This is a genomic window from Adlercreutzia sp. CNCM I-6207 (assembly GCF_977072305.1).
The window spans coordinates 57672-112804 of record NZ_CDRVLZ010000009.1; the positions used below are offsets into that span (position 1 = coordinate 57672).

Genomic DNA, 55133 nt, shown 5'->3' on the forward strand with positions numbered 1-55133 from the left:
TTGTCGTACGGAATGCGGAAGGTGCCGGCGCCGTCTGCGGCCACCATGACGCAGCCGTCCTCAAAGCCGAGAAGCTCGCCGGTAAACGAGCTGCGGCCGTCGATGGGGCCGGTCGTCTTCACCGTCACCGTCTCGCCGGCGAAGCGCGCGAAATGCTCCGGCGTGCGCAGCGGCCGGTCGATGCCCGGAGAGGACACCTCCAGCATGTAGGCCCCGGGGAACGGGTCCAGCTCGTCCATGACGTCCCCGACCCAGGCCTGAGTGCGGGCCAGCTCGTCGAAGCTGATGCCGCCGGCCGCATCGATGTAGACGCGGATGGTCGGCGCCTTCTTCGAGCCGACGATCTCCAGCGTGACGATCTCGACGCCCTCGGAGGCCGCTCGGGGCTCCAGGGCGGAAAGAAGCGATTTCTCCTTGGCCGTCAGCACCTCGTCTGCCTCCTTTTCCGTTGCCTACGCTCCCATACTTTCCGGGCCGCAAAAAGCCCCCTACAACAAAAGAAAGCGGGAAAAGTCCCACTTTCTCCAGAAGCGAAAGTATGTCCGTGCAGCCGATCTGCACAGCAGTCGTATTTATACCACAACGGGTCGCGCTTTGCCAGCCTCCCGCAACAAGTGGCCGCATACGGCGCAAAATGACCACAGACGGCAGTCAGGCGGCCTGGGCGGTCGGGCGGCTCCGACGGTCGGACGACCAGACACCCAAACGTCCGCCGCGCGCCCGCCTCGGCCGATCGGGCCCGGCGCCCCTACTCGCCCGCCGCCTCGGGCAGCACCTGGCCGATGAGGTCGTTGCCCGGGTAGGCCTTGACGAAGTCGATGAAGTCGGTGACGGCCCGCGAGTGCACGTGCTTCTTGTGATAGGCCATGTACACCGTGTAGAAGTGCTCCGGGACGCCCTCGACGCGCACCTGGTGCAGGTTGCTGAACAGCTGGGCGCCCAGCGAGTCCAGCATAAGCGCTCCGGCGTTGCCGCCGTTGTAGGAGAGGAACGACCCCATGGACACATCGTCGTCGTAGCCCAAGGAGGCGCCCCGCACGTCGGCCTCCTCCAGCATCTTCGCCACGCGCTCGCCGATGGGGGTGCCGCGGCGGTAGGTGTGCAGATCCACGTCGTTCAGTTCGCCGAAGGTGATCGTTTCGCGGGACGCCAGCGGATGGTCGTCGCGCACGTAGAGGGCCAGCTCGCAGTGCTTCACCGGGAAATACGCGATGTCGGGCTCGTTGTCGCGCTTGCCGCAGAAGGCCACATCCAGCGTGCCCCGGTGCAGCTGCTCGGTGAGGTAGTTGGTGAATCCCTGGAACACCTTCACGATGACCCGCTTGTCGAAGGCCTCCTCGAAGTCGCGGATGAGGCTCGGCAGGTAGTGGTCCTGGGTGGTGAAGGTGGTGCCGAGGTTCACGGTGCCGAACGAGGCCGAAGAGCGCGCGCCCACGGCCGCCACGCCGTCGTCGATGGCGCGCAGGGCGAGGCACACGTGCTCGTAGAACACCTCGCCGTAGGGGGTGAGGAGCACTGAGCGGCCGTTGCGCTCGAACAAGGGAGCGCCCAGCTCCTTCTCCAAGGACGAAATAGCCCCCGAGAGGGTCGGTTGGGTGATGAACAGCTCCTGCGCCGCTCGCGTGTAGTGAAGCACCTCGGCGAGCTTCTTGAAGTAGTTCAGCTGAGAGAGGTTCATGGTTTCCCCCTAAGGCAAAGGGCATGCGTTCGGCCCGATCTCAGATTGCGCGTTTCTCTCTTGATCGTAGTTTATCAGGCTTGGCTTGGCTCATAGAGATTTCCTATAAGTGCGAAAAGCGGGGAGTCTCCACTCCCCGCTTATCCCTTTGAGCCCGCCAGCGGTATGAGGGACCCGACTATTCGGTCGTCCAGTCCTTCTTGTAGCCGGCAGCAGCCTTGAAGATGTACAGGCCGAGCAGCAGGATGACCACGAGCATGGCGAGCGCCACGATGAACTCGACGGTGAAGCCGAACGACGAGCCGAGCCACGCCCAGATCATAGCGGCGAAGGCGGCGATGAGGTTGAACACCGTGGAGACGCGAGAGTAGATGACCGAGTACTCACGGGTGCCGAAGGACTGGCGGCAGATGACCGGCACGAGCACCACGGCGGTGGCGTAGCAGCCGCCGAAGATGAAGGCGCCCACGTACATCACGTACTCGGAGAAGGTGCCGAACCAGCACAGCAGGATGCCCGCAACGCCAGCGGCGAAGGCGAAGATGAGGGCGCCCTTGGCGTTCTTGTCGGCCGCCGCGCCCAGCACCACCTTGAAGATGGCCTGGCCCACCATCATGACCGAGGTCATGACGCCGCCGACCACGGCCACGTCGAAGGCCACGTCGGTGAGCGACTTGGTGTAGGTGGGGAACTGCATGGCGATGAGGATGGCGATGTTGATGAGGCCGGCGAAGACGCAGATGGCGTAGAACATCGGGGTCTTCATGACGAAGCCGGCAGACAGGCCCGCGGGCTTCGCGGCCACCTCAGCGCCCGAGGCCGCCTTCTGCATGGAGGCGCCGTAGGGGGCCAGCCCGCAGTCCTCGGGAGAGTTGCGCACGCAGAACAGCGTGAAGGGCAGACTCGTGACGAGCGCGATGACGCCCCAGATGAGGTAAATCGTGTGGAAGTCGACGCCCGAGGCGGTCAGCGCGGTGAACACGGCGGACCAGATGGCGCCGCCGATGCCGGTGAAGGCCATGCACAACCCGATGAAGAAGCCGGCGCGCTCCACGAACCAGCGGTTGATGAGCGTGGGAATGGCCAGCCACAGGATGGTGATCTCGCCCAAGCCCAGCATGACGGCGGCCACGTAGAACAGCACGATGGTGTTCGAGAAGCTCATCAGCAAGAAGGCGCAGCCCACGAGCGCGGCGGAGACGGACAAAAGGATGCGGATGTCCATGGTCTGCAGCAGCTTGCCCGCAAACGGCGAGGCGATGGTCATGGTCAGGTACATAACGGTGACGTACATGGCGAAGGCGGTGACCTCCACGCCCAGGCCCTCAGCCACGACCGGCTGGAACAGGCCCCAGGTGGAGAAGCATAGAGCCGAGCATCCGAACGTGATCATGATGCCCGTCAGAACGACGAGAAGGTGACGCACGGTCAGCTTCTCTTTGGTAGCGGTCCCACTCAAGGTAAACCTCCTCTATCGATTTCTTCTACTCTTGCGCAAACGTCGAACCCCTGTTGGCGTGAGCCGTGGACGGCGATCTTTCGCCGCTATCGTATTTGTACCGTAGAACGATTCCCTTGAGGATGGTCAAAAAGGGATGCTTTGTCCCATAATCTTTGCAAAAATAGGACAGATTCAGTTAATTTGTCCTAATATTGAAAGGATTTATGATTGATAGGTTTCACAAATAGAAGAAACTGGGAGAATATTTCCCCCAGTTTCTTGTGATCGTTCACTTAATAAGAATGCTCACAGCCGCTTCTAGAAAGACCTATAGTGCTCCATTATCAAGGGCGCGGCGATGTACACCATCACCTGGTCCGTTCCCTCGGCGATCTGATTGCCGCGGCAGTCCTCCCAGATGCGGCTCACGCGCGAGCCCTCGGTGTAGCCGAGGCCCCCCAGAATCTGCATGGCGTCCGAGGCCACCTGCACCGAGGCCTCGGGCACGTAGCGCTTCATGAGGGCCACGTCGAGCCGCTCGGTCTCGTCGGCGGCATCGATGGACCAGGCCGCGCGGTACACCATGGAGTGCATGTTGCGCAGGCGCACTTCCATATCGGTGAGAAGGGTCTCTATCTGCTGGAAGCGCCCCACCTGCACGCCGAAAGCCTTGCGGGAGCGCGCGTGGGCCACCGCGTCGTCCATGGCCGCCTGGGCCATGCCCAAGCTGGAGGCGCACAGAAGCACGCGCCCGTATTCCAGCAGATGGAACAGCTGCTGGAACCCTCCCTCGCTCGCATCGAGACGCCACTCCGGGGACAGCTCCACATCGTCGAAGGAGATGAGCGCGAAGGGCAGCATGGACTGGCCGATCTTGCTGATGGGTACGGCGTTGATGCCGGGCACGCTGCGCGGCACGAGCCAGAAGGACAGCGACGGGTAGCGGCCCGTATCCCCCGCGTCTTTGTCGATGGCGGCCACCAATATATAGGGGGCGTACTCGCCGTTGTTCACGTAGGACTTGCGCCCGTTAAGAAGCAGTCGGCCGTCCACGGTCTGGCACGAGGTCTTCATGGCCATGGTGTCGGATCCGCCGTCGGGCTCGGAAATGGCCAGGGCGAACATGAGGCGGCCGTCGGCGCGATAGTCCTCGGCGATGGAGGCGGCCTCGGCGGCCCCGGCGAACCCGCTCATGATCTGCAGGTTGAACAAGTCGTTCTGGAACGGCAGCGTCGTGCCGGCGCAGCGGGAGAGTTCCTCCACGATGAACACCTGCGAGAGCAGACTGTGGGCCAGATCGGGCGCGATGTCCGGCTCGGCGGTCTCGTAGTACAGATCGACGAACTCCTTCATCACCGTATCGGGCAGACCCTGGTCGCGGCACCACTTGGCCACGCGCTCCGGCGTGAAGGTGTCGGCCCCGAACGTACGGAAGGCGCTGACGAGCTTCTTCTGCCCGTCGGTCAGCGTGAAGTCCACCTTATGGCTCCCTTCTCTTTACTATAGTGTGCATTCTACACGATGACCCTAGCACACCACTCCTTTGATTTGTTGAAACAGAATACCTTTGTTGTCCTGTTTGCATAGGGATAACTTTTCCATCTAGTGGTATTTTCTACTCAATTTCGAGTCTATTTTACACACATATTCTATTTTGTCCGTAGATAGGGGTTCTTTCCCCTGCGATGATAGGGATGCAAACAAACGAACCGCCCGACCAACCACTTGCATGAAAGGAGAGATGCTCCGATGACAGTCACCGAGAAGCTCAACGGTTACGGCCCGCTCGCCGGCATCAAGGTCGTCGAGATGTGCACCTACGTGGCCGCCCCGGCCACCGTCCGCGTCCTGTCCGAGATGGGCGCCGAGGTCATCAAGATCGAGTCCTTCGCCGGCGATACCCAGCGCACCCAGGGCCCCGGCTTCGGCTGCGAGCTGACCGATACGGAAGATCCCACCATCGATTTGAACAACACCAACAAGAACTGGGTGTCGCTCAACCTGAAGGATCCCGAGGGCCTGGCCATCGCGAAGAAGATGATCGGCGAGGCCGACATCTTCATGAACAACATGCGCACCGCCGCCCTGAAGAAGCTCGGGCTCGACTACGAGACCCTGCACGAGGAGTTCCCGGGGCTGATCTGGGGCCAGATGCGCGGTTACGGCGAGTTCGGCGAGTTCGCCCATGCCCCCGGCTACGATGCCGTGTGCTGGGCCGCCCGCGGCGGCGTGGCCGGCACCTTCCCCGAGAAGGACACCTCCCCCGCCATTCCCCCGCAGGCCTTCGGCGACTACAACACCGCCATCATGATGGCCGCCGGCCTTCTCGGCGCGCTCGTGAACAAGCTGCGCACCGGCCAGGGCGACAAGGTGGTCGTGAATCTGTACCACTCCGCCATCTGGGGCGGCTCCATCGGCCTTTGCGCGCAGCAGTTCGGCGCCGACTACCCGAAGTCCCGCACCGACGTGCCCAACCCCTTCAACAACACCTACAAGACGGCGGACGACAAGTGGCTCTACATCTGCCAGCCGCAGCACAACCGCTACTACAACGACATGATGAAGGTCATCGGCCGCGACGACTTGGTGGACGATCCGCGCTACGCGACCATCGAAAACGTGAAGGCGAACCACCTGCAGCCGGAGCTCATCACCATCCTGGACGAGGGCTTCTCGAAGAAGGACCTGGAGGAGTGGCTCAAGATCCTGGCCGAGTGGGACGTGCCGAGCCAGAAGGTCTTCCGCTTCACCGACATCCTGAAGGACGACGAGGCCTACGTCAACGACGCCATCCGCAAGGTGAAGTACAACGCCTTCGGCGAGCACGCGCTGCCCACCACGCCCATCCGCTTCGGCGGCTACGGCGACCCGCCGATCATCCTCTCCAAGCCCATCGGCTACCACACCGCCGAGTACCTGGAGCACTACGGCTACACGCCCGAGCAGATCGCCGAGCTGGAGGAGAAGGGCGCCGTGAAGTGCTACCACGGCGAGGAGGTGCCGGATGTGATCTTCAAGTCCGAGCGCCAGGAGAAGGGCGAGGCCCCCTGCAACTGGTAGGCCCTCCCCCGCCAAACACGCTTCCTATCTCGAGAAGGAGCCCCTCATCGCGAGGGGCTCCTTCTTTCTATTCCCGCTCGGGGGAAGGAGGCTGTTATAGCGCGACTAGGCCAGGGCGTACTTTGCGGCGTTGGTGCCGGCGTTGCGGCCGAAGGTCATGCAGTCGGCGATGGCGTTGCCGCCCAGGCGGTTCTCGCCGTGGATGCCGCCAGTGCACTCGCCTGCGGCGTACAAGCCGGGAATCGGCTCGCCGTCGGCGTTGCAGGCCTCGGATTCCACATTCACGCGGATGCCGCCCATGGTGTGGTGCACGGTGGGCACCTTGCGGCAGGCGTACCAGGGGCCCTCGGTCATGGCCGCATCGGCGGTGTTGTCGGCCACGAAGCCGAACTCGTCGGTGCCGCCTTCCACCACGGCGTTGTAGGCGTCGATGGAAGCCTGCAGGTTCGCGGCGTCCACGCCCATCTCGCCGGCCAGGGCCTCCACGGTATCGCCAGCGACGATGTGGCCCAGAGCCAGCATGTTGTTGATGGTGGCGCCGTTGGCGTCCGGCTCGTCGGGATCGGGGTAGCGCAGGGTGTTCACGACGATCCAGTAGGTGCCGTCGGGCTGGGCGAAGATGTTCTTGCACAGCACGTCGCGCTCGGCGCCTGCGCCCAGGGCAAGCGCCATGCCCTCGCCCTGGGCGCAGGGCTTGATATTGGTGCAGCCGATGGCGTCGTCGGTGAACGTGACCGTCATGGCGTAGGGGGCGTTGCGGCCCGTCACCTCTGCCGTGTAGGTGCCCGCCTTCCAGGGAGCGGAGCTCGCGAGCCGCTCGGCGCGGGTGCGGGGGGCGCAGCCGGCCAGGCCGAAGCTGGCGAGTCCTCCCCAAATGCCGAGCACGGCCGCCCCTTTGCAGAAGGCTCGACGAGAGATGCCATTGAGCGGAACAAAGTCAGACGCGCGCGTCATGATAAGCCTCCTTCTAACGCACTACCGAAAAGGAACCGGGAGTCGCTTGAAGAACCATCCTTCCGAGTTGCTGGATCGTCCAAGTGGCTCGAACGATTACCGGACAAGTAGACTTTAGCGCGCCGTGCGGGAGCAACAGCAAGTCAACAAGGTGCTGCAATCTCTATGCGCGAGCGATGTAAGAAGTTTGAAACCCTGTCGTCATTCCGTCAATTTGACCACCGTTTTGTCAGCTCTCGCCGAGTGAAGGAATGCTATGCCAGCCGCACGGCCAGGCACGCGGCCTCGCGCCCCAGCTGCCGGGCCAGGGCGAACCCGATCTCGTCGGCCTTCACCGAGCGCCAGCGGGGCTGCCCGGTCTCGTCGAGCCCCGCGAAGCCCGTGGCCACCACGCCGCCGGACAAGGGCGCGCCCGCGGTGCGCGGGTGCACGGAGAGCATTCCCTGAGTGGCGAACCAGCTGTCCAGAGCAGCGAGCGTTCCCTCTCCCCCGCAGTTGTTGAGCCCGGCCGTGGACATGGCGCCGCCCACCTTGCCGGTCAGCACGTTCTCCACCATATGGAAGGGGCGCGTGCGGTCCATGAAGTTCTTCATCCGGGCGCTCACCGTGCCGAAGTAGTCCGGCGAGGCGAGCAGAACCACGTCGGCGTCCCGTAGCTTCTCGTAGAGATCGTTCATGTCGTCTTCGAGCGTGCAGCTCGTCTGGGCGAGGCAGCGGTTGCAGCCGACGCAGAACCCGATATCGAGCTTCGAGAGCTCCACCAGCTCGCAGCTTACCGGCACCTCCAGCGCCGATGCCTGCTCGGCCGCCCCGTCGAGGGCCGCCTGCAGAAGCGCCGCCGTCCCCTTCCCGGCCCGATGGCTCCCATTGATTCCCAGCACTTTCATAGCGTCCTCCTCGTCTCAACAACGTTCGATTCGAGAGGAGACGCGGGGTGCCTTGACCGAGCGAGTTCCGCAGCGACTGAAACAGGACTAAATGTCCTGTTTCACCAAGCGAGGACTGTCTGAGCGAATCAAGGCACCGCGCGGCTCCCCCGCGGCGATTTTCTACCTAGAAAGAGAAAAGGGAGCCCCGGCCTTGTGGGCTGCGGGGCTCCAGATAGCAGGTTCGGTTTTGCCGACCCTCTCTTACATATTGTGGAAGGCGTACTTCTCCGGGTTTTCCTTCACGTCGGCGCGGTTCTTCGGATTCATCTTCAGCGTGCCCATGATGCCGTCGTTAGTGTTGGAGGCCAGCACCTGGTTGCGGTTCTCCATCTTGATGCAGTTCTCGAAGCTGGTGCCGTCCAGCGAGCACTGCAGGGCCTCCTTGGTGAGGCGCAGACCGAAGGGCGCGGTCTCGCGGCACATCTCCTCGGCCATGGCCACGGCGGTCTCCAGCACGTCGTCGTCGGCCACCACGCGGTTGGCGAAGCCCCACTCGTAAAGCTTCTGGGCGTCGAAGCGGGCCGGGTTCATGAGGATCTCGCAGGCGCGGGCATAGCCGACGATCTTCGGGAGGAAGAAGGAGCCGCCCATGTCGGTGCCGGTGTAGCCGATGGACAGGTAGCCGGCGTTCATCTTGTAGGACTCGCCGAGCACGCGCATGTCGCAGGCGCAGGAGATGGACAGGCCACCGCCCACGGCAAAGCCCTTCAGGGCGCCGATGATGGGCTGCTCGCAGCGGCGCATGTTGATGATCTGGTCGGAGCACATGCGCTGCATGATGTAGAAGTCGCGCTGGATGCGGCCCATGTCCTCGGGCGGATCGAGGGCGAGGTCGTTCAGGTTGAAGCCGGCGCAGAAGGAGCGGCCCTCGCCGGTCAGCACGATGACGCGGCAGTCCTTGTCCATGCGCACCTTGATGAGGAAGTCGTTGAACTCGGCCATCTGGGCGTAGGACATGGCGTTCAGGTTGTCCGCGTCGTTGAAGGAGCAGATGTAGACCGAGCCGCGCTGCTCGATCTTCAGCTTCTCGTAGTCGTAGGTGAACTCGGGCAGATGGTAGGCCTCCTGGTAGACACTCATGGATGAACCCCTTTCGCACTTAATTACTCAAGTTTTACTTTTTAGCCCATTGGAATTTTGTTCCGCCTGACTTGCTTCTGATTCTTAAGGATGGAATGGCAGTTTTCCACGGACAAAATTTAAATATTGTTTCTTTTATTACCCAATTTCTCAACATTGTTGGTCTGCAATCAATTTCGCATCGCTTAGACCTATTGAATCATCAATTATTCCGATTATCTTTTCTCAATTCTGGCTTCCTGTCCGAGAAATACCTTTGTATGCTGAAAGCATGAATTTCTTCTGGGTATCGACGGAAGCACTCGATTACCGGGGTGCCGCCAGCGGGCGGCCGGGCGCTTCCGTGGCAAAAGGGTTTTAGGTTCTTTAGAAAGGAAGGCCTATGATCACCGATCTCAAGATCAACGAGGAGAAGAAGAAAGAGTATTACGAGAAGGGGTACTGGACGCGCGAAACCATCCGTGACGTCTGGGAGCGCCAGGCGCGGGCGCACGCCGGCGAAGAGTACGTCGCCGACGACCAGGGCTGTCGCATGACCTACGGCGAGGTGGACGACGCGGCGGCCCGCCTGGCGGCGTGGCTCGTGGATGCGGGCATCGAGCCGGGCGATGTGGTCACCCTGCAGTTTCCCAACTGGGCCGAGTTCACCATCGCGTACGTGGCCTGCTTCAAGGCCGGCGCCGTCATCCAGTCGCTCGCCCGCAACTTCAACGGGGCCGACCTCACCTACGCCATGAACCTGGTGGAGAGCCGCGCCTACATCGGGCCCACCTCCTTCCACGGCGTCGATTACGAGCAGCAGATCCTCGATATCGCCGGCGACATCCCCACGCTCAAGGTCATCGCGCTCGTCGACAAGAAGGCCCCCAAGCACTCGGATCTGCCCACCGTGGCCGAGATCGTCAAGACCACCGAGCCCTTGGCCGAGAAGGTGCCCGTCGAATCCGACCAGGTGGCGTGCCTGCTCTCCACCTCCGGCACCACGGGCAAGCCCAAGGAGGTCATGCTCACCCACAACAACATCCTGTTCTCCGAGCGCGTCTTCGTCGAGGGCCTCGAGCGCACCTCCGACGACGTCATGTGGATGCCCGCGCCCCTGAACCACGCCGTCGGCTTCTTCCACGGCCTCATCGCGCCGATGCTGCTCGGCGGCCGCTCCGTGCTCATGCAGGACTTCGCCGTGAAGGACGCCGTCGACCTCATCAACGCCGAGGGCGCCACCTGGTCCATGTGCTCCACCCCGTTCATCTACGACATCGTGAAGTACCTGGATGCCCACCCTGACGAATCGCTGCCCACCTACGTGCTGCACTCCTGCGGCGGCGCGCCGGTGCCCGGGGCGCTCATCGAGCGCGCCCACAACCACGGCATCCTGCTCTGCGAGATCTTCGGCTCTACGGAGAGCTGCCCGCACGTCTTCGTGCCGCCGAGCAAGTGCGTGGAGTGGAACGGCGACTGGTCCGGCATCCCCTTCCCCGGCATCGAGGTGCGCTACATCGACGAGCAGGGAAACGATGTGGCCCCGGGCGTCCAGGGCGAGCACATCTCCCGTGGCCCGCACCAGTTCGTCGGCTATCTGAACGAGCCGGAGCGCACCGACCGCGCGCTCACCGACGACGGCTGGTGGTTCTCGGGCGACTTGGGCTACATGGACGAACAGGGGCGCATCCGCATCAACGGCCGGCGCAAGGAGATCATCATCCGCGGCGGCGAGAACCTGTCGGCCCGCGAGATCGACGACAATCTGGTGGGCTGCCCGGGCGTGGGCGAGTCGGCCACCATCGGCATGCCCGACGACCGCCTGGGCGAGCGCATCTGCACCTTCGTGGCGCCTTTGGGAGATACAGTGCCGACCCTGGAGTCGGTCACGGCCTACCTGGAAGGCGAGGGCGTGCCCAAGCGCCTGTGGCCCGAGCGCATCGAGATCATCGAGGAGATCCCCAAGACCCTCATGGGCAAGGTGCGCCGCAACGTCCTCACCGACGAGCTCGCGGCTCGCATGGCCTAGGGACGGCGGGAACGACAAGCTGACACGATACCGATAGGGCATTCCTATGAATGCCCTTTTTCTTACTATGACCGTTTCGGCTCCATCGTTTGTATGATGGTAGCCATAAGGTTCGGGCCGCCCGGGGATTGATAGCGGCCGATCAGAGAGCAGAAGGGGCTGACATGATCGACGACCTGAAGATCAACGAGACGCTGAGAGAACGTTGGTACGCCAAGGGGTATTGGACGCACGACACCATCGCCGACATCTGGCAGCGCGCAGCCGTCGCGCACCCCGATCGCGAGTACGTCTGCGACGACACGGGAAGCCGCCTCACCTATGGAGAAGTAGACGACAAAGCCGGGCGTGTGGCCGCATGGCTTATCGCCGAGGGTATAAAAGCCGGCGACGTCGTCACCCTGCAGTTCCCCACCTGGGCCGAGTTTACCATCGTCTATGTGGCCGTGCTGAAAGTCGGTGGCGTGGTGCATCCGGTGCCGCGCAACTACAACGACGTGGATCTGGAATACGCCATGAACCTCGTCGGCTCCCGAGCCTACCTCTCCCCCACCTTCTCCCACAACACCGACTACGAGGCGCAGATCCTCTCCGTGCGCGGCGCCGTGCCGACGCTCGCCGCCATCGCCGTGCTGGACAAGCAGGCGCCGAGCCACTCGGAGCTGCCCACCTTCGACGACATCTACGAGCGCTTCGAGCCGCTGCGCGAGCCCGTTCCGGTGTCCGCCGATTCCGTGGCCTGCATCCTGCCCACCTCGGGCACCACGGGCAAGCCGAAGCAGTCCATGCTCACCCACAACAACATCCTGTTCTCCGAGCGCGTCTTCACGAGAGAGTTGGGGCGCACCCAGGGCGACGTCATGTTCATGCCCTCGCCCTTGAACCACGCCACCGGCTTCTTCCACGGGCTCATCTCGCCGCTTCTGCTCGGCGGGCGGGCGGTGCTGCAGCAGGACTTCCGACCGCGCGAGGCCATCGAGCTCATGAACGCCGAGGGCGTCACCTGGTCCATGTCGGCCACGCCGTTCATCTACGACATGCTGAACGTGCTGGACGCTGAGGACGGCCTGGCCTTCGACACCCTGCGGCTGTTCTGCTGCGGCGGGGCGCCCCTGCCCCCGGCCCTCATCGAGCGCGCGGCCCGCTACGGGGTGCTGCTCTGCGAGATCTACGGCTCCACCGAGAGCTGCCCGCACGTGTTCGTGCCCCCGGAGAAGTGCGCCGAGTGGAACGGCGCCTGGTCGGGCGTCCCCTTCGCGGGCATCGAGGTCAAGGTCATCGACGAGATGGGCAACGAGGTGCCCCGGGGCGCCCAGGGCGAGGAGATCTCCCGCGGGCCCCACATGTTCGTGGGTTACCTGAACGAGCGCGACCGCACCGACCGCGCGCTTTCCGATGAGGGCTGGTTTTACAGCGGCGACCTGTGCTACATGGACGAGGAAGGGCGCATCCGCATCAACGGGCGCAAGAAGGAGGTCATCATCCGCGGCGGCGAGAACATCTCGGCCCGGGAGATCGACGACGACCTCATCGGCGCGCCGGGGTTGGCCAGCTCGGCCACCATCGGCATGCCGGATACGCGCCTCGGCGAGCGCATCTGCACCTTCGTCGTGCCGAGCGACCCCGCCGCGCCTCCTACCCAGGACGGGCTCATCGCCTACCTGAGAGAGCGCCACGTGGCCAAGCGCCTGTGGCCCGAGCGCATCGAGATCATCGACGAGATCCCCGTCACCGCCACCGGCAAGGTGAAGCGCTTCATCCTCGCGCAAATCTTGAAGGAGCGCATGGAGGCGGAGTAAGCCTTTCTTTTTGTTCGAGTAGGCTGCCGATGGGAGGTGTGCCTCCACGCGCAGTTCCGCAGCGAACGAAAGTGCCCAGTGGGCACTTTCGCCGAGCGAGGACTGTTTGAGCATGGAGGTATACCTCCCAGCGGCAGCCGGACAAGCAGCAAAAAGCCCGAGCACCGCTGATCGCGCTCGGGCTTTTTGCTAGAGACTTCTTTTAACTTATCGGTACTCCCGGTCGAGCTCCTTGGCGATGGTCATGCGCTGGATCTGGTTCGATCCCTCGAAGATCTGGAAGATCTTGGCGTCGCGCATGAGCTTCTCAACGGGATACTCCTCGGAATAGCCGTAGCCGCCGAGCACCTGCACGGCGTTGCTCACCACCTCCTGCATGGCGTCGGTGACGAAGGTCTTCACGATGGCGCCGTCCTTGCGCACCATCTCGCCGGCGTCCATCTGGCGCATGCAGTTGTTCACGAGGACGCGCGCCGCCTCGGTCTTGATGGCCATGTCGGCCAGCATAGCCTGCACCATCTCGAAGTCGATGAGGCGCCGCCCGAACTGCTTGCGCTGCTTGGCGTAGGCCACGGCCTCGTCGAGCGCCCGCTGCATGATGCCCACGGCAAGCGTCGAGATGAAGGCCCGGGAGAGGTTCAGCGCGTTCAGCGCGATGGACATGCCGCATCCGACTTCCCCGATGACGGCGCTTCTCGGTACGCGCACGTTCTCGAGAACGACCTCCGTGGTGTCCGACAGGCGGAAGCCCATCTTGTGCTCCTTGGCGCCGGCAGCAAGGCCCGGGGTGTCGCCGTCGATGAGGAAGCCCGTGATGCCGTGGGCGCCGGCTTCCGGATCGGTCTTGGCGAACACCACGTAGATGTCGGAGATGGAGCCATTGGTGATGAAGGTCTTCGTCCCGCTCAGGACGTACTCGTCGCCGTCGAGCACCGCCGTGGTGCGCATGGCGGCGACGTCCGACCCAGCGTTCGCCTCGGTGAGGCAGAAGGCGGCGAATCCGTTGTTCTCGGTCTTTTCCACGAAGTGGCGCGCCTGCTCCTCGGTGCCGTTCAGAAGGATGTTGCGGAAGGCGACGAAGTTCGTGACGAAGGTGTCGGCGTAGGCGGCGTCAACCCAGGCCAGCTCCTCGAACATCATGGCGCAGGTCTCGTAGCTTAAGCCCATGCCGCCGAACTGCTCGGGGATCTCCACCATGTGCAGTCCCAAATCGAAGCCCCACTGGTACAGCTCGCGGGGGCACTCCCCTGCCTTGTCGGCCGCGGCCACGTGCGGCATGACCTCGTTGCGGGCGACGTCGCGCACAAGCTTCACGAGCTCGCGCTGCTCCTCGGTGTAGGTGATGGCCATAGGTTTCCTCTCTCTTTCAGCCCCGCGGGGCGCTTGCATGCGGCTCTATCGCGTGCCGGGCGGAACGAGGCCGCCGGCGCTAGCGGTTCTCCTGCAGGATGCCCTCGTCGAAGGCATAGCGCAGCTGAGCGTTCACCGAGCGAACGGCACCGTCGTGCAGCTCGGGCCGCACGTCGTTGTACACAGCCTCCACTAAGGCCTCGGCATCGGCGGGGATGCCGCTGCGAACCGCGGACACCACCTGCTGCAGCCGCTGAAGGCGGTGACGGCGCGCCTGCTCGATGCGCTCGGAGGGGTTCTCGATCACCGGCCCGTGGCCCGTCAGCAGGCGCTCCACGCCGCGCTCGGCCACCAGGCGCCCGAGCACGTCCAAACTCGCCAGATAGTCGCCCATGCGCCCGTCGGGCCAGCAGACCATCGTGGGGCTCTGGGCGAACACCACATCCCCCGTCACCACGAGCGCGCCCTCTTCCACATAGAAGCCCACCGAGTCGCTGGAATGCCCCGGCAAGGGCACCACCTCGATGGGCAGGGACACTCCGGGAAGCTCCAGAGGGCCACAACCCAGCGTGCCCGCCGCCATACCCAGCACCGGCGCACCGAAAACCCGGCCAGCCTCCTCGGCGCACTCGGCGTGGTCGAAGTGGTCGTGGGTCACCGCCACGGCAGCCACGGTGAGGCCGCGCCGAGCGCAGGCCTCGGCGATGCGCCCGATACAGGCGGCGTCGTCGGGGCCCGGATCCACCACCAGGCAGGCTCCGTCGTCCGGGGCGGCGAGAATCCAGCTGTTGGTGCCGTGGTAGGTGAGCGGCGTGGCGTTGGGATGCCGCACGCACTGGGCGAACGCCCCGACCATGGCCTCGTTGTCCGGAGGTGCGAAGCGCGCGCTCATGTCTCGCTCACCTCGCAGCCGAGCACCACCTCGCCGCACGGTCGCGCCACCGGATGCGGCCGCACGTGCCCGTCGAAGGGAGCGTTCCACGCCTCATCCACCGAGGTCGCCGCCACGATGGAAGTGAGGTTGGAAATGGTGGGAGGCACGAGCTTGAGCAGGCCCGCATCGAAGCGCGCCAGGGCCTCGCCCGGAGCGATCCAGGCCGCCTCCACGGCCTCACTCGTGCGGCCGTCGGCGTGCTGCCCCTTAGGCAGCCGCGCCAGGAAGAAATAGGTGTCGTAGCGCCGTGCCTCGCTTTCGGGAGTGACCCAATGGCTGCGCAGGCGCATAAGATCACTGCGCAGCACGAGCCCCCGCTCGCGAAGGAATTCCCCGAAGGAGACGCGCCGCGTGGCCACGGCTTCACGTTCGGCAGCCCAATGGTCTTCGCGCTCGTCGACGGGCGCGCCTCCGCCGAGAGCAGAGGCCAGAAGCACGCCGCTCTCCTCGAAGACCTCCCGGGCCGCCGCCGTAATGACGCCTTTTGCCACGGACGCGGGACAGCTCATGAGACAGGCCCACTGCTCCGGAGAAGGCCCGGCCCAGGGCACGGCACATTCCACATCCCGCACGTCCATGCCGCCGCCGGGAAACACCACGGCGTCCGGCGTGAAGGCCATGGTGGAGGCGCGGCGCAGCATGAAGACATCCACCGGAGCCGCATCCACGGTCTCCTCGATGGGCGCTCCCCCCGCCAGCGGGCTCTCGAAACGACGATAATGGGGCTTGCCCTCGCTCACCAGCATAACCGTGGCGGCCATGCGCGGGGCCACCGACTCGCCGGGCGCTCCTGCGAGGAAGGCCCGGGCGCGTTCCACCACACCAGGCTGATCGTCCACCGAGTACTCCACGTAGGCGCCGGGGGAAAGCGGCTCTCGGATGCTCTGGACACGCCGTCCCTCCGCCGCGCCCGCAGCCGTCGCGCCCACCGCCTTCGCCGTCTTCTCGGCTCCGTGCCTCGTCTTGCCCGCGCTCTCGCTCATTTTTCCGCTCCTGCCAACAGCTCGGCGATGTCCCTCACGGGCACATCGGAATCTGCCGATACCATACCATCGGCGAGCATGGTCAGACAGAACGGGCACGAAGTCGCCACGAGATCGGGGTCGGTGTCAAGCGCCTGGGCGCAGCGCGCCTCGTTGATGCGCGCACCGGCGCTCTCCTCGAGCCACATGCGACCGCCGCCGGCTCCGCAGCAGAAGCTCGTCTTGCGGGCGCGCTCCATCTCCGCCACGCTTCCGCCGGCGGCACGAACCACCTCGCGCGGTGCCTCATAGATGTCCTGATAGCGGCCCAGATAGCACGAGTCGTGGAAGCACACGCGCCCGAGCGCCTCTCTCGCGCGGGGCAGGCGCCCCTCGCGCACGAGCCGGGCCAAAAGCTCGCTGTGGTGGATCACCTCGAAATGCCCGCCCAGCTGCGGGTAGTCCCGGGCCAGGGCCTGGTAGCAGTGGGGGCACTGCACGATGATCTTCTTGACCCCGTAGGCCTGAAGCGTGGCGATGTTCTCGCTGGCCAGCATGAAGTAGACGAACTCGTTGCCCATCCTCCGCGCCGCGTCCCCGCAGCACTTCTCCTCGTTGCCCAAGATGGCGAAGCTCACACCCGCCTCCGCGAGCAGCGACACCAAGGCCGCGGACACCTTGCGGTTGCGGGCGTCGAAGGCCCCGGAGCAACCGGGCCAGTAGAGGTACTCGGCATCGGGGGCCTCGGCGATAGTGGGCACGTCCAGCCCCTCGGCCCACTTGGACCGGGTCTGCCAGCCTAAGCCCCACGGGTTGCCGTTGTTCTCCAGGTTGCGGAAGGTGGCCTGGGCCTCCGGCGGGAAGGCGCTTTCCACGGACACCTGGTAGGTGCGCATCTTCACCACCTTCGGCACGTGCTCCACGAAGGCCGGGCACGCCTCCATGCAGGCGCCGCAGGTGGTGCAGGCCCACAGGGTCTCGGGGGCGATGACCGCGCCCACGAGCGGGCGATCGATGATAGCGCGCTCGGCGTCGGTGAGATCGGCGTTCTCAAGGAGCGCCTCGGCCTTCGGCAACGCGGGGACTGCCTTCGACGCCTTCTCGCTCTCGGCCGCATCCGCCGCGTTCCGCTCCTGGGCCGCCGCCTCCTTCTGCAGGCGGTAAATGATGGGCCCCCGCTGCTCCAGCTCGGCGCCCAAGTCCTGGATGAACGCCTTGGGGCTCAGGGGCTTGCCCGTGGCATAGGCGGGGCAGAGATCCTGGCAGCGGTTGCAGCGCACGCAGGCCTGGGTGTCGAAGAGATCCTTCCACGTGAGCTCCTCCAAGCGGCCGCAGCCGAAGGAGAGCAGGCCCTCGTCCTCCATGTCGATGAAGGGCAGCTCGCCCTTGGGTTTCAGGTCGCGCCAGTAGACGCCGGCGGGCACGAGCAGCACGTGGACGAGCTTGGAATAGGTCCAGTAGGCGATGAGCCCGAAGGCGAGGGCCATATGGAACCACCACAGCACGCGATGGGCAAGCTCGATCTGCCCCTGGTCCCAGCTGGCGAACAGTCCCGCGAAGAGGCTCCCCACGGGTGACCAGGCGCCCCAAGGGTCGCCGGTGCCGGCGATGCGCAAGCCTTCCAGCACGAATCCCGTGACGCCGATGGCGAGCAGCAGGCCCAAAACGACGATGTCGCCGGGCCTGGTGTCAAGCGCGCGGTTCGCGATGCGGCGCACGATGCAGGCCACCATGGCGATGCAGAAAGCGGCGCCGGCAATGTCGACGGCGAGCGAGAGAAAGTAGAGGTAGAAGTTGCCTTGGACGAGAGGGAGCCCCAAATCGGCCTGGGCGGCCACGGTGGCGGTAGCGATAAGCAGGATGACCATAGCGACGTACATGACCACATGCACGAGCCCGGGCCCGCGCCGCTCGGCCACCTTCACCTGCAGAAGGGCGTCGCGCACCGCGCCACGCAGACGCTCGCCGCGCCTATCGGAGCGATTCTCGGGCTCGCCGATCTTCCACAGGCGCCAGCGCCGCACGAAGAAGACAACGGCCACGGCCAGCGCCGCGACGAAGCAGGGGTAGATCAGCCAGTGGCCCGTGATGTTCCACAGAACCTCGCGTGCCGGCACCTCGCCCATGACGCACCTCCCCTATTTGCGCTCGCGAACGGCCGCCTCCAGCAGCGGCACCGCCTCGAAGAGATCCGCGACGATGCCGTAGTCGGCGCCGGCGAAGATCTCCGCCTCGGGATCCTTGTTGATGGCCACGACGCACTTCGAGGCACCCATGCCGGCCATGTGCTGGATGGAGCCGGAAATGCCGCAGGCGATGTACAGCGAGGGCGCCACGGTCTTGCCTGTCTGGCCCACCTGGTACTGGATGTCGATCCAGCCCTCGTCCACGGCCGGGCGCGAGGCACCCACGGCGGCCCCCAGGGCATCGGCCAGAGACTCGATGACCACGAAGCCCTCAGGCCCCTTGCAGCCGCGGCCGCCGGCCACGACGATGTCCGCCTCGGCCAGATCGACACGCTCGGAGGCAGCACGGGCCACGGACTGCACGATGCGGGCGAGGTCGGCTGCGTCAGCCGGGGCCGCGACGACCTCGGCGGTGCGGGAGGCGTCGGCCTCGGGCACCGGGAGCGCCTTCGGGCGCACCGTGGCCACCACGGTGGGGGCGGCTGCGGTTGCGCGCTCGATCACCTTGGCGGTGTAGGGCAGGCGCGTGAAGAAGACCTCGTCGCCGGCCTCGATATCCACCACGTCCGAGAACAGCGGCGCATCCAGGGCCTCGGCCAGAAGAGGGGCCGCTACGCGAGATTCGGCGCCGTCGGCGAGCAATACCACGGCCGGGGCGCTCTCGGCGGCCAGCCGGGCCAGCGTGCGGGCCACGGCCTCGGGGGCCGGTGCGGCCTCGCTTTCCACAATCACCACGCGGTCGGCACCCCACGAGGCGAGCGCCTTGGCGTGGCCTGCGGCGGACGCGCCCCACACGATGGCGACCACTTGAGCGGCCGCCTGGTCGGCCAGCGCCCGGGCGCCCCCCAGCATCTCGGCATTTACCTGGCGCAGCGCCTCATCGGCGCCGTTGACCCCTACCCACATATCAGCCATGAGAAAACCTTTCTCTCAAATCCTGCGCGAACGTTGGAAGCGAATGAGTGGCGAGCTAGAGAACCTTCGCCTCCTCGGCCAGAAGGCGCACCGTCTCGGCCACGGCCACAGGCGCCTCGCCCGCGACGATGCGGCCGCCGCAGCGGCCCGGCTTCAGCTCCCGGGAGACGACGGTCACCGTTGTCGGTTTGGACGCCGCGGCGAAGTCGGCCACGGGACGCACCTCGGCGCCACGGCGCCGCGCCTGCATGACGTCGCGCACCGAGGGGTAGCGCGGCTCGGCTAGTCCCTGCTGGGCGGCCACGACGGCGGGCAGAGGAAGCCGCGCGGTCTCCACGCCGTCGTCCACCTCGCATTCCGCGACGATAGTGCCGCCTTCCACGGAAAGACCCGTGGCCATGTTCGCCAAAGGGAGCCTCATGATGGCCGCCATGCGCCCCATGACCTGGGCCGCCGCCGTATCTCCCGACTTCCAGCCGCCCATGACGAGGTCGGCGCCCATCGTGGAGGCCGCCTCGGCGAGCAGGGCCGCGGCCTGGGCGGCGTCGCGGGCCGTCCACTGCTCGTCCTCGATGAGCACGGCCGCATCGGCGCCCATGGCCAGCCCGTGGCGCACGGCCGCGAGGCAATCCTGAGAGCCAAGCGTCAGCAAGGTAACGGTGCCACCCAACTCTTCTTTCAGCTGCACAGCGCGCTCCACGGCGAACTCGCTGTAGGGATCGATGACCATGGTCTGGCCCATTAGCTCCACCTCTCCGGCCCCGTCAAGCGCTATGACGGCCTCGGTGTCCACCACCTGCTTCACGCAAACGACGATGTTCATCTCATCCCTTTCACCCGTATACGGTCTCTTAAGGGTAATTTTACGGAAGGTTTCCAGGGCGCAACACCACTACTCCCCCGCTTTTGTCCGCACTATACGGACGCATCTTTCCATCTGTCCCAAAATGGACAAAGCCCCGATCGTCCGCAATGGGACAGATCAGGGCTTTCTGGGAGTTATTGGAAGTTCTTATGCCCTTATAAGGGACGTTCTGTCCCTCAGGGCGCGGCTTGCGCCCGCAACCAATGGCCGCCAGAGCGCGGCTCGGCCGAGCGACCCGGCCTACTGGGCCGCGTGCAGCTCGGCGTAGCGCTTGACGAGGGCCTCGTTCACGCAGGGCGGCACGAACTGGGACACATCCCCGCCGAGCGAGGCGATCTCGCGCACGATGGAAGACGACAGGTACATGTGCTGCGGCGTCGACATGATGAACAGCGTCTCCAGCTCCTTGTCCAGCTGGTAGTTGAGCGCCGTCATCTGGAACTCGTACTCGAAGTCGGTGATGGCGCGCAGCCCCTTCACCACGGCCTGGGCGCCCATGCGGCGGGCGAAGTCGACGAGCAGCTCGTCGAAGGGCTCGACGCGCACGTTGGGCAAATCGCACGTGACCTCCTTCACAAGGGCCACTCGCTCCTCGAGGGAGAAGAGCGGCTTTTTCTTCGCAGAAACAGCCACGGCAACGATGACCTCGTCGACAAGCTGGGCGGCACGGCTGATAACGTCGAGATGTCCGGCGGTGATGGGGTCGAAAGTGCCGGGGGTAAGCGCACGTTTCACGGCGGCTCCCTTTCTCTTAACGGCGGCCGCGCAAGGCGGCTCGAACGACTTGGCTCCGACGCGCGTGGACATCGGATGGTAGCGGCTCCGACGCGCGGGCGCGCCAGATGCTCCTTGGAAGTTTACACGATGCGCAGCGCCTCTTCTCCCAGGATTCGAAAAAGGGCCGGCGCACCGCTCGAGAGCCATTGTAGAAAAGACCGCTGTGGCATTATATAGACATATTCGAAAATCTGTCCCATTAATTCGTCTAAAATACGATCAATCTTACCAATACTTGTCTAATAGCATCCCAATTCATCGGATTCATTGATAGAATAGTCCCAGAGAAGAGATACCACTTGAATCATTGGAAGAATAGAGGCGGCCATGCAAGTACACGTCATCCATGAAATCGACTGCTCCGTCGAGCGGATCGATCCCGCCGTCGTCGAGGCCTTCCTCGACACCGAGCTCTCCGACGATCCCATGCTCGCCGACTCCATCTGCGCCATGGCCGACGCCATGAGCGCCGAGCTGCATCCGCGCGGGGTCTACAAGCTGTTCAACCCCGCCATCTGCACCCTGCCGCCGAAGTACACCGAACCGGCCATCAAGCTCGTGGGCACGCTCGCGGTGCTCTACGGCAGCGCCGCCTACGAGCGCATGAGCGAGGCGGAGCACACGGCCATGGCGGTCTCCACCATCGGCACCGACGAGGAGATCGCCTGCCTTCGCGAGCGCCTCGTGAAAAGCGACATGGACGCTCTGCTCTTCGACGCCTGCCTGGAAGCCATGGCCTCCTTGGCCGCGGACAAGCTCGCCGAGGCCGTCGCCGACGACGCCCACGAGCGCGGCCTGCACCGCGGCAGCACCTTGGAGACCGGCGTCGAGGACTTCCCCCTCACCATGAACACGACGCTCGCCTTCTTCACCCAAACCGAGAAGCGCTTGGGGCTCACCGCCGCCGAGGACGGCACGCCGTCGGATCGCTGGAGCACCTGGGGCGTCATCGGCCTGTACAACGAGACCCAGAAGAAGCGCCGAGGCTGCGCCTACTGCCACAACGTGCGCACCTGCACCATCCGCAAAATCGGCATGACCTGCCACGGCCGCCGCACCCGCAAGAAGGCAAAGCCCACCCCTTCCGCTGACCAGCAGTAATCGACCTCACGAACCTTAAAGGGCACCGACAGGTGCCCTTTTTCCGCATCTCATTTCACTGGTTCAAAGCACTCGGGATGCTGCTCGCCGCCCTCTGCGCGCGCTCCGGAAGGTGCTGATCGACGACCTCTGCGCGCCTCCAGGAGACGTCGCTCACCGCCCCCCTGCGCGCTCCGGAAGGTGCTGCTCGCCGACCTCTGCGCGCCCTCCGGAGAACGCGGCCGTTAAGAAATAGCTTCCACCTCAGCAGCAACGATGCCGGGACGGTACCGACTGATGTGCGTCATCTTCGCTATTTCTTTTGCCGCGTTCGCAGGAGGAAAAAGCGCGCAGCGGGCGGCGAGCAGCACCTTCCGGAGCGCTTCCCCCAGGTCGATTCCAAGCAAAAAAGAGGGACCCGCATGCGCAGGTCCCTTCCATCCGAGTTGTATCGCAGGAGCGATTTAGATGGTCCAGAGGTAATCCGGATCCTCGGCAGCCTTGGCGTACTCCTTGAGGATGCCGCGGCCGGAGATGTGCACCATGATCTCGACGGTGCCGCCACCGATCTGGAAGCCGCGGCAGTCGAGCATGAGGCGGGAGACGCGGGTCTCGTCGGTGAAGCCGAGGCCGCCCATGAGCTGCAGGGCGCGGGAGCAGCAGTCGGTGAGCGCCGGGGCGCCGTAGCGCTTCAGCATTGCGGCGTCGTTGTTCACCGGGATGCCGTTGTCCATCTTCCAGCAGGTGCGGTACAGGAAGTTACGGGTGTTGGTGAGCTCGATCTGCATCTCGACGATATGCTCCTGCACGAGCTGGAAGGTCTTGATGCCCTTGCCGAACTGCTGGCGCTCGTTGGTCCAGGCGCAGGCGTCGTCCATGGCGGCCTGGGCCTCGCCGAGCAGCTCCGCCAGAAGCACGCAGCGCTCCCACTCGAAGTTCTTCATGAGCTGCAGGAAGCCCTTGCCCTCGATGCCGAGCAGCGCCGACTCGTCAACCACGACGTCGTCGAAGATGACCTTGGAGAAGGGCATGATCTGCATGCCGATCTTGTTCAAGGGCTCGATGGTCACGCCCTTGGCGTTGGCCGGCACGAGATACATGGACATCTGCTTGTTCTCGGGAGAGGGATCCTCGTTCTTGCACACCACGATGAAGCCGTCGGAGTTCTCGCCGGAGGTCACCCAGGTCTTGGTGCCGTTGATGTGGATCTTGCCGTCCTTCTTGGTGGCCGTCGTCGTCATGTACTGGTTGGCGGAGCCGGCCTCGGGCTCGGAGATGGCCAGGCAGTACGGCGGGTAGCCGTTCTCCTTGTAGTAGTCCACGGCGTACTGGATCTGCTCGGGGGTGCCGAACTCGACCATGTCGAACATGATGAGCAGGTTGGGAGCCATGGGGATGTTGCCGCCGCAGTGGTTCAGCTCTTCGATGATCATGGCCATGGTCTGATGGTCGACGGGCTTTCCACCGTACTCCTCGGGCAGGCCGTACATTCCCCAACCGTCGTCGACCCACGCCTTGGCGATCTCGGGGGCGATGCCGCGGTTCTTATAGCCGGCGGCGATGGCCTCCTCGGTCAGGTGCTTCTTGCCCCACTCGCGGATGCCGCGCTTGATCTCGAGCTGCTGCTGGGAATAGCTGAAATCCATTTCTTCCTCCTTTAAGGAACGTTGCCTTTATTCAAAACGCCTGCGCGTTTGAACCAAATTGAGAAAGCGGGCGCCGCGCCGTTTCAACCCGACGCCCGCAACCGGGGATAAGCCCGATTTAGATGGCCATGGAGGCCTGGTAGCCGCCCTTGACGGCCTCGAGGGTGCGATACACCTTGCCGTCGGGGGTGGTAGCGTCGCCGATGAGTTTCGCGTGCGGCCACACCTTCACGATCTCGTCGTACAGGTCGGTGTTCTGCTCCACGCCGAGGGAGGTCAGCACGGTGTCGCACTCGATGAGCTGCTCCTCGCCGGTCTCGACGTTCTTCACCTTGGCGCCCTTCTTGGTCACCTCGATGAGCTCGGTCAAGGGCATCAGGTGCACGCCCTTCTTCTTGAGCAGGTTGATGGTGGGGTTCTTGTCGATGATGCCGATGCCGTTGCCGAGCTTCTTGGCCGGATCGATCACCCAGATCTCGCGGCCGTCGCACATGGCCTCGGCCACTTCCAGGCCGGCGAAGCCACCGCCCACGACCACCACGCGCTTGCCCACGATGGCGGTCGGGCCGCTCTTCATGTTCAGGCCCATGCGCATGAACCCGACGGTGCCGCCCTGGGCCTTGATGGCCGCCACGGCCGCCTTCCAGATCATGCCCTTGCCCTCGGGGACGATGCCGTTGCACATGGCCTTGATGTCCTCGGACTTCACGACGTTCTTGCCGTCGATGCCGGGCACGTCGATGGGGATGATGCCGCCGCCGGGCGAGACGATGACCTGGTCGGGGTTCAGGGCGCGCAGGGTGTCCACGTCGACCTTGGTGTTCAGCTTGATCTCGATGTTGGGATGAAGCTTCATCTCCTCGTTCCAGTAGGAGACCAAAGGCTCAATGTTGGCATTGAGCACCTGGGCCATGGTCAGCAGGCCGGCGAGCTTGTCGGACTTCTCAAGCACGGTCACCTTGTGCCCGCGCTCGGCCGCCACGCGGGCCGCCTCCAGGCCGCCAGGACCCGCGCCCACGACGGCGATGTGCTGCTTCTCGGTGGCGGGCTTGTCCTGGGGCAGGCCCACTTCCACTCCCTCCCACACGTTCGCGTTCACCGAGCACTGGCAGGGCTTGCCGATGAAGATGTTGTCCAGGCAGCGGGAGCACACGATGCAGGGACGCACCTGCTCCGGACGGCCCTCCTCCACCTTGCGGGCGGTGTCGGGATCGGCGATGAACTGGCGCGCCATGCCGACCGCGTCGCCGTAGCCCTCGGTGACGACCTTCTCGCACATATCGAGCGTATTGATGCGGGTGCCGGGGAATACCGGCTTGGAGGTGACGGTCTTCACCTGCTTCGCGAGGTCGATGAACTCGCCCTCGGGCACGATCTGGTTGGCCACGGGGCGGGGCGCCTCGTGGAAGCCGGCCTGCACGGACCAGGCGTCAACGCCGTGGGCCTCGATGATCGGGATGAGCTCGAGGGTGTCGGCGATGCGGTTGCCGTCGGGCATGAGGTCGTCGGCGGAGATGCGCACGAGAATCGGCATGTCGTCGCCGCAGGTCTTGTGAATCTCGTCGATGATCTCGCAGAGGAAGCGGGCGCGGTTCTCGGCCGATCCGCCGTACTCGTCGGTGCGGTGGTTGGAGTACTTGGAAAGGAAGCGCATCACCATGTAGCCGATGCCCGCGTGGATCTCGATGATGTCGATGCCGGCATCCTTGCAGCGGCGGGCGGCCTGGCCGTACTGCTTGACGACCTCGGCGATCTCCTCTTTGGTGTACTCGCGCTCGGGCATGCCCACGAACGGGCCGGAGGGCACGTCCTTGGAAGGAGCGTAGGACAAAAGCGGATCGTCGCCAGAGGCACGCCACTCGTAGCACAGCTGCAGCTGGGCGGCAACCTTGGATCCGTGCTTGTGGCACACCTCGGCGATGCGCTGGAAGCCGGGGATGAACTCATCGTCCCAGCATCCGCAGGCGCCGGTGGTCGTGTGGTACTTCGGCTCGGTGCCGAAGCAGTCGCACACGTAGCACGACCCGATCTCGATCAGACCGGCATGGCCCTTTGCGCGCTGCTCGTAAAAGTCCACCAAGTCGTCGGTCACGTGGTAGTTGTCCACCTTCTCGATGGTCATCGGCAGCATCACGAAACGGTTGCGCAGCTCGACATTGCCGATCTTAAACGGCTCCACCAGTTTCTGGTACTTCGCCACGGCTAAACTCCTTTCAATTTCTTCCCCACAGGTTTCAAGGGTATTAGGTATGATTTCAAGCTTTTGACCATGTTGCCTTCTCATGATCCTCGCATTTGGAAATCTCTACCCAATTTGACTTGCTTTGTCCGCCTTTCGAAGCGCCGACCGAGCTGAAGTCTCCTCGTGACTCTTATTCTACGGAGATTGTTTTGCTTTACGATGGACAGATTTATCTATCTGTGTAGTACTTCATAGGCAAATCTTCATCATCCATAGGCATTTGCCGCATAAGTAGCCGTTTTGACCCCGTTAAATAGGCGCAACTAACCGAGTCATCGGCATTTCCATTGCACATTTTGATTTATCTGTCCCATATTTCTTCGAAAGATCCTATAATGAGCGCAACGGAAGAGAATTGAAGGAGGAACCCATGAACGCGCTTTCCACCATGTTGCTCATCTCCGACGCCTTCGTGGAGCTGTGCGACGAGATGCCCCTGCGCAAGGTGTCCATCAGCGATATCGTCGAGCGCACGGGGAAGAACCGCAAGACCTTCTACTACCACTTCGAGAACAAGGACCGCCTCATCATCTGGATCTTCCGCTACGACATGGGCCAGTGCCTAAAGCAGCACTTCTCCGAGTCGGTGCTCCTCTACGACGACGACCCGGAGGATCCCGCCTCGCGCTTCCCCTACTATATTACCCAGAAGTCCGGCGTGCGCTCGCTCGACCACGCCGAGTTCTTCCAGTGCTTCGCCGAGGTGCTGGAGGGGCGCCGCAACTTCTACCGCCAGGCGCTCGTGGACAACGGCCCCTACTCGCTGCGCAACTACCTGTACGCGCTGTACCTTGAGGCCATGAAGCGGGACATCGACATCATTTTGTCCAACCGCTACCTGCCGAAGGACAACATCGACTTTCTGGCCGAGTTCTACACCTGTGCCTTCCTCTACTACTACATCCGCCGCTGCGACGCCCGCGGCGTCGAGTCCATCGGCGGTCAGGCCGGCCCCTTCGCCAACATCATCCACAGCTCCCTCGAAAACGAGATCAAGGAAGCCCAGATGCGGCGCAATTTGTAGAAGTAGGCCCCTTCCATAGCTTTTGCCTATTTTCCATTGGAAATTTTAGGGCGGTTTCTATTGGACGAACCTCAAGACGGGCTGTCAAACTGTTCACCAGGGTATACGCGCCCGCGCGCGACGGCGCGGACGCACGATCACGAGGAGGCTTTATGGGCAAGTTGACCGACGAGGAGTTCCGCGATTTCCTGAAGACCTGCCGCGAGCTGGCGGAGGGCCCCTTCGAGGAGATGCAGCGCGAGGTGGAGGTCACCAACAAGTTCCCGCAGGAGTTCATCGACCTGGCCCGCGAGAACAACCTGTACCGCTACGCGCTGCCCGAGGAGTACGGCGGATGGGGCTTCACCGAGAAGGAGATCCTGCAGGTGCAGGAGGAGTTCTCCCGGGGCCCGGGCGGCATGCGCATGCACCTGCACTACGCCGCCGACCTGAACTGGCGCATCCTGGACGACTACGGTTGCGACGAGTTGAAGGCCGCCTACATGGACAAATTTGCCGACAAGACCATCTTCACCTGCTTCGCGCTCACCGAGCAGACTGGCGGCACCGGCGCCGACGTGCACACCACGGCCACCAAGGACGCCGAGGGCAACTATATCTTAAACGGCGAGAAATGGCTCATCTCTCACACCGACGTGGCCCAGTTCGCCTACGTCATCGCCGTGACCGACCCGGACAAGGAGGGCGACGAGCGCCTCTCCGCCTTCTTCGTGCCCATGGACGCCGAGGGCTTCGAGCTCGTGGACATGCCGCATATGATGGGCTGCCGCGGCGCGGGGCACGCCGGCTTCAAGATGACCGACGTGAAGCTCGAGCCGAAGTACCTGCTCGGCAAGGAAGGCCAGGGCATGGAAGTGGCCATGCACTCGCTGGCCATCTCCCGCGTGCACATCGCCGACTCGAACCTCGGCATGTGCCAGCGCATGCTGGAGATGTCGCTGGCCCGGGCGCGCGACCGCGTGACCTTCGGTAAGACCATCAACACGCGCCAGGCCATCAAGATGAAGCTGGCCGACATGGCCACGGCCACCCACGCCCTGCGCTGCATGATCATCGACTTCGCCGAGGACTACGACCGCGACCCGCACAACCCCTACATCGCCGAGAAGGCGGCCATGTGCAAGCTGTTCTCCATCGAAGCGGTGAAGAAGGTCTCCGACGAGATGCTGGAGATCTTCGGCGGCGACGGCTACTTCGAGGACTCCCCCTACGGCCCCACCGAGCGCCTCTACCGCGACTGCCGGGCGCTGTGGCTGGAGGAGGGCTCTCCCACCATCCAGCGCATCACCATCGCCCGCGAGCTGGAGCGGCACGACGGCGTCGTGGAATACCCCGCCCTCGACTGGATCGCCGGCACCGACCTGTAAGCACCGAACGGCAGCCATCCCCCTTCACGAGCAAGGCCCTGCGACGCAAATCGCAGGGCCTTTTGCATGAAGACGATTGCTAGATCCGATTTCCCCGTAGGGGCTGACCTTGGTCAGCCCTCCCCTGGTAAGTTAAATTCGCTTGAGGAGGGGCGACCAAGGTCGCCCCCTACGGGATCGGTCAGGACAAGGCGATGGAACCGGCCTACCCGAAGCGGTACTCCACGCCCATGGTGGGCTGCGGGTTCTCCCACTTCCTCACGATGGTGCCCTCGCAGGCGATGCGGCAGGTGCCGCACTCCAGGCAGCCGGCGTAGTCGAAGCTCGTCGCGCCGTCCTCCCCGATCTTGTAAAGGGCGGCCGGGCACACCCGCACGAGCTTCTTGAACTCCTCGATGTCCGGGTCTTCCGCAAGCTCGATGTGGGCATTCTCCTCGTCCACCTCGTACTTGTTCACAGCGATCAGCTCGTCGACGTTCACGGTAATCGGTGCGATCTGGCTCACAGCGCGCTCACCGCCTTCCTCACCTCGTTGGCGGTCTTGAAAAGCCCGCGCTTCTTGATAATGGGCATGATGCGCTTGCGCAGGGGCTCCTGCGGGCGCCCGTCCACGCTGAACATGGCGTTGAAGACCTCGGCCGCCATGGTCGGATAGTCGTTGAACATCGCATCCCACTCCTCCATGACATGGGGCCACTTGCGGAAGGTGGCGAGGTCCTTGATGACGAAGGAGTCCTCCATGCGGCGCTTATAGCCGGAAAGCCCCGCCGCACTCACATCTCCCGCGTCGATGGCCTCGACGGCCGCCTCGGCGGCCATGCGACCGCTCGCCACGGCGAAGTCCATGCCGCGCACCTGGTAGCCCATGTTCATGCAGAGGCCGGCCGCCTCGCCGGCCAGAAGCGCCCCGTCGAACACGTACTGGGGCACCATGTCGTAGCCGCCCTCGGGCACCATGTGCCCGGAGTGCTCGACCATCTTGGCGCCCCGAATGATGGGCGCCACCGCCGGGTGGTTCTTGAAGTCCTCCAGCATCTGGTAGACCGGCGTGTCGTTTCCGCCGTCGGCCGCCGTGGAGATGGTGGCCACGAGTCCCAGCGAGATGGAGTCCTTGTTGGTGTACAGGAAGCCGCCGCCCACCTTGCCGTGGGTGCAGTCGCCGACGAACAGCATTGCGGCGCCCTCGCCCTCGGGCAGCAGGAACCGATCCTCGATCACGCCCGCGGGCAGCTCGAACACCTCCTTGATGCCGACGGCCATCTGGTGCGGCGCGGGCCGCGGGTTGCCGAGGCAGCGCTCGGACAGAAGCGTGTTCGTACCCTCGGCCACGATGACGACCTGCGCGGTGATCTCGTCCTCGCCGGCGCGGATGCCGACGACTTTGCCGGCCTCGTCCTTCAAAAGTTCCTCCACGGCGATGCCGCAGATGTACTCGGCGCCGGCCTCCTCAGCCTTCTCCGCCAGCCACTGGTCGAAAGGTCCGCGCAGCACCGAGTAGGAGTCTTTCCCCTTCTCGGCGAGCACCGGGCTTGTGAAGTCGATGGTCATCTCCGAGTCGCTGTTCAGCATGGCGATGCGCTCATGGGTGATCTTGCGCTCCAGGGGCGCCTCGGCCTCGAAGTCCGGGAGCACCTCCTTAAGCGAGTGGCTGTAGATGCGCCCGCCGGTCATGTTCTTGGCGCCGGCGTAGTTGCCGCGCTCCACCACGAGCACGCTCTTGCCGGCCGAGGCCGCCACGTAGGCCGCCACCGCGCCCGCGCACCCGCTGCCGACGACGATGATGTCGAAATCTGCGTCAGACACGCTTCTCTCCTTTCAGATTCTCACTCGGTTCCAAGGGCCGGAGGGCGGCGCCCATGGCCGCGCCGCTCCCTCCTACCTGCAATCGAGAAGGCCTACAGGGCTGCCGTCAGGGCCGGCAGCACGTCTTCGATGTCGCCCACCAGACCCCAGTCGCATTGCTTGAAGACGGGGGCGTTCTTGTCCTTGTTGATGGCGAACACGACGCCGGAGCGGTTGCAGCCCACCATGTGCTGCATCTGGCCGGAGATACCGCAGGCCACATACACCTTCGGCGTGAGCGTGAGGCCGGAGACGCCCACGTAAGTGCTCTGGGGCATCCAGTCGACGCCCTCGGTCAAGGGACGGGAGCAGGCCAGGCCGCCGTCGATCTTGTCGGCCAGAGCGCGGGCCAAATCAAGTTCGGATTCCTCGGCGAACCCGCGGCCGCAGGCCACAACGGCCTCGGCCTTGAACAGGTCGGTGCCGCCCTTCTCGCGCTCGCGGGAGGACACCAGGCGCAGCGGACGGGCCGGCGCGATCCAGGCCACGGTCTCGGCCACGGCGCTGCCCGCAGGCTCGGCGTCAGCGAAGGTGCCAGGGGCCACCGTGTAGAAGGCCACGTCTCCCGCGGCCTTGCGCACGCGCTCGCCCACGCCGCCGAAGTAGAGGCTCAGAGCGCCCCCGTCCTCGAAAGCCGTCACATCGGTGATGGCGGCGGCACCCGCAGCAGCGGCCAAACGTCCCAGCACCGACTTCACATGGCGGGTCGGCTCGGCGAGCACCACAGCGGGCTGCTCTTTCTCGTAGACGGACTGAATGGTGAGGTAGGCATCGTCGGCCACGGCGCCCTCGGGCACCTCGACGATATAGGCGGCATCGGCGGCGTTCTCCGGGGCCTCGCCGAAGGCTACGAGCGCCACCTCGTCGGCGAGAGTGCGGGCGCCGGCTGCCAGCTCGCGGGCGGCCTCGGGATGCTCGGCAATAACCAGTGCTTTCATGTTCATGTCTCCTTATCGGGTCGTGGAATTCGAAGTGTGGGGAGGGACGCCTACAGGGCCGCCTTGAGCGCCGCGGCAAACGCCTCGATGGCGCCGTCGGCGGAAGCGTCAGCCACGTTGCAGGCGCGCTCGGCGGCCTCGGGAGCCGCACAGGAGACGACCTCGACGGCGCTCACGGGAGCTACGGGAGCGCCCTTCACATCCATGGGCTTCTTGCCGGCCGCCAGAATGTCCTTCATGCCGGGGATGCGCGGCGTGGCGACATCGGGCGTCACGGCGATGACGACCGGCAGCGGAACCTCCACTTCCTCCACCACGTCCTCGAGCGTGCGCTCGACGACCATCGAGTCGCCCTCGGCCTTGATGGCCGTCACCGCGTTCACGGAAGGAACTCCAAGACGGGCAGCCAGCTGGACATCGACCTGCTGGGCATATTCATCGGCAGAGCCGTCGCCGCACAGGATGAGATCGAAGTCCCCCTCGCCCACGACCGCGGCCAGCTCCTCGGCCGTGCCGGCGGTATCAAGAGCGGTCAGCGCGTCGTCGGCGACCATGACCAGATCGTCGACCCCGCGGGCGAGCACGTTCTTCTTCAGCTTGGAGTCGTCGATGGAGGCCGCCCCCACCGTCACGGCGGTCACCGTGGAGCCGGGGTTGGCAGCAGCCAGCTGGGCCGCCGCCTCGAGCGCGTTCAAATCGTAGGTCGACACCGTCCCCTTCGCCTTGGAGAAGTCCAGGGTGCCATCGGAGGCCACCTGGATGTCCTGATCGTCGGGAACCACCTTGAATGCCACTGCGATCTTCACTTCTGCACCTTTCTCTTTAAGAACTTCTCTCACGTATCGGTTCGTTTCAAGCGGAGCACCTCGCTGCAGCCGATGGCGCTCCGTTGGTGCCATAGTGCCGCGGCTCGCTTTGGCCGTCATCGCCAAAACCCCGTGAAAGCATCGTTACTCAAAATGTAGTGATGCCCCTCAAGCTGGGTATTCCCTATATACCGCGCCCCTTGCGATGCCCCCGAAAGCCGCCCCGCCTACCATAGATTTTGATGCGAGGGACGCATCGTCTGGCAATCAGTTACCAAGAATCTAGGAGGAACCAATGGTTGACTACTTTGGCACCGACACCGTCGTATCCGAGCTGCGCGATGACGGCCTGCTCATCATCCGCATCAACCGCCCCGAGGTGGCCAACGCCCTGAACGGCGTGACCTCCGCGGCCATGGAAAACATCATGAACCACGCCGAGACCGACAAAGCGGTGCGCGCCATCGTCGTGACCGGCACCGGCAAGGTGTTCTGCGCCGGCGAGGATCTCTCCGAGCTCTCCGAGGGCGGCGAGTGCCAGACGGTCACCGAGCACGGCTTCGGTGGCCTCACTGCGCGTTTGTGCTCCAAGCCGGTCATCTGCGCCTGCAACGGCTCGGCGGCCGGCGGAGGCATGGAGATCGCGCTTTCCTGCGACATGGTGGTAGCCGCCGAGAACGCGAAGTTCGGCTGCACCGAGGTGGGGCTCGGCATCATCGCCTCCACCGGCGGCATCGTGCGCCTCGCCCGCGACATCAACCGCAAGGACTGCATGGAGCTTCTGCTCACCGGCAAGAAGATCAAGGCCCCCGAGGCGAAGGCCCTCGGCCTCATCAACTACGTGGTGCCCGCCGAGGAGGTGCTCGACCGCGCCATCGAGCTGGCCGAGGAGTGCCTGAAGAACGCGCCTCTGGCCCTGAAATGGACGAAGTTCATCGTGCATGCCGCCGACCAGATGTCCGAGGAGGACGCCATGCGCTTCTCCGATGCGGCCTACCGCTTCCTGGAGAAGACCGAGGACGGCATCGAGGGCCCGGCCGCCTTCGTCGAAAAGCGCGCTCCCCACTGGACCGGTCGCTAGGCGAACTGCCCCATAGGCGTTCAGCACATGAAGAGCCCGCCACCGAGGCGGGCTCTTCTGCCGCTTAGAGACTGACGCTCCTTACTTCCCAAACTACGCGTCCTAAACCCTTTCTCGAATCCGTACGGCAAGATCACCATACACCAAGGGGGAGTCTTTCTCCCATGCTGCCGAAGCTCCGCATAAGCAGGAAGAGCCCGTCACTCAGACGGGCTCTTCCATTCTCGAAATTTAAAATCTTCTGCCGATAGCTGGAACCCTGAGAACCAATGCTCTATCTATCGGCGATGCCGCTCGTCTCGGCGAGGGACTTGCCCCGGGTCTCGGGAGCCATGAAGTATGACAGCACAAGCCCCAGCAGCGCGAGCCCCGCCGCCACAAGCATCACCGGGCCCACACCCCAGGCAGTCAAGGCCAAAGGTGTCCCATAGGTGGCCGCGATAGTGCCGATGCGCGAGAATCCGATAGCAATGCCGACGGCCGTCGCGCGCACCTCAGTGGGAAACAGCTCGTTGGGATACAGCCATTGCAAAATACCCGGGCCACCGCTAAAGAATGCGTACAACCCGAAGGCGAGGATGATCACCGCCACCGGCGCCGTGGGCCACAGGCCCAGCACGAGCAGTCCCACCGCCATGAGCGCGAAGCTCATGAGCAGCAAGGGGCGTCGCCCCATGGAATTTAGCCAGAACATGGCCGGAATGGATCCAACGAGGAAGAACAGGCTCACAGCGCTCTCGCCCAAAATGGCCTCATGGCCCTCCCCCAGCCCGAAGGCGGTCATGATCTCAGGTCCGAAGGTGTAGATGGCATACATGGGCACCACCTGGCACAGGATGAACACCCCAAGAAACACCATGCGCTTGAGATACTCGCCGCGCATCAGCGTTGCCAGCGGCGTCTTGTCTGCCGGCTTCGCGGGAGCAAGCTCCACATCGGGACCGAACACACGGTCCATCACGGCTCGAGCCTCGGCAACGCGCCCCTTGCTTGCCAGCCACAGAGGCGATTCGGGAATGTCGTGCCGCCCGATGAGCAGCACCACGCAGGGTACCACGGCGCTGCCGAGCATCCATTTCCATCCGTCTTCCATACCGTAGAGCCCATAGCCCACCACTGCGGCCACGGTGGCTCCCAGATACCACGCCGCCGACACCATGCCCATGGAGATCGACCGATGTTCCTTGGGCGTGAACTCGGCAATGAGCGAAGTCGCGATGGGATAATCGGCGCCTACGAACACGCCGATGAAGAAGCGGGCGGCCACGAGCTGCCAGGCCTCGGCAACGAATACGCTCAGAAGTGAGAACAGCCCGATCGCTACCAGGTCGATGATGAACATCTTCTTGCGACCGATGATGTCGGTGAGGTAGCCCCCGGCGATGGTCCCCGCGAAAATGCCGACGAGCACCGAGGCGCCGATGGCGGCGCTCCAGTCGTCGGTCAGCCCGAACGCCGGCACGATCTGAGTGAGTGCGACGCCGATGAGCGACAGCACGTATCCGTCCAGAAAAGAGCCGCCCGAGGAGAAGAAGGTGATCTTGCGCAGAAACGGCGTCATGGCCACGTCGTCCATGGTCCTCTTCGCCGTTTGGCGCACCTTGCGGGCCACATCCCTGCTGATCTCCTTCGCAGCCGCCGGGACGGGAGGGCTCGCCACCTGCGTCATCGCCTTCACATCGCCTGCCATGACAGCCCTCCTATTCCCATTCGGCGAGACAGGCGCTCAGATACGGCTTGGCCTCGGGCTCATCAGCGTTTACCATGCAGAAGCGGGCCTCGCCCTCGCCCACCTTCCACACCTGGGTGCAAAGGCGCGTGCCCGGCAGCACCGGAGAAGTGAAGCGGCACTTGAAGCGGCGCAGGCGCTCGGGCTGTCCGGGAATGAGCAGCGCGATGAGGTGGCGCATGGCGATGCCGGCCGTGCAGACGCCGTGGTTGATGGGGCGCGCCAGCCCGGTCTGCTCTGTGTAGGCCCAATCGATGTGCTGCTGGTGCCAGTCGCCCATGAGCCGGTAGATGAGGGGCCACTGATAGCCGCACACCTCCTCGTAGGTGAGATCCGGCTCGCGGTCGGGATACTCGACGACGTCCTTCGGGGGCCTCTCGCCGCCGAAGCCCCCGTCGTAGATGCAGCAGTCGTAGGTCTCCACGGTGCACAGATGCACGCCGTCGGCGGAATAGGACTTCCCCACCTGTTTGGAGAGCGACCCGCGGCCCTCCCCGCGATCCCAGATGGCCTCCTGCACGACATAGGTCTCCACATGATCGTTCATCTTGAAGGGCGCATGGAAATAGGCGTCGATTCCATAGTGCAGCGAGCCGCTGTAATCGAAGCCGTAATCCAGCGTGGTCGTCATCTCCTCGTTCACCGTCAGCGGCACGCCGAAGATGGGCAGCACCTTAAGCCGCGGGTTCTCGGCATCGTGCTCGTTCACGTACTCCAGATCGGTCTTTCCGTCCCAGCCGGCGCCGCAGCCGAGCGCGCAGATCTCCAAGTCCTTGAAGGTGTAGTCCCGAACGAACGGGCCGAACGTCCTGCCGACGATTTCCGTTGAGATGGCCATGCTGCATCCTCCTCGTTAATGGGCTTCATATCTAATCAAGAGAGCAGAGCAGCTTCTTCTCCACTTTTCCGACGCTCGTATGGGGCAGCTCGTCCACGATCTCCATGATGGTGGGCACTTTGAAATCGGCTAAGCGGCAAGCAGCGAAGCGCGTAACCTCCTCGACGGTGGCCGCCTGTCCCTGCGCCAGCACGACAAAGGCCTTCACGGCCTGGTCGCGCACCGGATCGTCCACGCCGATGACTGCGCACTCGGCCACGGCGGGGTGCATCGAGAGCACCTCTTCCACCTCGGTCGCCGACACGTTCTCGCCGCCGCGCTTGATCATGTTGCACTTGCGGTCGACGAAGTAGAGCCAGCCCTCCTCGTCGCGGTAGCCCTTGTCGCCGCTGAGGTACCAGCCCTCCTCGCTCACGGTGCGGGCCGTGGCCTCGGGGTCGTCGTAGTAACCCTTCATGAGGCTGATGCCGGGAATTCCCCTCACGGCGATCTCCCCCACCGCGCCGGGTGCCACGGGACGTCCCGCCTCGTCCAGGATCTCCACCTCGTAGCCAAGCCCCGCGCGCCCCACGCTCGGCCAGCGGCGCGGGCCGCACGGCAGATCGGTGAGCGCCCAGCAGATGGACTCCGTCGCGCCGTAGCAATTCTGCAGGCGCACGGAGAAGCGCCGCTCGAAAGCCTCCTTCTCCTCATCGCCGATGGGCAGGTAGTACTGCACCGACCGGACGCGGTGCTCGCGCTCGGCGGCATCAACAGGCTGCATCATGAGCGTGCGGGCCATCATCGCCACCATTTGGATGGCCGTGGCGCCATGCTCGCGCACCTGGCGCCAAAAGTTGCGCGCGCTGTACTTCTCCAGCACGACGAGGCTGGCGCCCGCCGTGAGCACGGGCATGAGCGCCGCCAGCTGGAAGTTCGAGTGGAAGGCGGGCATGGTGGTGAGCATCCGGTCATCGGGCCCTAAGGCGCATTGCCAGTCTCCGTAGTAGCCGGCGAAGAGCATGTTCGCATGGGTGATCTCCACGCCCTTGGGGCACGAGGTGGTGCCGGAGGTAAAGATGATCATGGCCGTGTCCTGGCCGTCCAACGCACACGGATCGTCCAGCGCATCGCCGCACGCGCCCACGCCGGCGTCGAAGTCCACGGCGGCCGCGACGAGTCCCTCTCCGCCGCTGTGGGCGACGAGCACCCGCTCCATGGGATAGATGCGGCGCTCCTCGCAGGTGTTGTTCGGGCACGGGGGCGCGGCCTCGGCGAAGTAATAGCCGAGGCAGTCCGGCTCGCAGATAACCGTGCGGATGCCGCAGCGGTCGAATTGGAAGGCGCACTCGTCGAAGACGAGCTGCATGTTGATGGGCACCGCCACCGCGCCGATCTTCGCCAAGGCGAAGGTGGCCGATACGTACTCCGGCGAGTTGTACAGCTGGATGGCCACGTTGTCGCCTTGCCTCACACCGACGGCCAAAAGGAAGTTGGCCATGCGGTTCACCAGGCAGTCGAACTCGCCGTAGGTGAACGAGCGACGGTGGCCGGCCCGATTCTCGCAGGTCAGAAAAAGATGATCGCCGCGGCTTGCGGACAGCTCGTTCCACAAATCGCGGAGATTCTCATTGCCTACGACGGTCGCCATGGCGTTCGTTCCTTCCCTCGAACTTGTCAGTGGGAGGAAGGCCCGCCCTTCCCCAGCGGGCCTTCCCTGCGCATAGTTGACGCGATGCGCTCGCGCGGACGGCACGGCTACTCAGCACACTTCACAATGCCATCAGCCGCGAATCGGGCAATCTGCTCATCGCTGTAGCCGAGCTTGGTCAGCACGTCCACCGTGTCGCCGCCCTGGGCGGGCATGGGGCGCCAAATGCGACCGGGGTTGTTCTGGAACTTCGGGAAGACGCCAAGCCCATGGAAGGTCTCCCCGTCGGCCGTCTCCCAATCGACCCAGGTGTCGCGCAGGCGCAGGTGCTCCTCCTCGACCAAATCCTCCATGTCGTTGATGACCTGAGCGGCAATGCGATGGGCGGCGAAGTCCTCTTCGATCTCGTACTTGGAATGGGCCAGGCAATACTCCTCGAAGGCGCGCTGGATCTCCTCGGCGTGGGGATTCGACAGCCACAGCCCGCTCGTGTCCTCGGGAATCTCCGGCGTGCCCCACAGATGCCCCAGGCCGATGGTCTCGAGGAAATACTTGTTCTGGTCGACGCCATAAAGGCACACGCCCAAGAAGCCGTCCTTACAGGCGAACTCGCCAATGCCGCAGAGATTCTGGTTGCGCGCACCGGGGCGAGGCCACTTGATGCCCTCGTTCAAGTAGTCCACCAGGTAGTACTGGCCGATAGCCAAAAGCGTCTCGTACATAGCCAAATCGATGGACTCGCCCTTCCCCGACTTCTCAGCCTTGTACAGGGCGGCCAGAGCCGAGCTTGCGATCATGAGCGTGTTGAAGTAGTCGCCGGCATAGGGCCCCGGCAGCATCGGCTGCTCCTCGGTACCGTTCTGCATGATGATCCCGGCATAGGCCATAACCGTCAGATCATAGGCCGCGCGCTTGACCATCTTGGGATCGCCCGTCTGGCCGAAGCCGGACACGTGCACGATGACGAGCTTCGGGTTCACGGCCCACAGCACCTCGTCGGTCAGCCCCTTGCGAGCCCACGTGCCTCCCTTCGACGCCTCCATGAAGATGTCAGCGTCGCGGATCATGTTGAGGAATATCTCGCGACCCTCCTCAGAGAAGTAGTTCAGAGCCACGGAACGCTGGTTGCGGCGCTCGGCCTGCTTGATATAGGCCGTGTCGCGAATGGTGTCGCCGGCGCCGGTGTTCTCGAGCCAGGTGACGTCCGCGCCCCAGTCGGCCATGAGGTCGGCGGCCTTGGGACAAGCCAGCTCAACAGCGGCATAGACCACCTTCACGCCATCAAGCGGACCGTAAGAGGGTTTCTCGGTAGGGATAGCCATTGTTTCTCTCCTTAAATCGTGTTTCTCTCAATACCTCGCTGGTTCGCCCAAGGAAGTTAGGCCTTGTAAGCCTTGCAAGCACCCTTAGAGGTGGCGAGGATCATCATCTCGTCGGTGCCACCGGAGACGCGGTCGACGCGCAGATCGCGCCAGATGCGGTTGATGCGGTGCTCGGAGGCCACGGCGATGCCGCCCATCACCTGCATAGCGTCGTCAGTCACTTCGAAGGAGGCGTTGGCGCAGTAGTACTTGCACATGGCGGCCATGGCCGGGTCGAAGTCGCCGCCGTTGTTGTCGGCCATCCAGGCGGCCTCGTACAGCATGTTACGCATGTTGGTCAGCTTGATGCACATCTCAGTGATCTTCAGCGAGTTCAGCTGGAATCGGCTGATGGGCTTGTCGAAGGCGATGCGGGTGTTGGCGTGCTTCATGGCGTCCTCGAAGGCGCAGATGGCGGTGCCGTAGTCGCAGGCGCCCACGAGCCAACGCTCGAAGTTGAAGTCGGACACGCCGCGCATAAATCCGTTGCCCTCCTTGCCGAAGATGTCGGACTCCTCCAGCTCCACGTTGTCCAGGTACACCTCGCAGCAGCTGTCCATGCGAAGCCCCAGCTTCGGCAGCGGGGAGAGCTTCACGCCCGGCTTGGACATATCGACGAAGAACTCGGTGAACTGCGACTCGTCATCGGCGTTCTTGGCCATGATGACCAGGTACTTCACGCCGGCGGACGAGGTGATGAAGGTCTTGGTGCCGTTCAGGTAGATTTTGCCGTTCTCGCGCTTGTACGTGGTGGCCAGCGCCCCCACATCCGAGCCTGCGCCCGGCTCGGTGCAGGCGGAGTTCCAGATCTGCTCGCCGGAGCCGAGCGTGCTCATGACGGCGTCGATCTGCTCTTGGGTTCCCTCGCGGATAATGGTCTCGAAGCCGGGCAGCTGGTAGAGCACGTAGGTGGGCGCACCGTAGCGGCCGAGCACCTCGTAAACGGCCATCAGCGTCACGCAGGGCTGCTCCAGGCCCAGGCCGCCGTGGGACTCGGGCAGCATGATCTGGTCGAAGCCCAGCTCGCACAGGCCCGCCACCCAGCGCAGGGGGTAGACGTGCTTCTCGTCGCACTCGTGGAAGTAGGTCTCCCAGTTCTCGCTCTCCATGTACTCGCGGTAGCTGTCGACGATAAGCTCCTGCTCGTCGGTGAGTTTGAAGTCCATTCTTCTGTCTCCTTTCAAAGGGTGCTTTGCAAAGGGAACGCGCCCTGCGCGCCCCCGGATTGCCAATAACTAGGCGAGGCCCAAGGTCTCGCGGTAAAAGGTGGCGCCGTGTTCCAGCGCGTCGTTGGCCGCATCGAGCATCTTGGTGTAGTGCAAGAAGGCGTGGATAACGCCCTCGAACAGCTCGAAGCGGAAGGGGGTGCCGTACTGCTCGCAGATGGCGGCCAGGGTGGCCGAGTCGTCGCGCAGCGGGTCGAACTCGGCGGCGGCGATGTAGCAAGCAGGCACATCATGGGTCAGGTCGTTCAAAAACAGGTTCGCGTAGGGCTCCGCCGCAAGGGCCGCGGGATCCTCGGCGTACAGGTTCAGGTAGAACTGCCAGTCCTCCTCGGTGAGGCCGTCCCACGGACCGCCCAGGAGCCGCATGGAGGAAGAGTCGGTCAGGCCGAACCACCCGTAGAACAGAAGCAGGCACTTCACGAAGTCGGCGCCGCCCATCTCCTCGCGCAGATACAGCGTGGCGGCCAGGCCCAGGTGCGCGCCGCCGGAGTCGCCGGCAAAGGCCAGGCGGTCGCCGTCGATGCCCCAGGCCTTCCCCGCCTCGTGCAGGTGCGCGGCCACCGCCGCCGCCTCGCGCACGGCGGAGGGGTACTTCGCCTCCGGGGACAGCCGGTAATCCACGGCCACCACCGGCACGCCGGCGCGCTTCGCCAAGATGCGGCAGATGCGGTCGTGGGTGTCCAAGTTGCCGAGGACGAACCCGCCGCCGTGGACGTAGACGATGGCCGGCGCCGTCGCGCCCTCGGCGATTTCGCAGGGGTAGTAGCGCCGCACACCGATGGCGCCGAAGGAGCCTTCCACCGCATCGTCGACCACACGGTCCATCTCAGGGGCTCCCTCGTTCCACCAGGCGCGGCCGGCCACGTAGTTCTCGCGCATCTGGGCGAAGCCGGCGCTTGTGTCGTTGGCGTCCCCGGCCAGCTCGTCCTCCTTCGCGAGGACGGCGGCCATCTGCGGGCTGATGCGGGCGAGCACGTCAATCTTGTTCGGCATAATAGGATCTCCTTGTCCTTTCCCGAATCCTGCGGTCTTTCCGATTTCCTCGCGTCGCTAGATGGTGGCCTCGCCGCCGGCGATCTCGGTCGCCTCGGCCTCCTCGGTCTTATCAACGGACTCGGCGCCGAAGTGCTTCTTGATGGTGCGGAGCAACATGACGAGGCAGATGCAGCCGATGACGCCGAACATGATCTCGAAACCGAAGATGCTCGTGTAGGCATCGATGCCCTGGGCGTCGATGAGGCCGCCGTACCAGGTGTGGATGAACACGTCGGGCATGAAGCCGACCACGGACAGCACGCCGGCGGCCGTGCCGAAGATGCGCATGGGGATCTTGATCTCCGAGAGCGGAGAGCTTCCGATGGAGAAGGCGCCGTAGGTGGTGAACCCGAACACGACGACCAGGATGGCGGCGACCATGGCCGCGCCCGGATCATGCGGGAAGACGATGAAGCCGAGCAGCACCGCGATGGACAGGATGAAGGCGCCCAGGATGACCTTGGAGGGGCTCTTCAGCTTCGTGGCCAGCCAACCGACCACAGGGCCGGCGATGAGGCCGATGCCGTAGGTGCGGATGAGGCCCACGACGTTCACGAGATTGCCGTCGGCGTTGAAGCACTGGGTGAGGTAGGGCGTGGTATAGGTAGCGCCCTGGTACACGGCGTAGACGCAGAAGTAGGCGACGCAGGCCCAGATGACGCCGGGGTGCTTGACGGCCTCGACGGCCTCCTTCAGGCTGAACAGCTTGGCGTTCTTGTCGATCTCGCCCTTGAAGTCGGGGATGAGGAAGATGGAGGCCACACCGAGCACGGCGATGACCACGGCCAGGAAGATGAGCATGACCTGCACGCCCTGGGCGACATTGGCGATGGCGGCGATGATGCCGGCGTTGATGAGGCCGATGACCAGTCCGGTCACGCCGTAGATGGAGTAGCTGATGCCGATCTTCGAGGCGTACTCGTCCTCCTCGCAGCACAGGCGGATCACCTTGAAGCGGGTGCCCCACCACACGAGGATGGAGGTGATGCCCATGGCTACGAACAGCACGAGGCAGATCTCCACCGACGGCAGCATGGCGTAGATGCCCACGAGCACCGCCGTGGCGAGGAAGCCCACGGTGGCCAGCGTGCGCATGCGGAACTTGTCGGCCACGATACCGGAGGGCAGATAGCAGATCATGGCCGCGATGCCGTAGGCCGACACCATAAGCCCCAGATCGGCGTTCGTGCAGCCGAGCGCCTGCATCAGCGGATCGTAGAACACATTCTTAAGGTACATGGGCGCGTAGATGATGGACGAGCCCATGGAGATGAGCACGACGAGTGCCCACTTGTGAAGCGACGTCAAGTCCTTGTACGTCACTTCCCCCTTGCTCTTTGCAAGCAGCGACATGGTGGTGCTTCCTTTCTCTTCTTCTTATCTCTTATCCCGGCACCGCGCCGAGCCTTAAAGAATCTGCTCGGCCGGTACCGCATTGCCGACCGATCTGGTGAGAATTCTGCCTTCTGGAAACCACCGTGGCATCGCTCGATGACCGTGAAAACCTCGTTACCTAGTTTCTTGCGAGGAGACACATTCCAGCGAAAAGTGGGACAAGGTATCGCAAAACCCCTGCGAAAAGCGGAGTACTTAAAAACTTGCGATCCCTTTTTCCCTGATGACCTTTACACTGGCAGCTTGAATTTGATACCGTGGAGCCCTGGTCGACGCCATGTCAGCCGGAGGACCGAAGCGATGTCGCAATCCGCAGGACGGCAAAGGGGAGAGCACCAATGGAAGCAAGCCGCGCCGAGTTCGATTCGCCCGATGTTCGGGAAGGGAAAGGTCCTTCTGCCCTCTTCGATCGACCTTTGCTGAAATACGTGGGATTCGCCTTGCTGCTCGCATGGCACTACGTGCTCTGGTTCGTGCCGAGCTTCTTCTTCCACACCCAGCTGCTTGACGAAAGTGTGACGCTCAGCTGGGTGGCAAGCCTGTTGGCGACGGCGGCGTTCCTTTTCGTCTTGGCGGGACTTCTCGGACGCAAGCGTCACCTAAGCGACTATCCCGCCGTCCTTCCGGCCGCCATGATCGTCGCCGCGGCAAGCACCGTGGCCCTGGGTTTCTTCCCCTTCCATCTTGCACCTGCGGGCCTCTATCTCGTCGTGATCATCGCCCTCAGCGCCTCCGAGGCCACGCTCTGGATACTCTGGGGCGAGCGCTATGCCTGTGTGAAAGCGAACTTCACCATCAACCACATCGGCACCGTCTTCGGCATCACGCTCTTTCTGTGCGTGCTTATCGCCTCGCTTCTGCCGCCGACGATAACGGCGCCGGCGACGGCCCTGCTCCCCCTGGCATCGGGAGCCCTTCTGGCCTTCGCCCGCAAGGACGAAAAGCGCGCCTTTCCCGTACTCCTGCCGCGCAGCGCTACAAGCAGCGGCTTCAAGAACATGCTCGGCGTTGGCTTCGTCACGCTGCTCGCCTGCGCCGCCTGCTATTTCCTCAGCTGCATCATCCCATGGGAAGTGCTGCCCACCGGCGAGGACTCCTTCACATTCGGCATTTTGGGCGGGGCTCTGTTCATTCTCGTCATCGCCGGCATCTACACGCTGTCGCGCAACCGCCTCAACATCTTCAAGATCTACCCGGCCCTGCTCATCGCCATCATGGTGGGCTTCTCGCTGCTCCTCTCCTCGACGTTCGCTTACTTCCCCGCCTTCATCGTCGGCATCGGCGTGCAATCGCTCTTCGAAGTGCTGCTCATCATGTACTTCGGCATCCTCACCACCAAAGGCTACGCGACCCCGGCGCTCACTTTCGCCATGGCCGGCGGCTTCGTGCGCCTGGGGCTCGCCGCGGGCAACTCGCTGGCGCTGTGGTACGAGAGTATGGCAGTGCCAGTGGTCCAGGCCCTCACACCGCCGACCTGCCTGGCCTTCATGTGCCTGCTCGCCGTCGTGCTCGTGCCGCTCGTGCGCATGGAGTTCAGCATCGTGGCCCTCACCGCTGCGCCGCCCACGCGAAACGAGGTGGAGGAGATCTGCGCCGAAGCGGCAGCCGAGTTCGGCCTGTCGGCCCGCGAAGCGGAGATCCTGCTGCTCATCGCGCGCGGACACACGACTAACTCCATGGCGGAAAAGCTCGTCATCTCCCCTTACACCGTAAACACCCACATCCGCCACATCTACGACAAGATGCAGATCCACAAGCGCAGCGAGCTTCTGAACTTCCTGAACATGCAGCGCTCAGATTTCTAGAGCACGACTCGATAGGCAGGAACCGATCCCTCCGTAGGGGCTGACCTTGGTCAGCCCTCCCCTGGCGAGTCGACCCCACTTCAGGAGGGGCGACCAAGGTCGCCCCCTACGGGATAATGCGATAACCTTTCGTGACAAATCCATGGCACACAAGATGAGGTATTGCCAATTCTGCTTATTCACTGTATATTTACAGCAAATTCTTAGGAGGTTGCTATGCCGCAGATCAAGCCACTGTCCGAATTCAACCGGAACCAGAACGCCCTCATCGAGGATCTCAGCCACTCGGGCGAGCCCTTATACCTCACGCGCAACGGCTCGGCTTGCGTCGTGGTGATGGACTCGGCCGCCTTCGATGCCGCCATGGCCTTCCGCAACGAGATTTACGAGCAGGAGATGCGCACCTACCGCGGCATGCTCAAAGGCATCCAGGAAATGCAGGAGGGCAAGCTTCACGACGCCCAGGACGTCATGGACGAGCTGCGGGCACTCAGGGGCTGGGAGTGATGGCCGCCGAAGGCATGCGCGTTCTCTTCACGGACTCTGTGCGCACGTTCATCCTGGAGAACGTTTACAGTGAGCGGGTGGCGCTCGCCATCGATCGCCAAAGGGACATGCTCGCGCTCTTCCCGGAAATGGGCCGCGAGTACGACCCCGTCTACGATGCGGCGCGCCTCTCGGTTCCGTGCCGGTGGATCGCCATTCCCGACACCCCCTTCACCATCTATTACGTGATCGACTACGACGCCGACGAAGTGAGAGTGTTCTACATCGAGCACCAGCGCATGAACCCCATGGGAAGGTTCTCGTAGCGGAAGCCGTCTCGTAGGGGCTGACCTCGGTCAGCCCTCTGCTGGTGGAGCAACCTCGCTCGAGGAGGGGCGACCGAGGTCGCCCCCTACGAAATCATCCCCGAATCGGTGCGAGCTCGCATAGAGAAACGGAGCCCTCCGAACCGTTCGGGAACTTCCCTACTGCCCGGATTTCACCAATTCCTCGGCCATCTCGCGGAGCTTGAACTTCTGCACCTTCATGGAGGGGGTCATGGGGAAATCGTCCACGAAGAAGACGCGCTTGGGCACCTTGTAGCGGGCGATGCGCGGGATGGCGTAGGCGCGCACGTCGTCCTCGGTCATGTCCTCATAACCCGGGCGCGTGCGAATGAAGGCACCCACGATCTCGCCAAGGCGCGCATCGGGGATACCCACCACCTGGGCGTCCAGCACGCCGGGCATGGTGAGCAGGAAGTTCTCCACCTCGAGCGGGTAGATGTTCTCGCCGCCGCGGATGATCATGTCCTTAATGCGGCCCGTGACGCGGAAATACCCGTCCTCGTCCACGGTGCCCATGTCGCCGGAGTGCAGAAAACCGTTCGCATCGATGGCCTTGGCCGTCTCCTCGGGCATCTTGTAGTAGCCCTTCATGACGTTGTAGCCCTTGCAGCACAGCTCCCCGTGCTCCCCCGGCGCGCAGATGTGGCCGTCGTTCACGTCCAGCACGCGCACTTCCACCGGGGGGTGCGCCCGGCCCACGGTCTCGCACTTGTGGGGGATGTCGTCGTCCACGGAGGTCTGGGTGAACACCGGGCTCGTCTCGGTGAGGCCGTAGCAGATGGTCACGTCGCGCATGTTCATGCGCTCCATGACCTCGCGCATGGTCTCCGGCGGGCAGGGGCTGCCGGCCATGATGCCCGTGCGCAGGTGCGACAGGTCGAAGGAGTCGAAGTCCGGATGGTTCAGCTCGGCGATGAACATGGTGGGCACGCCGTAGACCGCCGTCGCCTTCTCCTTGTCGAGGGCCTGAAGCACCAGCTCGGCGTTGAACTCCTCAACGATGAGCATGGTGCAGCGGTGGGTGAGGCAGGCCATGACCCCCAGCACGCAGCCGAAGCAGTGGAAGAACGGCACCGGCAAGCACACACGGTCTTCGGCACCGAGCTTCTGTCCCTCGCCGATGTAGAAGCCGTTGTTCAGAATGTTGCGATGGGTGAGCATGACGCCCTTGGGGAAGCCCGTGGTGCCGCTCGTGTACTGCATCATGACCACGTCGTTGTTGTCGAACTGGCCCTGGGCCCATTCCAGGGAGCTGTCCGGCTTGTGCTGGCCGAGCAGCAGAAGTTCCGGCACGCTGTAGAAGCCGCGGTGCTTCTCGGGCCCCATGTAGATGAGGTTCTCGAGGAAGGGGTACTCCTCGGAATGGAGGAAGCCGCGCTGCACGTTCAGCGACTCGGGCACCAGATCGCGGATGATCTGCAGGTAGTCCACATCGCGGTAGGCATCGATCACGCAGAGCGCCTTCATGTCCGACTGCTTCAGCACGTAGTCGAGCTCGTGGGACTTGTACACCGGGTTCACCGTGACCATGACCACGCCGATCTTCGCGGAGGCGTACATGAAGGTGAGCCAGTCGGGGATGTTGCGCGCCCACACGCCCAAATGATCGCCCGGCTTCATGCCGATGGCCAGGAGGCCCTTGGCCAAAGCATCGGTTCGCTCGTCGAAGTCCTTGTAGGTCCAGCGCAGGTCGCGATCGGGGTACACGACGAACTCGTGATCGGGATCGATCGCCACCTGCTGCTTCAAGTAGGCGCCGATGGTCAGCTCCGAGTGCAGCGGATAATCGGGAGACCCGGGAACGGGAGCGTCGGTCGTCTTGTTCTCTTCCGTCATAGATCCCTCCCCGGCTTAGAACGGCGTATATACGCAGGCCAAGAATTTAGCGTTTTGCCCATTATGGGCGCGCACCTGGTGGGGCACGATGGAATCGTAGTAGATGGACTCGCCGGGGCCGAGCACGTAGGTCTCGTTGCCGTACTCGATCTCGATCTCCCCCTCCATGCCGTAGAGCCACTCCTCCCCTTCATGGGAATCCAGCTTGTGCGTGGCCTCGCCGGTGGGGCTCACGGTGATGATGAACGGGTCCATATGACGGGAGGGACGGCCCGCCGCCAGGCTGAAGTAGGACAGGTCGCCGGCGTCCTTGGCAGTCTGGAGCGATTTCACGCGCTCCACTTCCTCCATCTGATCGGTGCTGATGTAGGCGGGCCCGTAGGTCTCGTCGTCATCCATGAGGGTGCCCAGGCGCACGCCGAGGGCGCGGGTAAGCTTGATCAGCGGCGCCAAGGACGGCGGCACCTCGCCGGCCTCCAGCTTCTCGATGACCGTCACGTCGCAACCGCAACGGTCGGCCAGATCCTGGCAGGTCAGATGATGCGCCTCGCGCAGCGTGGTAATCTTGCGCCCGAGCTTGTTGTCCTCAGCCATAACGTGCCTCCTTGAAATTCGATATCACACTATTTTACTTGAGGACGGAAAAGGGAAATAAAGAAGCCGATGAGATGTCCCATCGGCTTCGGTGAACGTAACGCCAGGCACGCTCTTCGGCAACGCCCTTAGAGAAGAGGCCTCCTTTAGCGCTTCTCGGCGAGCAGTCGGTTGAGCGCATTCAAGTAGGCCTTCGCCGAGCTGACGATGATGTCGCCATCGGCCCCGCGGCCCACGTACACCTCGCCGCCGGCGGCCTTCACGCGCACGGTCACCTCGCCGAGCGCGTCGATGCCGCGGGTCACGGCGTTCACGGCGAACTCGGACAGGTCGTTGTCGACCTGCACGATCTGATCGATGGCCTTGTACACCGCATCGATCGGGCCGGCGCCCCAATCGCACACCGTCCGCACGTCTCCCTCGGGCCCGCGCAGGGTCACCGTGGCCGTGGGCTTCAAGGGGAAGCCGCAGCTGACCTGCACGCCCTCCAGCGTGTAGATGGCGCACTCCTCGCGATCGCGTTCGTTCACGAGCGCTTCCAGATCCTCGTCGTAGACTTCCTTCTTCTTGTCGGCCACGTCGAGGAAGGCAGTGTAGAGGCGGTCGAGCTCCTCGCCCTCGTATTCGTAGCCGAGTTCCTCCAGGCGGTGCTTCAGGGCCGCGTGTCCGCTGCGGGCCGTCAGCACGATCTGGCTTTGGCCCACGCCCACCTCGGCCGGATCGATGATCTCGTAGGTGTCGCGCTTCTTCAGCACGCCGTCCTGGTGGATGCCCGAGGAATGGGCGAAGGCGTTGGCGCCCACGATGGCCTTGTTGGCCTGCACGTTCATGCCGGTGATGGAGCTGACCAAGCGGCTCGCCTTGATGAACTCGCGGGTGTTGATGTCGGTGTGCGCATCGAGTTCCTTGCCGTGCATGCGCATGGCCATGACCACTTCCTCCATGGCCGTGTTGCCCGCGCGCTCGCCGAGGCCGTTGATGGTGCACTCGATCTGCGTGGCCCCGTTGCGCACGCCGGCCAGCGACAGCGCCGTGGCCATGCCCAAGTCGTTGTGGCAGTGCACCGACACGGTGACGTCGTCGATGCCGGCCACGTTGTCCATGAGGTACTTGATGCGCGCGCCGAAGTCCTCCGGCAGCGAGTAGCCCGTGGTGTCCGGGATGTTCACCACCGTGGCCCCCGCCTTGATGACCGCCTCAATGACCCGAGCGAGGAACGCGAAGTCCGACCGGCCCGCGTCCTCGGCGTAGAACTGCACGTCTTCCACGTACTTCTTGGCGTAGCTGACCGCGTGCACCGCCCGTTCGATGCACTCGTCCTCGGTGATGCGCAGCTTGTCGCGCATGTGCGAGGGCGACACGCCGATGCCGGTGTGGATGCGGGGACGCTTCGCAAACTTCAGCGCATCGGCCGCCGAGTCGATGTCCTTGTCCACGGCGCGGGTGAGCGCGCACACCACGGCCGCGTCGCCGGCCAGCTCGGAGATGCGGCGCACCGACTCGAAGTCGCCGGGGCTTGAGATGGGAAAGCCGGCCTCGATGACATCGACGTTCAGGCGAAGGAGCTGGCGGGCGATGACGAGCTTCTCCTCCGTGTTCATAGAGGCGCCCGGCGACTGCTCGCCGTCGCGCAGCGTGGTATCGAAGATGTCGATCTTGCGTGTCATGCCGTCCTTCTTTCTTCTTTTCTTCTTCCGACAGTTCGCGCCCGAGACGCGGACATAGTTGACCGAAAGCATCATAGCAAAAACCAGCGGCGCCCCCGTTAAGAGGCGCCGCTGGACACGGTTAAATCTTTCTATAGCCCGACATCGGAGCCGTCGATGGCCGCTACAAGGTGATCTTCCACAGGTTGCGCAGATCGATGGCCCCGCGCAGGCGGTCGAGCACCGCTTCGGACACGTCCCCCTCGACATTCATGTACACGAGCGCGCAGGACTCCTCCGGCTTGGTGCCGATCTGCATCGTGGTGATGTTGGCCGCAGCGTCGCCCAGAATGGTGCCGATAACGCCGATGCGGCCGGGCGCGTCCACATACTCGAACACAAGCGACGTGGTTGCCGGCGCGATATCGATCTTGTAGCCCATGAGCGAGATGATGCGGGGCGTGTGCTCCGTGCCGAACAGCGTCGCCGCCACCTCCACCTCGTCGGCCACGATGCGCACCGAGGAGGCGTACTCGCCGGCATCGCGCACCGAGGCCGTCGTGACGGAAATGCCGTGCTGGGAGGCCACCGACTCCGCGTTGGCCGCCGAGAAGGCCCCGAGGCGCCGGTAGGACAAGCCGCCGTCGAGCACCGCCGCGAGCAGCGGCGCCGGGTCGGCATCGGCCAGGCCGCCGGCCAGCTCCACCTTCAGGCTCTTCGGCGTGTGACCGAGAATCTGGCTGGCCATCGATCCCATCATTTTGCAGGCGTGCACGTAGGGGCCGATGGCGTCGAAGACCTCCGGTGGCAGCGGCGAGAGGTTCACCGCCGTAGCCACCATGCCGCCCTCCAGGCCCGCTTCCACGTACTCGGCGATCTGGGTGGAGGCGCGCCGCTGGGCCTCGTGGGTCATGGGCGACAGATGCGGCGTCAGAATGGCGTTCTCGAACTCGTGCAAGGGCGAGTCGGTGCAGGGCTCGGCCTCGAAGGAGTCCACAGCCACGGCCGCGATCTTGCCGGCGGCCACGAAATCGGCCAGGGCGTCCATGTTGAAGATGCCGCCACGGGCCGCGTTCACGAGCACGACCCCGTCCTTCATGGCGGCGAACTCGTCGGCGCCGAACATGCCGAGCGTGCTCACCGTGCGGGGCAGGTGCACCGTGATGAAGTCGGCCTGGGCGAGCACCGGCGCCATGTCGTCGTAAAGCGTGACGCCCAGATGCAGGGCGCGCTCGGGCGAGCAGTAGGGGTCGTGCCCGATGAGGTTCATGCCGAAGGCCGCGGCCCGCTCGGCCACAAGGCCGCCGACGCGTCCCAAACCGAAGATGGCGAGCGTCTTGCCGAACAGCTCGCTGCCCATGAAATCGGCGCGCCGCCACTGGCCCTCGTGCATGGACGCACTTGCCTCGGGAATGTGGCGCGCGGCGGCAAGCAGGAGCGCCATGGTGTGCTCGGCGGCCGAGATGACGTTCGAGTTCGGCGCGTTGCACACGATGACGCCGCGCTCGGAGGCGGCCTCGATATCGATGTTGTCCACCGTCACGCCCGCGCGCCCGATGATCTTCAAGTTCTCGGCGGCATCGAGCAGCGAAGAGTCGACCACCGTGTTCGGATGCACGATGAGCGCGTCGTAGGGAGCGATGGCGCCGATGAGCTCCTCGGCCGTGGGGTCGATGAGCATGTCAACTTCATAGCCGTGCTCGGTGAGCGAATCGATGCCTTCCTGCACCAAGTCCTCGGTAACCAGGATCTTCTTCGTCATGAGCGCCACCTTCCGCATTCGTCGCCCTCGCAGGGCTTCCGCTTTATCACGGGGAGGCTGACGCCTCCCCCTTTTGTTTGGTCGTTAACCGTTGTTCTTCTCGAACTCGGCCATGAAGGCGACGAGCGCCTCGACGCCGGCCTTAGGCATGGCATTGTAGATGCTCGCGCGCATGCCGCCCACCGAACGATGGCCCTTGATGGACTCGATGCCGTGGGACTTCGCCTCGGCCACGAACAGCGCATCCAGCTCGTCGGAGCCCGTGACGAAGGGCACGTTCATGAGCGAGCGATCCTCCTTGCGGGCGGTGCCGCGGAACAGCTTGCTCTGATCGAGGTAATCGTACAGAATGGCGGCCTTCTCCTTGTTGCGCTCGGCCATAACGGACAGGCCTCCCATCTCCTTCAGCCACTTGAACACGAGGCCGCAGATGTAGATGCCGTAAGCCGGCGGGGTGTTCGACAGCGACTTCGCCTTCGCCTGGGTGGTGTAGCGCATGATGGTGGGTGTAAAGGGCAGCACGTCCTCGCGCACCAGATCGTCGCGCACGATGACGATGGTCACGCCGGCGGGGCCTATGTTCTTCTGCACGCCGCCGTAGATGAGGCCGAACTTCGACACGTCCATGGGCTCGGAGAGGAACATCGAGCTCACATCAGTGACCAGCGGAATGCCACCGGTCTCGGGCAGCGCGTGGTACGTGGTGCCGTAGATGGTCTCGTTCTGGCAGATGTACACGTAGTCGGCCTCAGGGTCGAACTCGAGGCCGGCCACGTCGGGCACGTAGGAGAAGTTCTCGTCCTCGGAAGAGGCCACGCAGCGCGCCTCGCCGTAGAGCTGCGCCTCTTTCCAGGCCTTCTTCGACCAGGAGCCGGACACGATGTAGTCGGCCTTCTTGTTCTGCATGAGGTTCATCGGGACGGCCGCGAACTGCTGGGTGGCGCCGCCCTGCAGGAAAAGCACCTGGTAGTTGTCGGGAATCTGCAGAAGCTCGCGCAGGTCGGCCTCGGCCGTCTCGATGATGTTCGCGAAGGGCTTGGAGCGATGGCTCATCTCCATGACGGACATGCCGGTGCCATCGTAGTCGAGCATCTCGGCGGCCGCCTGGCGCAGCACCTCCTCGGGAAGCACAGCGGGACCGGCGGAAAAGTTGTAGACCCTAGCCATGAGGCGATTCTCCTTCGTCGCACGCCCGAAGCCCCTGCGGCGGCGCCGATGCGCCCCGTCCTGCGTCATGCCCCGAGCAGCCGTCAGTTACTCGGCCATTGTAACCCCATATGCGAGCCGCGCCCTCAACATAAGAGCCGAGCGGTTCGGAGGCGGAGAATCCACGCCCTTGCAAAGATTTTGGCAGAAATGGTCACAAAATCGAGTTCTGGGTTTTGCATCTCACCAAAATATACGTTTTTCGTTTATTTTAACGGTCACTCAACTAGTTTCGAGCCCGATTTCGGGCGGATGGTGAAGCAATTATCATGATCTGGAACCCAAAACTCGATTTTGTGACCAAAAAAAGAAAAGTTTTTGTCCTGAGGAAAGGAAGCCTCATGTACTTCGATAACATGGTTCTCTACTACAAGCCCACCTGCCCCTTCTGCCACAAGGTGCTCGCCTTTATGGAGCAGGAGGATATCGCCATGCCCATGCGCGACACCCTCGAGCCGGGCGTGAAAGACGACCTCATCCGCATCGCCGGCAAGGGCCAGGTGCCGTGCCTTATCGTGGACGGCGTGCCGATGTTCGAGTCCGACGACATCATCCGCTTCCTCGGCGACCTCATCTTGGAGCGCGAAGAGGGCTAGGCGGCTGCAACAGACGAAGCGCAGGACGCGCCGGGGCCCAAACCGGCGCGTCCTGTTTTATGGAAGACTTCCTCAAAGATAGTGTGCCATTGACGTCTCGTCAGCGCTACACTGTTCTCACGCGAAAACGCGCAAGCGAGGACAAGGAGTCTCTATGACCAAGTTCACCAACGTCATCGTCCGTAAGCCGGGCAAGTCTCTGTGCAACGGCATCACGAGCGCCCCGGAGCTGGGCCAGCCCATCTACGAGCGCGCCGTGGAGGAGCACGACGACTACATCGCCGCCCTGAAGCAATGCGGCGTGGAAGTGACCGAGCTGCCGGCGCTGGAGGAATACCCAGACTCGTGCTTCGTGGAGGATCCCGCGGTTATCACGCGCTGCGGCGCCATCATCACCAACCCCGGCGCCGATTCCCGCAACGGCGAGAAGAACGAGATCGAGCCGACCATCCGCCAGTTCTTCGACGACGAGCACGTCAAGCACATCGTCGCGCCGGGCACGCTGGACGGCGGCGACGTCATGATGGTGGGCGACCACTTCTACGTGGGTCGATCCGCTCGCACCAACGAGGAGGGCATCCGCCAGTTCATCGAGATCCTCGAGGGCTGGGGGCTCGAGGGCTCCGAGGTCCCGCTGGAGGAGGTGCTGCATCTGAAGACCGGCGTGAACTACCTGGAGGACGGCAATATGCTCGTTTCCGGCGAGTTTATCGAGAAGCCGGATTTCGCCCAGTACAACAAGGTAATCGTGCCCGAGGACGAGGCCTACGGGGCCAACTGCATCTGGGTCAACGGCACGGTCATCGTGCCCGAGGGCTACCCCACCGTGCTGAAAGCGGTGCAGGACCTCGGCTACAAGACGCTCGTGGTGGACACCTCCGAGTACCGCAAGGTCGACGGCGGCCTGTCCTGCCTGTCGCTGCGCTTCTAATAAGTTGCAGATTGGCAAAAAGAAAAATTAAAATCCTGAACGTCCCCCTGCAATTTGCGACGTACTTTTGCGATGAAGTACGTCGCGCTTCTTTTAGAGCAGCAGACGACCACCCGCAGGTTAAGAGAAATGCCTGAATGGGAAGATTCTTGCCGATTGCAAAATTGACATCCACGGGAGCAAATATGAGAGGCAAAAACACCCAAATCAATATCACATTGACGCAAATACGGGCCCTCATGGCAACTGCAGAAAACAAGAGCTTTGCTAAAGCAGCTGAAACGCTATTTGTGAGTCAACCTACCGTCTCTTACCAGATAAAGATATTGGAAAACGAACTCGGTGTGCAGCTATTTGCCCGAGACGCTCATTCGGTGGAGTTGACCCCCGCTGGCCTGATGTTCTATAGCTCTATAACCGGCCTTTATGAGAAAACCATCCAGCTTGTACGCGATGTCCAACAGTTAGATTCTCACTCGGCTCAGACTCTTAACATCGGAGTTCATGCGGCTTTCTGCTCTTACCCGTGCGCCATCGTCGCCCACTTCAACGAGATGACGCCCGAAATCAAAACCAGTGTACGGTCACTCGACTCCATACCAAGTCTACAGGCTTTACGACGAGGAGAAATCGACATTCAATTTCTTTTTCGTGGAGAACTGGGGGTCGAGGAAGGGATTGAATTTGCCCTCCTCAACATGAATCGCCTATGCGTCAACATGCGTAAGAGCGATCCTCTTGCTGCGCAAGAAATAATCACGCTTGATGATTTTCGGAATCGAACCGTATTCATTCCTGTACAAATCTCATATTCTCGAGAAATAGTTGAACTCCGCAGGATGATTGCGAAACGGAACATCCCCGTCGAGTTCGTAGTCAACGAAGATTTCTCGCGGGGTTTCACCTCCGTGCGAAGCGGGGAAGCACTTACCCTATTCGCCATGGGCGATATGACAGAGCCAATTCCGGGCATCGCTGTTATTCCACTTTCCCCTCCAACGACTGTGGAATATGGCGTCGCGTGGAAACAAGACAATCAGTTTCCTCCCCTGCGGGCTTTTCTTGACTACCTCCTCGGTTAACCGAGATTTTGACAAAAGATCGGCGGTCGACAACGGCTAAGAAACAGGCGCTCGAACTCAAGCTCAAGCGCCCAGGGGAGGACTCAGTGCATTTTCCTCAAGTTAAAACCCGCATTGCAATTATGAATGATTCGATGCAGCGTTCTTGCCTGCAAGTCGTCCGAATGTGACCGTACGTCCTGCGGCAACTGCTACTACCAATTCAGGATAATTGTTGGCAAAAAAACCTCCAGAATCATTGCCGGCCGCATAGAGTCCTGGGATTGGTCTGGACTCCGTATCCAAAACCTCCATCTTTTCATTGATGCGCAATCCATCGAGCGTGCAAAGCAGGCGTGAAGCCAAGTTGATCGCATAGTAAGGCGGATTCTTCAAAGTTGACATACGGAACGACTCGCAATAGAAGTCCTCATCTACCCCCTTTTCCGCAAGCTCGTTATAGCGTTCAACCGTGGCCAAGAAGGTATCCACAGGCAAATCGAACGCCTCGGCGATCTCTTCAAGGGTTTCAGCCTTTATAATGTATCCGGCCTTTTCAAGGTTTGCCCAATCTTCCTCAATAACCTGAGTAGTAACCCTCTCCGGTACCAACAATCAGCAGAATCTGGTACCGCCAGTCAGCGGGCTTGGTACCCTGGGTAAGATAAATTGGTACCGCCGCCCA

General features: G+C 63.4%; 46 protein-coding genes (1 of these 46 only partly in view). 13 read left to right on the forward strand and 33 right to left on the reverse strand.

The window, feature by feature from the left end:
- From ACW4QM_RS06165 to ACW4QM_RS06180, 4 genes are all read right to left on the reverse strand, one after another.
- Window positions 1-428: the 5' portion of a ribosome maturation factor RimP gene (locus tag ACW4QM_RS06165; RefSeq protein ID WP_022739820.1), read on the reverse strand. The gene continues 46 nt to the left of window position 1, outside the view; 428 of the gene's 474 nt are visible here — the first part of the coding sequence; its start codon is at window positions 426-428; its stop codon lies off the left edge, out of view.
- Between the two features lie 320 nt (window positions 429-748).
- Window positions 749-1678 carry a LysR family transcriptional regulator gene (locus tag ACW4QM_RS06170; RefSeq protein WP_455798281.1) on the reverse strand — a complete coding sequence of 310 codons (930 nt, stop codon included), beginning with the start codon at window positions 1676-1678 and terminating at the stop codon, window positions 749-751.
- A gap of 178 nt (window positions 1679-1856) precedes the next feature.
- The gene (locus tag ACW4QM_RS06175) at window positions 1857-3137 is read right to left on the reverse strand and encodes an MFS transporter (RefSeq protein WP_455798282.1); all 1281 of its coding nucleotides are present in this window, start codon (window positions 3135-3137) and stop codon (window positions 1857-1859) included.
- A gap of 300 nt (window positions 3138-3437) precedes the next feature.
- Window positions 3438-4598, reverse strand: a complete 1161-nt coding sequence (locus tag ACW4QM_RS06180) for an acyl-CoA dehydrogenase family protein (protein WP_455798283.1) — start codon at window positions 4596-4598, stop codon at window positions 3438-3440.
- A 270-nt stretch (window positions 4599-4868) separates the two neighbouring features.
- On the opposite strand from ACW4QM_RS06180, the gene ACW4QM_RS06185 reads away from it, so the two are divergent.
- Window positions 4869-6179 (forward strand): CaiB/BaiF CoA transferase family protein, encoded by a 1311-nt coding sequence (locus ACW4QM_RS06185; RefSeq protein ID WP_455798284.1) that lies wholly within the window; start codon window positions 4869-4871, stop codon window positions 6177-6179.
- A 105-nt stretch (window positions 6180-6284) separates the two neighbouring features.
- On the opposite strand, the gene ACW4QM_RS06190 is transcribed toward ACW4QM_RS06185, so the two are convergent.
- The 3 genes from ACW4QM_RS06190 to ACW4QM_RS06200 form a co-directional block, all read right to left on the reverse strand.
- Window positions 6285-7133, reverse strand: a complete 849-nt coding sequence (locus tag ACW4QM_RS06190; RefSeq protein ID WP_455798285.1) for an FAD-binding protein — start codon at window positions 7131-7133, stop codon at window positions 6285-6287.
- A gap of 254 nt (window positions 7134-7387) precedes the next feature.
- A complete protein-coding gene (locus tag ACW4QM_RS06195) occupies window positions 7388-8020 on the reverse strand; it encodes a flavodoxin family protein (RefSeq protein WP_114539135.1) in 633 nt (210 codons plus the stop codon).
- A 243-nt stretch (window positions 8021-8263) separates the two neighbouring features.
- Window positions 8264-9142, reverse strand: coding sequence for an enoyl-CoA hydratase/isomerase family protein (locus tag ACW4QM_RS06200; protein WP_161127200.1), 879 nt, complete (start codon window positions 9140-9142; stop codon window positions 8264-8266).
- 382 nt (window positions 9143-9524) lie between these two features.
- On the opposite strand from ACW4QM_RS06200, the gene fadK (ACW4QM_RS06205) reads away from it, so the two are divergent.
- Window positions 9525-11150 (forward strand): medium-chain fatty-acid--CoA ligase, encoded by a 1626-nt coding sequence (gene fadK / locus ACW4QM_RS06205; protein ID WP_455798286.1) that lies wholly within the window; start codon window positions 9525-9527, stop codon window positions 11148-11150.
- A gap of 164 nt (window positions 11151-11314) precedes the next feature.
- The gene (fadK, locus tag ACW4QM_RS06210) at window positions 11315-12949 is read left to right on the forward strand and encodes a medium-chain fatty-acid--CoA ligase (RefSeq protein WP_417003795.1); all 1635 of its coding nucleotides are present in this window, start codon (window positions 11315-11317) and stop codon (window positions 12947-12949) included.
- A 207-nt stretch (window positions 12950-13156) separates the two neighbouring features.
- Here the strand turns inward: fadK (ACW4QM_RS06210) and ACW4QM_RS06215 are convergent, their stop codons facing one another.
- The 7 genes from ACW4QM_RS06215 to coaD form a co-directional block, all read right to left on the reverse strand.
- On the reverse strand, window positions 13157-14299 hold the full coding sequence (locus ACW4QM_RS06215) for an acyl-CoA dehydrogenase family protein (protein WP_237974296.1): 1143 nt from the start codon (window positions 14297-14299) through the stop codon (window positions 13157-13159).
- 79 nt (window positions 14300-14378) lie between these two features.
- Window positions 14379-15191, reverse strand: a complete 813-nt coding sequence (locus ACW4QM_RS06220) for an MBL fold metallo-hydrolase (RefSeq protein WP_237974297.1) — start codon at window positions 15189-15191, stop codon at window positions 14379-14381.
- Window positions 15188-16216, reverse strand: coding sequence for an NUDIX hydrolase (locus ACW4QM_RS06225; protein ID WP_237974298.1), 1029 nt, complete (start codon window positions 16214-16216; stop codon window positions 15188-15190). Before ACW4QM_RS06225 ends, ACW4QM_RS06220 begins: the two co-directional genes overlap by 4 nt.
- Complete coding sequence (locus ACW4QM_RS06230; RefSeq protein ID WP_455798287.1) at window positions 16213-18321, reverse strand: heterodisulfide reductase-related iron-sulfur binding cluster; 2109 nt, start codon at window positions 18319-18321, stop codon at window positions 16213-16215. The genes ACW4QM_RS06225 and ACW4QM_RS06230 overlap by 4 nt, the downstream gene beginning before the upstream one ends.
- A 12-nt stretch (window positions 18322-18333) precedes the next feature.
- Window positions 18334-19296 carry an electron transfer flavoprotein subunit alpha/FixB family protein gene (locus ACW4QM_RS06235; RefSeq protein WP_237974300.1) on the reverse strand — a complete coding sequence of 321 codons (963 nt, stop codon included), beginning with the start codon at window positions 19294-19296 and terminating at the stop codon, window positions 18334-18336.
- Between the two features lie 55 nt (window positions 19297-19351).
- Window positions 19352-20119, reverse strand: coding sequence for an electron transfer flavoprotein subunit beta/FixA family protein (locus ACW4QM_RS06240; RefSeq protein WP_157011517.1), 768 nt, complete (start codon window positions 20117-20119; stop codon window positions 19352-19354).
- Between the two features lie 282 nt (window positions 20120-20401).
- Window positions 20402-20896, reverse strand: coding sequence for a pantetheine-phosphate adenylyltransferase (coaD, locus tag ACW4QM_RS06245; RefSeq protein ID WP_237974301.1), 495 nt, complete (start codon window positions 20894-20896; stop codon window positions 20402-20404).
- A 369-nt stretch (window positions 20897-21265) separates the two neighbouring features.
- Here coaD and ACW4QM_RS06250 point away from each other — a divergent pair, with 369 nt between their 5' ends.
- Window positions 21266-22039: a phage tail protein gene (locus ACW4QM_RS06250; protein ID WP_157011513.1), complete on the forward strand. Its 774-nt coding sequence runs from the start codon at window positions 21266-21268 to the stop codon at window positions 22037-22039.
- 443 nt (window positions 22040-22482) lie between these two features.
- On the opposite strand, the gene ACW4QM_RS06255 is transcribed toward ACW4QM_RS06250, so the two are convergent.
- Complete coding sequence (locus ACW4QM_RS06255; RefSeq protein ID WP_114539146.1) at window positions 22483-23664, reverse strand: acyl-CoA dehydrogenase family protein; 1182 nt, start codon at window positions 23662-23664, stop codon at window positions 22483-22485.
- A 118-nt stretch (window positions 23665-23782) separates the two neighbouring features.
- Entirely contained in the window at window positions 23783-25864 is a 2082-nt protein-coding gene (locus tag ACW4QM_RS06260) for an oxidoreductase (RefSeq protein WP_114539147.1), read from the reverse strand.
- A gap of 412 nt (window positions 25865-26276) precedes the next feature.
- Between ACW4QM_RS06260 and ACW4QM_RS06265 the strand changes: the two genes are divergently transcribed.
- Both ACW4QM_RS06265 and ACW4QM_RS06270 read left to right on the forward strand, forming a co-directional pair.
- Complete coding sequence (locus ACW4QM_RS06265; RefSeq protein ID WP_237974302.1) at window positions 26277-26930, forward strand: TetR/AcrR family transcriptional regulator; 654 nt, start codon at window positions 26277-26279, stop codon at window positions 26928-26930.
- Between the two features lie 152 nt (window positions 26931-27082).
- Window positions 27083-28297 (forward strand): acyl-CoA dehydrogenase family protein, encoded by a 1215-nt coding sequence (locus ACW4QM_RS06270; protein WP_117284790.1) that lies wholly within the window; start codon window positions 27083-27085, stop codon window positions 28295-28297.
- 205 nt (window positions 28298-28502) lie between these two features.
- On the opposite strand, the gene ACW4QM_RS06275 is transcribed toward ACW4QM_RS06270, so the two are convergent.
- The 4 genes from ACW4QM_RS06275 to fixA all read right to left on the reverse strand — a co-directional run bounded on the left by ACW4QM_RS06275 (window position 28503) and on the right by fixA (window position 31883).
- Window positions 28503-28802, reverse strand: a complete 300-nt coding sequence (locus ACW4QM_RS06275) for a ferredoxin family protein (RefSeq protein ID WP_455798288.1) — start codon at window positions 28800-28802, stop codon at window positions 28503-28505.
- A complete protein-coding gene (locus tag ACW4QM_RS06280) occupies window positions 28799-30100 on the reverse strand; it encodes an FAD-dependent oxidoreductase (protein WP_455798289.1) in 1302 nt (433 codons plus the stop codon). The genes ACW4QM_RS06275 and ACW4QM_RS06280 overlap by 4 nt, the downstream gene beginning before the upstream one ends.
- Before the next feature lie 92 nt (window positions 30101-30192).
- The gene (locus tag ACW4QM_RS06285) at window positions 30193-31077 is read right to left on the reverse strand and encodes an electron transfer flavoprotein subunit alpha/FixB family protein (protein ID WP_330039105.1); all 885 of its coding nucleotides are present in this window, start codon (window positions 31075-31077) and stop codon (window positions 30193-30195) included.
- A 50-nt stretch (window positions 31078-31127) separates the two neighbouring features.
- On the reverse strand, window positions 31128-31883 hold the full coding sequence (gene fixA, locus ACW4QM_RS06290; RefSeq protein ID WP_455798290.1) for a putative electron transfer flavoprotein FixA: 756 nt from the start codon (window positions 31881-31883) through the stop codon (window positions 31128-31130).
- Window positions 31884-32178: 295 nt separating this feature from the next.
- On the opposite strand from fixA, the gene ACW4QM_RS06295 reads away from it, so the two are divergent.
- Window positions 32179-32964, forward strand: coding sequence for an enoyl-CoA hydratase/isomerase family protein (locus ACW4QM_RS06295; protein WP_114539153.1), 786 nt, complete (start codon window positions 32179-32181; stop codon window positions 32962-32964).
- A 274-nt stretch (window positions 32965-33238) separates the two neighbouring features.
- On the opposite strand, the gene ACW4QM_RS06300 is transcribed toward ACW4QM_RS06295, so the two are convergent.
- The 7 genes from ACW4QM_RS06300 to ACW4QM_RS06330 all read right to left on the reverse strand — a co-directional run bounded on the left by ACW4QM_RS06300 (window position 33239) and on the right by ACW4QM_RS06330 (window position 42136).
- A complete protein-coding gene (locus ACW4QM_RS06300) occupies window positions 33239-34654 on the reverse strand; it encodes an MFS transporter (RefSeq protein ID WP_455798291.1) in 1416 nt (471 codons plus the stop codon).
- Between the two features lie 10 nt (window positions 34655-34664).
- Window positions 34665-35531: a MaoC/PaaZ C-terminal domain-containing protein gene (locus tag ACW4QM_RS06305; RefSeq protein WP_455798292.1), complete on the reverse strand. Its 867-nt coding sequence runs from the start codon at window positions 35529-35531 to the stop codon at window positions 34665-34667.
- A gap of 31 nt (window positions 35532-35562) precedes the next feature.
- A complete protein-coding gene (caiC, locus tag ACW4QM_RS06310) occupies window positions 35563-37161 on the reverse strand; it encodes a crotonobetaine/carnitine-CoA ligase (RefSeq protein WP_455798293.1) in 1599 nt (532 codons plus the stop codon).
- 107 nt (window positions 37162-37268) lie between these two features.
- On the reverse strand, window positions 37269-38483 hold the full coding sequence (caiB, locus tag ACW4QM_RS06315) for an L-carnitine CoA-transferase (RefSeq protein WP_455798294.1): 1215 nt from the start codon (window positions 38481-38483) through the stop codon (window positions 37269-37271).
- Between the two features lie 56 nt (window positions 38484-38539).
- Window positions 38540-39688, reverse strand: a complete 1149-nt coding sequence (gene caiA, locus ACW4QM_RS06320; protein WP_455798295.1) for a crotonobetainyl-CoA dehydrogenase — start codon at window positions 39686-39688, stop codon at window positions 38540-38542.
- 69 nt (window positions 39689-39757) lie between these two features.
- Window positions 39758-40741: an acetyl esterase gene (aes, locus tag ACW4QM_RS06325; protein WP_114539159.1), complete on the reverse strand. Its 984-nt coding sequence runs from the start codon at window positions 40739-40741 to the stop codon at window positions 39758-39760.
- A gap of 57 nt (window positions 40742-40798) precedes the next feature.
- The gene (locus ACW4QM_RS06330) at window positions 40799-42136 is read right to left on the reverse strand and encodes an MFS transporter (protein WP_455798296.1); all 1338 of its coding nucleotides are present in this window, start codon (window positions 42134-42136) and stop codon (window positions 40799-40801) included.
- A gap of 380 nt (window positions 42137-42516) precedes the next feature.
- Between ACW4QM_RS06330 and ACW4QM_RS06335 the strand changes: the two genes are divergently transcribed.
- The 3 genes from ACW4QM_RS06335 (at window position 42517) to ACW4QM_RS06345 (ending at window position 44795) form a co-directional block, all read left to right on the forward strand.
- Entirely contained in the window at window positions 42517-43983 is a 1467-nt protein-coding gene (locus tag ACW4QM_RS06335; RefSeq protein ID WP_455798297.1) for a response regulator transcription factor, read from the forward strand.
- Window positions 43984-44199: 216 nt separating this feature from the next.
- Window positions 44200-44490, forward strand: a complete 291-nt coding sequence (locus ACW4QM_RS06340) for a type II toxin-antitoxin system Phd/YefM family antitoxin (protein ID WP_114539162.1) — start codon at window positions 44200-44202, stop codon at window positions 44488-44490.
- Window positions 44490-44795 (forward strand): type II toxin-antitoxin system RelE/ParE family toxin, encoded by a 306-nt coding sequence (locus ACW4QM_RS06345; protein WP_241520656.1) that lies wholly within the window; start codon window positions 44490-44492, stop codon window positions 44793-44795. Before ACW4QM_RS06340 ends, ACW4QM_RS06345 begins: the two co-directional genes overlap by 1 nt.
- 159 nt (window positions 44796-44954) lie before the next feature.
- On the opposite strand, the gene ACW4QM_RS06350 is transcribed toward ACW4QM_RS06345, so the two are convergent.
- The 5 genes from ACW4QM_RS06350 to serC all read right to left on the reverse strand — a co-directional run bounded on the left by ACW4QM_RS06350 (window position 44955) and on the right by serC (window position 51821).
- A complete protein-coding gene (locus ACW4QM_RS06350; RefSeq protein WP_455798298.1) occupies window positions 44955-46652 on the reverse strand; it encodes an AMP-binding protein in 1698 nt (565 codons plus the stop codon).
- A 15-nt stretch (window positions 46653-46667) separates the two neighbouring features.
- Window positions 46668-47246, reverse strand: a complete 579-nt coding sequence (locus ACW4QM_RS06355) for a helix-turn-helix domain-containing protein (protein ID WP_022739788.1) — start codon at window positions 47244-47246, stop codon at window positions 46668-46670.
- A gap of 146 nt (window positions 47247-47392) precedes the next feature.
- On the reverse strand, window positions 47393-48913 hold the full coding sequence (locus ACW4QM_RS06360) for a 2-isopropylmalate synthase (protein ID WP_279054610.1): 1521 nt from the start codon (window positions 48911-48913) through the stop codon (window positions 47393-47395).
- A 163-nt stretch (window positions 48914-49076) separates the two neighbouring features.
- Entirely contained in the window at window positions 49077-50654 is a 1578-nt protein-coding gene (serA, locus tag ACW4QM_RS06365) for a phosphoglycerate dehydrogenase (RefSeq protein ID WP_237974306.1), read from the reverse strand.
- Between the two features lie 84 nt (window positions 50655-50738).
- On the reverse strand, window positions 50739-51821 hold the full coding sequence (serC, locus tag ACW4QM_RS06370; RefSeq protein ID WP_455798299.1) for a 3-phosphoserine/phosphohydroxythreonine transaminase: 1083 nt from the start codon (window positions 51819-51821) through the stop codon (window positions 50739-50741).
- Window positions 51822-52201: 380 nt separating this feature from the next.
- On the opposite strand from serC, the gene ACW4QM_RS06375 reads away from it, so the two are divergent.
- The 3 genes from ACW4QM_RS06375 to ACW4QM_RS06385 all read left to right on the forward strand — a co-directional run bounded on the left by ACW4QM_RS06375 (window position 52202) and on the right by ACW4QM_RS06385 (window position 54469).
- Window positions 52202-52456 (forward strand): glutaredoxin family protein, encoded by a 255-nt coding sequence (locus ACW4QM_RS06375; RefSeq protein ID WP_117284794.1) that lies wholly within the window; start codon window positions 52202-52204, stop codon window positions 52454-52456.
- Between the two features lie 154 nt (window positions 52457-52610).
- Entirely contained in the window at window positions 52611-53387 is a 777-nt protein-coding gene (locus ACW4QM_RS06380) for a dimethylarginine dimethylaminohydrolase family protein (RefSeq protein ID WP_161127181.1), read from the forward strand.
- 137 nt (window positions 53388-53524) lie between these two features.
- A complete protein-coding gene (locus ACW4QM_RS06385; protein ID WP_114539778.1) occupies window positions 53525-54469 on the forward strand; it encodes a LysR family transcriptional regulator in 945 nt (314 codons plus the stop codon).
- A gap of 120 nt (window positions 54470-54589) precedes the next feature.
- On the opposite strand, the gene ACW4QM_RS06390 is transcribed toward ACW4QM_RS06385, so the two are convergent.
- The gene (locus tag ACW4QM_RS06390; protein WP_455798300.1) at window positions 54590-55063 is read right to left on the reverse strand and encodes an FAD-binding protein; all 474 of its coding nucleotides are present in this window, start codon (window positions 55061-55063) and stop codon (window positions 54590-54592) included.
- Window positions 55064-55133 lie beyond the last annotated feature (70 nt).

Bases quoted from the DNA above. Each gene is read 5' to 3' on its own strand.
- ACW4QM_RS06380 (WP_161127181.1), top strand. From the start codon at position 52,611: ATGACCAAGTTCACCAACGTCATCGTCCGTAAGCCGGGCAAGTCTCTG.
- ACW4QM_RS06300 (WP_455798291.1), bottom strand. From the start codon at position 34,654: ATGGCAGGCGATGTGAAGGCGATGACGCAGGTGGCGAGCCCTCCCGTC.
- ACW4QM_RS06350 (WP_455798298.1), bottom strand. From the start codon at position 46,652: ATGACGGAAGAGAACAAGACGACCGACGCTCCCGTTCCCGGGTCTCCC.
- serA (WP_237974306.1), bottom strand. From the start codon at position 50,654: ATGACGAAGAAGATCCTGGTTACCGAGGACTTGGTGCAGGAAGGCATC.
- ACW4QM_RS06170 (WP_455798281.1), bottom strand. From the start codon at position 1,678: ATGAACCTCTCTCAGCTGAACTACTTCAAGAAGCTCGCCGAGGTGCTT.
- ACW4QM_RS06330 (WP_455798296.1), bottom strand. From the start codon at position 42,136: ATGTCGCTGCTTGCAAAGAGCAAGGGGGAAGTGACGTACAAGGACTTG.
- ACW4QM_RS06230 (WP_455798287.1), bottom strand. From the start codon at position 18,321: ATGGGCGAGGTGCCGGCACGCGAGGTTCTGTGGAACATCACGGGCCAC.
- caiA (WP_455798295.1), bottom strand. From the start codon at position 39,688: ATGGACTTCAAACTCACCGACGAGCAGGAGCTTATCGTCGACAGCTAC.
- ACW4QM_RS06345 (WP_241520656.1), top strand. From the start codon at position 44,490: ATGGCCGCCGAAGGCATGCGCGTTCTCTTCACGGACTCTGTGCGCACG.
- ACW4QM_RS06340 (WP_114539162.1), top strand. From the start codon at position 44,200: ATGCCGCAGATCAAGCCACTGTCCGAATTCAACCGGAACCAGAACGCC.
- ACW4QM_RS06355 (WP_022739788.1), bottom strand. From the start codon at position 47,246: ATGGCTGAGGACAACAAGCTCGGGCGCAAGATTACCACGCTGCGCGAG.
- ACW4QM_RS06305 (WP_455798292.1), bottom strand. From the start codon at position 35,531: ATGGCCATCTCAACGGAAATCGTCGGCAGGACGTTCGGCCCGTTCGTT.
- ACW4QM_RS06220 (WP_237974297.1), bottom strand. From the start codon at position 15,191: ATGAGCGCGCGCTTCGCACCTCCGGACAACGAGGCCATGGTCGGGGCG.
- ACW4QM_RS06285 (WP_330039105.1), bottom strand. From the start codon at position 31,077: ATGAAAGCACTGGTTATTGCCGAGCATCCCGAGGCCGCCCGCGAGCTG.
- caiC (WP_455798293.1), bottom strand. From the start codon at position 37,161: ATGGCGACCGTCGTAGGCAATGAGAATCTCCGCGATTTGTGGAACGAG.
- ACW4QM_RS06190 (WP_455798285.1), bottom strand. From the start codon at position 7,133: ATGACGCGCGCGTCTGACTTTGTTCCGCTCAATGGCATCTCTCGTCGA.
- fadK (WP_417003795.1), top strand. From the start codon at position 11,315: ATGATCGACGACCTGAAGATCAACGAGACGCTGAGAGAACGTTGGTAC.
- ACW4QM_RS06360 (WP_279054610.1), bottom strand. From the start codon at position 48,913: ATGACACGCAAGATCGACATCTTCGATACCACGCTGCGCGACGGCGAG.
- serC (WP_455798299.1), bottom strand. From the start codon at position 51,821: ATGGCTAGGGTCTACAACTTTTCCGCCGGTCCCGCTGTGCTTCCCGAG.
- ACW4QM_RS06335 (WP_455798297.1), top strand. From the start codon at position 42,517: ATGGAAGCAAGCCGCGCCGAGTTCGATTCGCCCGATGTTCGGGAAGGG.
- ACW4QM_RS06375 (WP_117284794.1), top strand. From the start codon at position 52,202: ATGTACTTCGATAACATGGTTCTCTACTACAAGCCCACCTGCCCCTTC.
- ACW4QM_RS06185 (WP_455798284.1), top strand. From the start codon at position 4,869: ATGACAGTCACCGAGAAGCTCAACGGTTACGGCCCGCTCGCCGGCATC.
- ACW4QM_RS06195 (WP_114539135.1), bottom strand. From the start codon at position 8,020: ATGAAAGTGCTGGGAATCAATGGGAGCCATCGGGCCGGGAAGGGGACG.
- ACW4QM_RS06240 (WP_157011517.1), bottom strand. From the start codon at position 20,119: ATGAACATCGTCGTTTGCGTGAAGCAGGTGGTGGACACCGAGGCCGTC.
- ACW4QM_RS06385 (WP_114539778.1), top strand. From the start codon at position 53,525: ATGGGAAGATTCTTGCCGATTGCAAAATTGACATCCACGGGAGCAAAT.
- ACW4QM_RS06255 (WP_114539146.1), bottom strand. From the start codon at position 23,664: ATGGATTTCAGCTATTCCCAGCAGCAGCTCGAGATCAAGCGCGGCATC.
- ACW4QM_RS06200 (WP_161127200.1), bottom strand. From the start codon at position 9,142: ATGAGTGTCTACCAGGAGGCCTACCATCTGCCCGAGTTCACCTACGAC.
- aes (WP_114539159.1), bottom strand. From the start codon at position 40,741: ATGCCGAACAAGATTGACGTGCTCGCCCGCATCAGCCCGCAGATGGCC.
- ACW4QM_RS06225 (WP_237974298.1), bottom strand. From the start codon at position 16,216: ATGAGCGAGAGCGCGGGCAAGACGAGGCACGGAGCCGAGAAGACGGCG.
- ACW4QM_RS06250 (WP_157011513.1), top strand. From the start codon at position 21,266: ATGCAAGTACACGTCATCCATGAAATCGACTGCTCCGTCGAGCGGATC.
- ACW4QM_RS06215 (WP_237974296.1), bottom strand. From the start codon at position 14,299: ATGGCCATCACCTACACCGAGGAGCAGCGCGAGCTCGTGAAGCTTGTG.
- fadK (WP_455798286.1), top strand. From the start codon at position 9,525: ATGATCACCGATCTCAAGATCAACGAGGAGAAGAAGAAAGAGTATTAC.
- ACW4QM_RS06295 (WP_114539153.1), top strand. From the start codon at position 32,179: ATGGTTGACTACTTTGGCACCGACACCGTCGTATCCGAGCTGCGCGAT.
- ACW4QM_RS06265 (WP_237974302.1), top strand. From the start codon at position 26,277: ATGAACGCGCTTTCCACCATGTTGCTCATCTCCGACGCCTTCGTGGAG.
- ACW4QM_RS06235 (WP_237974300.1), bottom strand. From the start codon at position 19,296: ATGGCTGATATGTGGGTAGGGGTCAACGGCGCCGATGAGGCGCTGCGC.
- caiB (WP_455798294.1), bottom strand. From the start codon at position 38,483: ATGGCTATCCCTACCGAGAAACCCTCTTACGGTCCGCTTGATGGCGTG.
- ACW4QM_RS06270 (WP_117284790.1), top strand. From the start codon at position 27,083: ATGGGCAAGTTGACCGACGAGGAGTTCCGCGATTTCCTGAAGACCTGC.